Origin of the sequence: Streptomyces turgidiscabies Car8, from assembly GCF_000331005.1 — a bacterium.
Taxonomy (GTDB): domain Bacteria; phylum Actinomycetota; class Actinomycetes; order Streptomycetales; family Streptomycetaceae; genus Streptomyces; species Streptomyces turgidiscabies.
This window is the reverse complement of the sequence record NZ_AEJB01000201.1, coordinates 1-54833: the sequence shown is the minus strand read 5'-3', so window position 1 is coordinate 54833 and position 54833 is coordinate 1. Positions and strand designations below refer to the sequence as shown.

The following is a 54833-nucleotide window of genomic DNA, read 5'->3' as shown; positions in this document are numbered from 1 at the left end:
TCAAGCCCGGTCGCGCCAACACGCTCGCGCTGCGCTGGCTGGTCGGTTACTCCCGCGCCCGTCGCGAGAAGACCATGACCGAGCGTCTCCTCAACGAGCTTCTCGACGCCTCGAACGGCCTCGGTGCGGCCGTGAAGAAGCGTGAGGACACCCACAAGATGGCCGAGTCCAACAAGGCCTTCGCGCACTACCGCTGGTAGTCGCAACCCACATCGAGACCGAGAGAAGACCGAAGCCTTATGGCTACCACTTCACTTGACCTGGCCAGGGTCCGCAACATCGGGATCATGGCCCACATCGACGCGGGCAAGACGACCACCACTGAGCGGATCCTCTTCTACACCGGCGTCAGCTACAAGATCGGTGAGGTCCACGACGGCGCCGCGACCATGGACTGGATGGAGCAGGAGCAGGAGCGTGGCATCACGATCACCTCTGCTGCGACCACCTGTCACTGGCCGCTGGAAGACGTCGACCACACGATCAACATCATCGACACCCCCGGGCACGTCGACTTCACCGTCGAGGTAGAGCGCTCGCTGCGCGTCCTCGACGGCGCCGTCACGGTGTTCGACGGTGTCGCGGGTGTCGAGCCGCAGTCCGAGACGGTGTGGCGTCAGGCCGACCGTTACGGCGTGCCGCGCATCTGCTTCGTCAACAAGCTCGACCGGACCGGCGCGGAGTTCCACCGCTGCGTCGACATGATCAAGGACCGGCTCGGTGCCGTTCCGATCATCATGCAGCTGCCGATCGGTTCCGAGATGGACTTCAAGGGCGTTGTGGACCTGGTCCGCATGAAGGCGCTCGTGTGGTCCGCCGAGGCGGCGAAGGGCGAGATGTACGACGTCGTCGACATCCCGGCCACGCACACCGAGGCTGCCGAGCTGTACCGCGGCCAGCTGGTCGAGACGGTCGCGGAGCACGACGACGAGATCATGGAGCTGTTCCTGGAGGGCCAGGAGCCCACCGAGGAGCAGCTGTACGCCGCGGTCCGTCGCGTCACCATCGCGTCCGGCAAGTCCGAGGGCATCACGGTCACCCCGGTGTTCTGTGGCACCGCGTTCAAGAACAAGGGCGTCCAGCCCCTGCTCGACGCGGTCGTGCGCTACCTGCCGACCCCCCTCGACGTCGAGGCCATCGAAGGCCACGACGTCAAGGACCCCGAGGTCGTCGTCAAGCGCAAGCCGTCCGTGGACGAACCGCTGTCCGCGCTCGCCTTCAAGATCATGAGCGACCCGCACCTGGGCAAGCTCACCTTCGTCCGGGTTTACTCGGGCCGCCTGGAGACCGGCACCGCGGTGCTGAACTCCGTCAAGGGCAAGAAGGAGCGCATCGGCAAGATCTACCGTATGCACGCGAACAAGCGTGAGGAGATCGAGTCGGTGGGCGCCGGTGACATCGTCGCCGTGATGGGTCTGAAGCAGACCACGACCGGTGAGACGCTGTGCGACGACAAGCAGCCGGTGATCCTGGAGTCCATGGACTTCCCGGCGCCGGTCATCCAGGTCGCGATCGAGCCCAAGTCCAAGGGTGACCAGGAGAAGCTGGGTGTAGCCATCCAGCGTCTCGCGGAGGAGGACCCCTCCTTCCACGTTCACTCGGACGAGGAGACCGGTCAGACGATCCTCGGCGGTATGGGCGAGCTGCACCTCGAGGTGCTGGTCGACCGTATGAAGCGCGAGTTCCGCGTCGAGGCCAACGTCGGCAAGCCGCAGGTCGCGTACCGTGAGACGATCCGCAAGGCCGTCGAGCGTCATGACTACACCCACAAGAAGCAGACCGGTGGTACCGGTCAGTTCGCCAAGGTGCAGATCGCGATCGAGCCCATCACCGAGACCGACGGTCCGGCGTACGAGTTCGTGAACAAGGTGACCGGTGGCCGTATCCCGCGGGAGTACATCCCGTCGGTGGACGCCGGTGCGCAGGAGGCCATGCAGTTCGGCATCCTGGCCGGCTACGAGATGACTGGCGTCCGCGTCATTCTTCTCGACGGTGGCTACCACGAGGTCGACTCCTCCGAACTCGCGTTCAAGATCGCCGGTTCGCAGGCGTTCAAGGAGGCCGCGCGCAAGGCTTCTCCCGTGCTCCTGGAGCCGATGATGGCCGTCGAGGTCACCACGCCCGAGGAGTCGATGGGCGATGTCATCGGCGACCTCAACTCCCGCCGTGGCCAGATCCAGGCCATGGAGGAGCGCAGCGGCGCCCGCGTCGTGAAGGGCCTCGTGCCCCTCTCGGAGATGTTCGGCTACGTCGGCGACCTCCGCAGCAAGACCTCGGGTCGCGCAAGCTACTCGATGCAGTTCGACTCCTACGCCGAGGTTCCCCGGAACGTCGCCGAGGAGATCATCGCGAAGGCCAAGGGCGAGTAACACACCCCGTTTGCACGCTTTAGGCTTGACACCGACCGCCGGGGGAAACCCGGGAGGGAAAACCCCGGCGGACGGCATCCCAGCAAAGATCACCTGGCGCCGATGAGTAAGGCGTACCAGAACCACTCCGCAGGAGGACCCCAGTGGCGAAGGCAAAGTTCGAGCGGACTAAGCCGCACGTCAACATCGGCACCATCGGTCACATCGACCACGGTAAGACGACCCTCACGGCCGCCATTACCAAGGTGCTGCACGACAAGTACCCCGACCTGAACGAGGCCTCGGCCTTCGACCAGATCGACAAGGCTCCTGAAGAGCGTCAGCGCGGTATCACGATCTCGATCGCCCACGTGGAGTACCAGACGGAGGGTCGTCACTACGCCCACGTCGACTGCCCCGGTCACGCGGACTACATCAAGAACATGATCACCGGTGCCGCCCAGATGGACGGCGCGATCCTGGTCGTGGCCGCCACCGACGGCCCGATGCCGCAGACCAAGGAGCACGTGCTCCTGGCCCGCCAGGTCGGCGTGCCGTACATCGTCGTCGCGCTGAACAAGGCCGACATGGTGGACGACGAGGAGATCCTGGAGCTCGTCGAGCTCGAGGTCCGTGAGCTCCTCTCCGAGTACGAGTTCCCGGGCGACGACCTGCCGGTCGTCAAGGTCTCGGCGCTCAAGGCGCTCGAGGGTGACGCCGAGTGGGGCAAGTCGGTTCTCGACCTCATGGCCGCCGTGGACGAGGCGATCCCGACCCCCGAGCGTGACGTCGACAAGCCGTTCCTCATGCCCGTCGAGGACGTCTTCACGATCACCGGTCGCGGTACGGTCGTCACCGGCCGTATCGAGCGTGGTGTCCTGAAGGTCAACGAGACCGTTGACATCATCGGCATCAAGCAGGAGAAGACCACCACCACGGTCACCGGCATCGAGATGTTCCGCAAGCTGCTCGACGAGGGCCAGGCGGGCGAGAACGTCGGTCTGCTCCTCCGTGGCATCAAGCGCGAGGACGTCGAGCGCGGCCAGGTCATCATCAAGCCCGGCTCGGTCACCCCGCACACCTCGTTCGAGGCGCAGGCGTACATCCTGTCCAAGGACGAGGGCGGCCGTCACACGCCGTTCTTCAACAACTACCGCCCCCAGTTCTACTTCCGCACCACGGACGTGACCGGCGTCGTGACCCTCCCCGAGGGCACCGAGATGGTCATGCCGGGCGACAACACTGAGATGACCGTCGAGCTCATCCAGCCCATCGCCATGGAAGAGGGCCTGAAGTTCGCCATCCGTGAGGGTGGCCGGACCGTGGGCGCCGGCCAGGTCATCAAGATCAACAAGTAATTACTTGTTGGCTTGACAGCCTGACCCGGTAGTTCTTCGGAGAGGCCCGTACGACTTCGGTCGTACGGGTCTCTTTGCTGTTACGAAACTATTCGGCACGCACGACCCGTTCCCCCCGCTGGTCACTCCCTCCACTATTTGTCATGCCACTGACCAAATTCGGCGGAGGGGTGGGTACGTCATGTCTGGGTCCGTCAGCCGCAGGGCTGTGCTCGGTGTCGGTGCCGGTCTCGCGGCGGTGCCGGTGCTGTCGGGGGTCGCGCGGGCCGGAGAGGGCGCGGTGCGCCGCACGGACTCGGGCGCGTACATCTCGTTCACCGGCGGCGCGTTCCCGGTCGTCGGGGCGCCGGTCGTCGTCAGTGCCGAGGACCACCCGGGAGTCGTACGGGTCGCCGGTGACCTGCGGGACGACATCGAACGCGTCACGGGCGTACGTCCGGCCGCGACCGTTGCCCGTGAGGTGATCCTCGTCGGCACGATCGGCCGCAGCCCGCTGATCGACGGTCTGATCCGCACCGGCAAGCTGGACGTCACGGGCATCGCCGGCCGCTGGGAGACCTCGCTCCAGACGGTCGTGGAGCGCCCGATGCCCGGCGTCGACCGGGCGTTCGTCATCGCGGGCAGCGACCAGCGCGGCACGATCTTCGGGGCGTACGACGTCTCGTACGGCATCGGGGTCTCGCCCTGGTACTGGTGGGACGACGTACCGCCGGTCCACCGGGACGCGGTGTACGTCCTGCCTGGCAGGCACACCCAGGGCACCCCGGCCGTGAAGTACCGAGGGATCTTCGTCAACGACGAGAACCCGGCGCTCGGCACCTGGGCCCCTCGTTTCTTCGGCCCCGGAAAGGCGCCGGGCCACCCCGGAGGCTTCAACGCGGCCTTCTTCGAGCGGGTCTTCGAGGTGCTGCTGCGCCTGAAGGCGAACTATCTCTGGCCGGCCGTCTGGGGCAGGGCGTTCGCCGAGGACGACCCGGAGAACCACGCCCGCGCGAAGGCGTACGGCATCGTCATGGGCACGTCCCACGAGGCGCCCATGATGCGGGGCATCGAGGAGTGGAACCGGCACGCGGTACCCGCCGTGCGCGACAGCGCGGGGAACATCGTGACCCCCGGCCACGACCCCTACGGGGGCACGGGGGAGTGGTCGTACCGGCGGAACGCGGCGGCCGTCCGGGCGTACTGGCGTGACGGTATCCGGCGGATGGTCGACGAGGACTTCGAGGGCGTCGTCACCCTGGGCATGCGCGGCAACGGCGACACCAGCCTGCCGGACGGCGACGGCATCGAGCTGATGCGGGAGATCATCGAGACGCAGCGGGGAATCATCGCGGAGGTGACGGGCAGGCCGCTGTCGGAGACCCCGCAGGTGTGGACCCTGTACAAGGAGGTCCAGCGCTACTGGGACCGGGGGCTGCGGGTTCCCGGCGATGTCACCGTCGTCCTGACGGACGACAACTGGGGCAACATCCGCAAGCACCCGGACCCGGCGGAGCCGGCGAGGAGCGGCGGTTACGGCCTGTACTACCACTTCGACTACGTGGGCGTCGGCCGCAACTACAAGTGGGTGGACACCACCAACCTCCAGAACCTCTGGGACCAGCTCCACCAGGCCCACGCGTACGGGAACCACGGCCTGTGGGTGACGAACGTCGGCGACCTCAAGGGCAACGAACTCCCGACCGAGTTCTTCCTCGACTACGCCTGGAATCCGGCCCGTTGGGACTCGACGAACCTGGCGGAGTGGGAACGGCGGTACGCCCGCCAGAACTTCGGCGCCGAACACGCGGCGGCGATCGCGTCCGTCCTCGCCGAGTACGGACAGCTGCAGGCCCGCCGCAAGCCGGAGTTGCTGAACCGCCGCATCACCCTGGACCCGGCGAAGGACCCGACGAAGGACGAGTCGGCGATCGTGTACGACGACCAGGAGACCCCTTTCGCCTTCGGCCAACGGGAGTTGGAGCGCGCGACGGAGGACTGGCGGCGACTGGGGCGGGAGGCGGAGCGGGTGCGCAGACGGCTGCCGGCGGGGGTGCAGGACGCCTGGTACGAACTGGTCGGGTACGCGGTGGCGGCGACCGCCAACCTGTACGCCCTGCGCGAGGCCGAGTTCGAGAACCTCCTGTACGCCGCCCAGGGCCGCGCGGCGACCGACGACCGTGCGACGGAGGCCGAAGCCGGCCTGGAACGGGACTTCGCGCTCGCCGACCGCTTCAACCACGGTGTGGCGGGCGGCAAGTGGGAGGGCTTCCAGACCCAGCCGCACATCGACTACGGCGACATCGAACGGTACGGGCCCAACGCGCCCTGGCAGCAGCCCGAGAAGGACAACGTGGCGTTGCCGGATGTGCTGTTCCCGGCCGTGCGGCGGCTGGAGCTGCCGGCGGCCGGAGAGTTGGGCGTGTCCGTCGACGGGGCCGAGGACTCGGGGGAGTGGTGGCCGGGGGGTGCGTCCGGGCGAGCCGTGCTGCCGGTGTTCAGTCCCTACCAGACCCGGCCCGACCAGTACGTCGAGGTGTTCAACCGGGGGCGTACGCCCTTCGAGTACCGGGTGGAGTCGTCGGAGCCGTGGCTGGTGGTGGACCGGCCGAGGGGGCGGGTCGGGCAGCAGGTGCGGCTGAGGGTGCGGGTGGACTGGGCTCGGGTGCCGGACGGACGTACGGAAGCGTCGTTGACGGTGTCCGGTGCGGGGGCTTCGGTGACCGTCGCGTGCGTTGCCGAGAAGCCTTCGCGGAGGGTGCGCCGGGGACTGCGGGGGTTCGTGGAGGCGGGCGGCTGTGTCGCGATCGACGCGGACAACTACGCGCGGGCGACGGGAAGTTGGCGGCGGCTGGACCGTATCGGGCGTACGGGTGCGGGGATGACGCCGTGGCCGGTGACGGCTCCGCGCCGCACGCCGGGCGGAACCTCGGCACGGCTGGAGTACGAGGTCAGCCTGCTCTCGGCGGGGGAGGTGACGGTGTGGGCGTATCTGTCGCCGCGCAACCCGACTCTCCCGACGGGCGGGCTGCGCTACGCGGTCTCGTTCGACGAGGCCGAGCCGCAGCAGGTCGACATCCACGCGGTCACGGGTGCGGACGACGGCCGGATGAACAAGCAGTGGGCCCGGCACACGTCCGACAACGTGAACCTGACGGCGACCCGGCACACGGTGACCGCGGCGGGCGTCCACCGGCTGAAGTTCTGGGTGGTCGACCCGACGGTGGTGGTGCAGCGGCTGGTGATCGACACGGGCGGGCTGACACCGACGTATCTGGGGCCGCCGGAGAGCCGCCGCGTCCGCTGAGCACGAGCAGGCCATGACACCAACACCGAGTGAGGGGACCGTACATGAACGTCTTCCGCATGCCCGTTTCCGTGGCGGTACTGGGCGCGACGCTGATGATCACCGGCGCGGTCGCGCAGCCGGCGTCGGCTCACCCCGGCCCTGGCCCCGTCCCACTGAGGACGTTGGCGGCAGGCACCGGCGTACGCGTCGGCACGGCCGTGGACCTGGCGGCGCTGGCCGACGACACCACGTACCGCACCACGACCGCACGGGAGTTCAACTCCGTGACCGCCGAGAACGCCATGAAGTGGGAGTCGGTGGAGCCGAGCCGGGGGACGTACGACTGGCGGCAGGCGGACGACCTGGTCCGTTTCGCGCGGGCCCACGGGCAGGCGGTACGCGGTCACACGCTGGTGTGGCACAACCAGCTGCCGGGCTGGCTGACGACAGGGGTCGCGGACGGCTCGATCGGGGCGCCGGAGCTGAAGGGAATACTGCGGGACCACATCACCAAGGAGGTGAAGCGGTACAAGGGCCGGATCTACCAGTGGGACGTGGTGAACGAGGTCTTCGAGGACGACGGTTCGCTACGGGACTCCCTCTGGCTGCGTGAGCTGGGCCCGTCCTACATCGAGGACGCCTTCCGCTGGGCCCACGCGGCCGACCCGAAGGCGAAGCTGTTCCTGAACGACTACAACGTCGAGGGCGTCAACGCGAAGTCGACGGCCTACTACGACCTGGCGAAGCGGCTGCGGGCGAAGAAGGTCCCGGTACAGGGCTTCGGCATCCAGGGGCACCTGGCCATCCAGTACGGCTTCCCGGGGCAGGTCGCCGAGAACCTCGCCCGTTTCGAGAAGCTGGGCATGCAGACGGCGTTCACCGAGGTCGACGTACGCATGATCCTGCCGGTGACGGAAGAGAAACTGGCGACGCAGGCCACCTACTTCCGGGGGTTGCTGGACGCGTGCGTCCAGGCGCGGCGGTGCACCTCGTTCACGGTGTGGGGGTTCAGCGACAGGTACTCGTGGGTGCCGGGGGTCTTCGGCGGCCAGGGCGCGGCGACACCGATGGACGAGGGGTACGGGCGGAAGCCGGCGTTCACGGCGCTGGGGGAGGGGCTGGCGGCGGGGTGATCTCTCAGCCCACCCCGGCGTCTCAGCGTCCCGGTTCGTAGGTGAGCTGCTTGATCTGGCGGAGGGTGAGGGCCGTTTCGACGGCCTGGACACCGTCGAGGACGCTGATCCGCTCGGTGAGGTACGTGTAGAGGGTGCCCGTGCTGCGGCTGCTGACGGCCGCGACGATGTTGGCCTTGCCGGTGGTGGCCGCCGCGAAACGTACCTCGGGGTGTGCCGCGAGTGCCCGTCCGACCGCGTCGAGGGCGGACGGTGTCACGGTCAGCCAGAGCATCGCGTCGACGCTCTGGCCGAGGGGCGCGTTGTCGTGCTGCACGTCGAAGTACAGGACGCCGGTGGAGCGCAGCCGCTCCAGCCGTCGCCGTACGACCGACTCCGACTGGCCGGTGGCGGACTGGAGTTCGGCGAACGTGGCGCGGCCGTCCTGCCGCAGTACGGCGAGCAGCGCTTCGTCGGTGCCGTCGGGCTGAGGGGGCGTCGCCGTCGGTTCGACCGGGGGCGGCCGGAGGGCTTCCTCCTGCTCGGGCTCCAGGGCCCGGGTCTTGTTGAGCCAGCTCAGTGGGCCGCCGTAGAACATGTGTAGCAGGCAGTGGGCGCTGATGGAGACGATCCGGGGTGTGCGCGGGAGGCGGTTGAGGAGCAGCTCGTCGCGGTCCTTCTGGCTGCGGGGCCGCATCGCGCACAGCACCTCGGTACCGCCCGAGACCAGGTCGATGTACGAGGTGTCGGGGCGCCGGGCCAGGGCGCTCGCGAGCTGTTCGGCGACGTCGGGGGTACAGCGCAGCCGCACGATCCAGCTGGTCCGGCCGAGCAGGGTCTCGTCGGTCATGCCCAGCACCCGGAGGCCCGCCGTCGTACGCAGCCGCCGGACGCGCCGGGCCACGGTCTGGTCGGACACCCCGAGGACCTCGGCGATACGGCTGAACGGGGCCCGTCCGTCGATCTGGAGCGCCTGGAGCAGCTTGAGGTCGAGGGCGTCGAGGGTGCTGACGGCGTCGCTGGTGCCACGAGTGTCGATGGCGTCGCGGGGGCGGGGCTCCACGGGATCTCTCCTGCGGGGTGGGGGCGTGGTGGACGGGGTGGGGTGAGAGGTTCTCTCAGCGTATTGCGGCCCGCCTGTCCCGGCTGAGGACCGCCCGTGCCGGTTTCAGCTGTCTCCGGCGGGGACGGTTGCCGGGGTCTTGTCTGCGGTCAGGTCCAGCAGCTGCCGGTCGGGGGAGTGCGGGGCATGACCCTGGGCGGGGGCGCCCTGGGCGGTGGTCGGCGGTGCCGTGTGTTGCGGGCGGCGCAGCAGGACGGCTCCCACGACCGCTGCCAGCAGGGTCAGCGCCGCCGAGACGATGAGGCAGAGCCGCAGTCCGTCGACGAACGCCTCGGACAGGGCGGCCAGGACCCGGGGTGTGTCCACGCCCAGGTCGAGTCCGCCGACCGCGCTCAGCCCGCCGGAGTCGGCGACCGCGGTGACGTGCCGGACCGTCGTCCCGGTCAGACCCGCGTCACGCAGGTGGCCGGGCAGGACGTCGACGGCCCTGGCGGAGAGAAGGGTGCCCAGTACGGCGGGGCCGAGGGCGCCGCCGACCTGGCGGAGGGCGTTGTTGCCGGCCGCGGCCATGCCTGCCTGGTGGAACGGCACCGAACTGACGGCCGTGGCGGTCATCGGCGTGATGACGAGGGCCAGGCCGAAGCCGAGCAGGGCCAGCCGCCAGGAGAGCGAGCCGAACGACGTGTCCGTGCCGATGGCGGTGAGCGACAGCAGCGCACCGGAGCTGATCACCAGGCCGCCGGGGATCAGTACCCGGGGGGATACGCGGTGCATCAGACGCCCGACCGGGGCGCCGAGCAGCAGCGGCATCATGGTCACCATCAGCAGCCGGTAGCCCGCTTCGAGGGTGCTGAGCTGCTGCACGATGCCGAAGTAGAGGCTGAGGGCGAAGAAGAAGCCGATCAGGCCGAGGAAGCTGATCATGGCGATGAGGGTGGTGGCGGTGAAGGCCGGGCTGCGGAACAGCGTCAGGTCCAGCATCGGGTCGGCGCTGTGCCGCTCCACCATGACGAACGCGACCGCGCCGACCAGAGCGGTGGACAGGGCGACCATGACCTTCGGGTCGGTGAAGGACGTGACGCCGCCCTCGATGATCCCGTACACCAGCGCGGTGATCGTCAGCGCGGCGGTGGCCTGGCCGGGCCAGTCCAGGCGGCGCGTGCCCGGGGCGCGGGAGTCGGTCAGCAGCTTCGCGGCGAAGGCCATCGCGAGCAGCGAGGCCGGCACGGGCAGCAGATAGATCCAGCGCCAGGCGAAGTGTTCGAGGATCGTCCCGCCGATGAGGGGGCCGAGGGCCAGCGCCGCCATGAGCGCGGTCGCCCACAGGCCGATGAACTTCCCGCGCTCACGCGGGTCGGGGACGGCGTGGCTGATCAGCGCGAGCGTCGTGGGCAGCAGGGCGGCGGCCCCCAGTCCGGCGAACGCCTGCCCGACCCAGACGACCTGGACGGACTGCGCGCACAGCGCGATCAGGGCGCCCAGGGCGCTGAACGCGAGCCCGGCCTGGAACACCTGCTTCCGGCCGTGTACGTCCCCGAACACACCGGCGGTCAGGATGAGGGCGGCCATGGGCAGCACGAACGCGTCGGACACCCAGGACAACTGCGAGGTCGAGGTGTCCAGGGCCCGCTGGATGGCGGGCAGACTCGCCGAGACGGTGGTCACCGGCAGATAGGCGACGAACACACCGACGCAGGCCATGACGAGCGTGACGGCTCGCCGTTCCTGCGGTGCGTTCGCCTTGGTCGGGACGGTCACGGGGTTCCCCCTTGGGCGCCGGGCGCCGGGCGCGGCGGTAGCTGGCTGGCTTTCGGCCGCAACCTTCCGCCGGGCGGGGGCCGGGATCCAGCCACGGACGCCGGATCACGGGAATCCGACATCGGGGAGGTGGGGGAGGGGGATTTCCGACATGGGTCGGGTACTGGTACGGGTACGGGGCGGCCGCCGCAGCGCGGCGGCGGACATCGATGGGCGTCGGACCAGGCGAAACGCGTCGCTCTTCAGCGGGCCTGTCCTGGATGCAATGCACAGCTAAATTCCCGGCAATGATTGCGGATCGCCGGCCCCGTGGAGCGGGTTCGGCGTGGCGGCGGCGTCGACCTCCCCGATAGCTTCGATCTCTTGATCGCACTGTTGTTTCACGGGGGACCGTCATGAGTGACCTGCGGCTCGACGACACCATATTCGCGGACCTGAAGAAGACCTTCTCCTCCATCAGCGACCGTATGGAGGCGACCCGGCGCAGTCTGCGCAGCGCGGACGCCTCGTGCGTCGGCCAGAGCGGACTCGTCGAGGACGTACAGGACTTCGCCGACGACTGGGGCTACGGCATCAAGCAGCTCGGCAAGCACACCCAGGGTGCCGTGAAGATGATCGACAAGATCGCCGAGACCTTCGACGGGCTCGACCTGGAGCTGGCCGAGTCCCTCAAGGCCGCCAAGGCCTCCAAGAAGGGCAAGTGACCGTGGCCGGTCAGCGGATCGTCCCGCCGAGCATAGGTTGGGACCCCACCCCGGGAGACGTCGAGGACACCCGGGAACTCGCCAGGCGGCTCGGCAAGCTGGCGAGCGAACTGGGCACCGCACTGGGGGAGTTGGAGCGAATCGAGTGCGGCGCCTGGAAGGGCAGGACCGCGATCGCGTTCACGGAGTACATAGGCGAGGACGTCACCCCGCTCATCCGCAAGAGCCACGACTCCTTCGACAAGGCCTCGCGCGCCCTGCACAAGTGGGCGGGCGAACTCCAGGACTTCCAGGACGAGACGGACCGCCTGGACAAGTCGGCGAAGGAGAAGCTCGACGCCAAGTCGGATGCCGAGGGCAAGGCCGGCGCCAACGGCAGTGACGAACTGGGTAAGGCCTCCGGCGACGTGGACAACGTCATCCGCAAGGTCCACGAACTCGAAGACCGCTACCGGCGGGCCGCCGGCCACATCAGCAAGGAGCTGGACAAGGCCGCCGACATCGCCCCCGACGAGCCCGGCTTCTGGGACAAGCTCGGCACGGGCATCGCCGACGCGTGGGGCGCCACGGGGGACTGGCTGAAGGACCACGCGGACCTGATCAAGGAGATCGGCGACGTACTGAGCCTGGTCAGCAGCGCCCTGGGTGTCCTCGCCATCATCACCGCCCCCTTCGAACCGATCGGAGCGATCTTCGCCGCTGCGGCGATGATCACGAGCGGGGCCGCGCTGTTGTCCCACGTGGTGGCCAAGGCGGCTGGTGCGGACGTCGGTTGGGCCGACATCGGGTTCGACGCGCTGGGCATCCTGCCTGGTGTGAAGGGGCTCACGGGGACTGCTGAGCTGGTCAAAGGTGCCGATTCCACGGTGCGTGCCGCCGAGCTGGGCCGGGGTCTTGTCGGGACGAAGAACGCCAGCAAGCTGTTCGTTCTCTTCGGTCCGTCGAAGCTTGTCCCCGTCGTAAAGCTCGGCGACGAGGGTGGCCGTATGGCTCTCGCCGTCGAGAGCGGACTGCAGAACGTCCGCAAGGGCCAGTGGCTCGGCACCCAGGGCATCAACCTCGTGGGATCCAAGCTGCCGTTCATCAAGAGCGCCGAAGACATCATCGCGCCGATGGGGAAGGCGGGCCGCGCCCTGGACGCGACCATCAAGGGGGCGCTCACCGGCAACAAGGCGCACACCATCGCGACCAACGACTACGGGAACTGAGCACCACGGTATGGACAACGCGGAAGAACTCCGGGTGCTGGGCGTGGAAGGTATGGCGCTGCCGCCCATGAGCATCCACCTGCCCGACGGAATGCACGCGATCGAGGTCTCCGCAGACGAGACCGAACGGACCGCAGCCGTAATGGAGTTGGTCCGGGAGATCTACCCGCAGGGCGAGGAACCCCTGTGGGAGGCGATGGGTGCTCTGTACGGTGCCACGGCACAGGAGATGGCATCGGGCGGCGTCTCGTTCTTCGGAATCGGGCTGTACGACATCGGGGACGGCGGCGGTGTGGCGCACTGCTCGCTCACCGTGGCGGTGTTCGAGTCCGGGGCGGCGGACCCGGACGTCGTCGCTCAGGGCATCTTCGCGACGCTGGGCCCGGACCCCCTGCGGGACGTGACGTGGCTGGACCTGCCCTGTGGACCGGCGGTGTCGGTGATCTCCTTCCGCAAGCTCGTCGTGGACGGCCAGTACACGAGGAGCGGAAGCGACGAGGAACTGACGATGGGGCAGATTCAAGTGCACGTCCCTTTCTCGACGGGCCCCTACACCGCTGTGATCACCTTGGACACGGCCTCTGTGGAACAGTGGGACGAGTTCACGCACGCCATTGCCGGAATCGTCGGATCGCTGGAATTCCTGGAATCCCCCAGCACAGGAGAGATGACGTACTGATGGACTGGAATCCCGCCGCCGACGAAGACCAGCTCCTCCGTATCACCGTCAAATTCGCGACCGGTTTGGCGCCCGCGGTCTCCGGCAGCAGATGGTTCCGGGACGCCGAGCGCAACGACATCCAGGGTGAGCTGACCGGATGGCCTGTCGGCCCCGTCTTCACTCCGGGCATGGCGAGCGACCAAACCGCGCGCCGGGTGGGCCGCGGCTTCCTCTTCGCCATCCCGGTGATCGCGAACATCATCGCCAACATCGGCGGAGCCGGCGGGTCCCCCTTCGGCAGCGGTGCCGGATCGGGCAAGCCGGAGGAACCGGAGAACGAGGTCGACGACTTCCCGGTGATGTGGGCCGCCCCCGGTACCCTCGCCCGTACGGTGCCGTGGGAGCTCGATCCCGGGCGCAGCCCTGAGGGTTACGTCACCGACCTTGTGCTGACCAGTCGACGACTGCTCTTCCTCGACGAAGTCGGTGTCCTGGCGGAGTTTCCACGGGAGTCCATCGCCGGGGCCCGGCAAATGGAGTTCAGCCGGATCAGTGCGGATATGCGGCTCACGTTTGTCGATGACTCCTGGATTCGCCTCTTCACGGGTAACCCCACAAACGCTGAGAGGCTCGCCGGGATTCTCAGCGGATCCGTACAGGCAGTTCCCGAACGTGCCCTTACGGAGGCACAGCGCGAGCGGGTGTCCCGCTTCATGGCCAACCTGCGCGGCGCCGTACAGCCGCCCGTGTTCACCAGGTACCCCAGCGGGATCGTCCGCGTAGAAGTCTGCCTCCGTTCCAAGGGCGGAAAGGATCTCGTCGACGTGACGGGGATCCTGATGGACGACGAGGGCGAACCGTCTCCCCCGAAACCAGGCGACCTGTAGGCCTTTCCTCCCCCACCTCACCCCACCCCGCACTCCGCCCAGACCGTCTTCCGAGGACGCGGCCCCAACCCCACTCCCCACCGGTCCGCCAACGCCTCGACGATCACCAGCCCCCGCCCCGACTCGCTGTCCGGCGCCACCTCCCGTACCCCAGGCAACAGGTCGTCCCGCGTGTCCGTCACCTCGATGCGGAGGGTGGTGCCGATGACGTACAGCATGAGCCGGAAATCGCGTCCCGGTACGCGCCCGTGGGTCACCACGTTCGCCGCGAGTTCGGCGACGAGGTGCTCTGCCGGGTCCAACGGGAGCCCCCAGTCGCGGAGTTGCTGAGCCGCGAGCATGCGGGCCTGTCGGGCGCCACGGGGCGTGGGCGGCAGAAGCGCGCTGAAGTTGCGGATGTGGCCGGTGTGTTGGGTCCGGCGATCGGCGGTTTCCTGATTCATGTCACTCAGAGTGGCCGACCGTGCTTGCCTTGACGTGCGGTGACGCCGGTGCGTATCCGCGCTGTCCGATTCTTGTCTCGCTCTGTCTCGGCTGTCTCGGATGACCTGCGGGTACGGGTGCGCGTTGGAGGTGGGTGGGCATGAACAGCGAGAACGAAGGTGTGGACGAGTCCGGATGGGATCTCGAACCCGGTGACGAGAGTGCGCCGTTGATCGAGGCGGTCGGTCGACTCGTCAGGTTCTGCCGGGAGCAGGCCGGTATGCGGGTGGCCGACTTCGCCCAGGCGATGGGGTACGGCGAGGACATGATCCGCAAGATCGAGCGCGGGGCCCGGATCCCGAGGGTGGAGTTCCTGGACCGGGCCGACGATGTCCTGAACGCGCATGGACATCTGCGGGCGTTCATGGAGGACGTGGAGAAGGCTCAGTACCCGAAGAAGGTGCGTGAGCTGAAGCAGATGGAGGATCGGGCCGTTGAGATGCTGCTCTACAGCAACCACAACGTCCACGGGCTGCTGCAGACGCGGGAGTTCGCGCAGGCGCTGCTCGGAACATGGCGGCCAAAGCTCTCGGCGGAGGACCTGGACCGGGCGGTCGCGGGGCGCATGGCGAGGCAGGTAATCCTCCAGCGGGAACCTGCTGCGGAGCTCAGTTTCGTACAGGAACAGGTGACTCTTGAACGCCCGATCGGCGGGACAATGGTGCTACGCCGACAGCTCGAACACCTGCTGGAGGTTGCCCAGTTGCCGAATGTCGAGTTCCAGGTGATGCCGACGACGCGCGCGGATCACCCGGGAACAAGCGGGCGCATCCAGGTGCTGAAATTCGGGGACGGTACGGGAGCCGGGCGCACCGACGACGAGTTCGGCGGACGACCGGTCTCCAGCCCGAGGCAGCTCCAGATCCTAGAACTGCGGTATGGCATCATCCGGACTCAGGCGCTCTCCCCGGGGGAGTCGCTGGCCTTCATCGAGCAAGCGCTGGGAGCACTATGAGCGCCACGGAACTCCACTGGTTCAAGAGCAGCTACAGCGACAGCAGCAACCCCAGCGACTGCGTCGAGATAGCCACAGCCCCCGCTGCCGTCCACGTCCGTGACTCCAAAGCCCCCCAGGGCCCCCGCCTCACCCTCGCCCCCACCACCTGGGCCGAGTTCATCCCGTACGCGTCCGGCAGTTGATCACACCGGTGTAGCCTTTCCGATTCCTTTACACATCGGAGAGGCCTGAATGAACCGAAGACGTACCGCCGCCGTGATCGCGACAGCCGGAGCCCTCGCGCTCTCGGTGCTCAACGCCCCGGCCGCGCAGGCGGCGGACACGGGCATCGTCGTGTCGGACCTCGTCATCAACAACGGCAAGCCGGTGGTGGTCGGCACATCGCGGGTGGTGGAACCGTCCTTCACCTTCGATATGGCCCTGCCTCCGGGCTACGACACGAACCACCCGCTCCGCTATGACGCGCAACCCTTCCTGTACCAGCGAAGCGTTCTGTCTCCCGAGATACAGCTGAGCCTCAGGACCTGCTACGAGGTCACCCTCAAGAAGGCCCATTGCGAGGGCACGCTGTCCATCGACCCCGATCCGTCGCAGAAGCAGATCGATTCCAACAGTGACGCCACCAAGTGGAAGATCGGCGTGGCCCTCACGCTGTTCAAGGGCAACGGCGAAGTGGTCCAGGAGGTCGAGACAAGGCCCGGAGGTGTCTCTCTGAGGCGTGCCGCGAAGCTCTCCGTCGCCGACGTCACCCCCGAGCCGGTAGCCAAGGGCAAGAAGATCACCGTCGCGGGCAAGCTGACCCGGGCGAACTGGAGCACCCACAAGAACGGCCCCTACGCCGGCAGCACGGTGAGTCTCCAGTTCCGCGCCAAGAACGCCACGACGTTCAAGACGCTCAAGAAGGTCACCACCAACAGCGCGGGTGCCCTCCATACCACGGTCACCGCTTCCACCGACGGGTTCTTCCGGTGGGTGTATCTCGGGAACACGACCACCGGTACCGCGACCAGCGGCCAGGACTACATCGACGTGCGCTGATCGTCGTACGGCGTCGGCAGGACCCTTGGGGAACGGCCGGGTCCCAGGACGACCACAGGATATTGTGGCGGGTGCCGTCGGTCATGACCACCTCCAGGCCGGAGGTGGTCACCCCGCCGTGCAGGCGCGCTGCGGCCATTCCCGCGAACGGGATCAGCTTGTTCGGGGGATGGGCGGCCAAGGCGGTCGCCGGGTCGTGGGCGATGAGCCGGTATGGGTCCCGTGGGGTGAGACCGGAGCCGCCGGAGTTCGTCAGCGTCGTCAGGAAACCGCTGCTGACGCGCAGCAGGCCCTCGGTGAGCAGCCACAGCTCGCCGTGGGTCCAGTCCAGCCGGCCGGTCGTGCACGTGCTGGTCAGCAGGCGGGCCTGGAGCAGGCGTACGCGGGCGGTGCGGGCCACCGATCGCGTCAGTAGCGCGCTCCACGCGTCGAGGGACGGGATCCGGTGGCGTTCTCCGAGCGGCTCGGCCGTCGAGGGGAAGAAGACCGGCGCCCGGCTGGCTTCACGCAGCTCCACGGTGAGCTGGACCGGCCTGGCGGATACTCGATCCGTACGGCCAGGGCGCCGGCAGTCCCTGCGCACAGGGCGTCCGAGGCCTGTGGGCCTTCCGCTCGTCAGGCCCGTCTGTGCGATTTCAGGTGGGCCGTCACCATGCTCAGGTGCATGCCATGCGTCACGTCAGGATCATGGTCGACGACGTCGGCCGGGGGACACGCCCCGGCCGGGTTTGACCTACGTCACTCCGGGGGTATTGTCTCCCGCTCGATTGGCGGAGTGCCTGCCCCGTATGGCAGACTGCCCTAGTTGCTCGGTCGAGTTGTCGATGCTGCGCGCCTCCCGCCGGGAGGACCGAAAGCGAGTCCCACAGTACTCGTCGCCCAATCTGTCGTAAGGCAGCGCTGGGGCGGACGTACGGGAATCTTTCGGGAAGTGTCAGTGCGGCGCCGGCCAGGCATCCGGTGGGTTCGCGTCAGGAGAATTTGACGCAGTCGCCCCCGGCCCGCGGTTCCGGAAGGGCCGTGCTTCCCGTGCAGGGACGTCTCATATGGGACATCCATGTCGGTGAGAGCGCGACACACCCGACCGCGTGGGTCGGACAAGTGGGCGATGAGTGAGTACGGAACACCGGGTTCCAGAGCGTACGAAGAGACAGGACTACTGAGTAGCCATGGCGGGACAGAAGATCCGCATCCGGCTCAAGGCCTACGACCACGAGGTCATCGATTCCTCGGCGAAGAAGATCGTCGAGACGGTGACACGCACTGGTGCGTCGGTCGCGGGCCCGGTGCCGCTGCCCACTGAGAAGAACGTGTACTGCGTCATCAAGTCGCCGCACAAGTACAAGGACTCGCGCGAGCACTTCGAGATGCGCACGCACAAGCGCCTGATCGACATTCTCGACCCGACGCCCAAGACCGTTGACTCTCTGATGCGACTCGACCTCCCGGCCGGTGTCGACATCGAGATCAAGCTCTAGGGGACGGTGATCTGAGAATGGCTAAGCAGATCAAGGGAATCCTGGGCGAGAAGCTCGGCATGACGCAGGTGTGGGACGAGAACAACCGTGTTGTTCCCGTCACCGTCGTCAAGGCCGGTCCGAACGTCGTGACCCAGGTCCGTACGAATGACTCCGACGGCTACGAGTCGGTCCAGATCGCCTTCGGCGAGATCGACCCTCGCAAGGTGAACAAGCCCCTCAAGGGTCACTTCGCCAAGGCTGACGTCACCCCCCGCCGCCACCTCGTCGAGATCCGTACCGCTGACGCCAGCGAGTACACCCTCGGCCAGGAGATCACCGCCGAGACCTTCGAGGCCGGCATCAAGGTGGACGTGACCGGCAACAGCAAGGGCAAGGGCTTCGCCGGTGTCATGAAGCGTCACAACTTCAAGGGACTCGGCGCCGGCCACGGTGTCCAGCGCAAGCACCGCTCCCCCGGCTCGATCGGTGGCTGTGCCACCCCCGGCCGTGTGTTCAAGGGCGTCCGCATGGCGGGCCGCATGGGCAACGAGCGGGTCACCACCCAGAACCTGACCGTCCACGCCGTTGACGCGGAGAAGGGTCTGCTGCTCATCAAGGGCGCGATTCCTGGTCCGAACGGCGGCCTCGTCCTGGTCCGCACCGCGGCCAAGGGGGCCTGAGGTACCGATGAGCACTGTTGACATCCTTTCGCCCGCTGGCGAGAAGGCCGGAAGCGTCGAGCTCCCCGCGGAGATCTTCGACGTAGAGAAGATCAGCATCCCGCTGCTTCACCAGGTCGTCGTCGCACAGCTGGCCGCTGCCCGTCAGGGCACGCACAAGACCAAGACCCGCGCCGAGGTCCGTGGTGGCGGTAGGAAGCCCTACCGTCAGAAGGGCACCGGCCGCGCCCGTCAGGGTTCGACCCGTGCGCCGCAGTTCGCGGGCGGTGGCGTCGTTCACGGCCCCACCCCGCGTGACTACTCGCAGCGGACCCCGAAGAAGATGAAGGCCGCGGCCCTGCGCCACGCCCTCACCGACCGGGCCCGTAACGCTCGCATCCACGTCATCACCGGCGTGATCGAGGGCGACACCCCCTCCACCAAGGCCGCGAAGAGCTTCCTCGGCAAGGTCAGCGAGCGCAAGAACGTGCTCCTGGTCATCGAGCGCTCCGACGAGGCCGGGCTGCTTTCGGCCCGCAACCTGCCCCAGGTGCACATCCTGGACCCGGGCCAGCTGAACACGTACGACGTTCTCGTCTCGGACGACGTGGTCTTCACCCAGGCCGCTTTCGAGTCCTTCGTGTCCGGCCCCAAGGCCACTGACACCGAAGGGAGCGAGGTCTGATGGCGATCCGTCACCCCGCCATTGCCTCCAAGGCGGCCAAGGTCGCCAAGGCCGCGCGCGTCGCCAAGGCGAAGCGCCACGAGGCCGAGGGCAAGAACACCGTCGTCACGCCGATCAGCAAGTCGTTCACGGACCACCGTGACGTCCTGCTGAAGCCGGTCGTGTCGGAGAAGAGCTACGCGCTCATCGACGAGAACAAGTACACGTTCATCGTCGCTCCCGGCAGCAACAAGACCCAGATCAAGCAGGCCGTCCAGGCGGTCTTCTCGGTCAAGGTCACCGGGGTCAACACGATCAACCGCATCGGCAAGCGCAAGCGCACCAAGAGCGGTTTCGGTAAGCGAGCTGACACCAAGCGCGCGATCGTGACCCTCGCCGAGGGCGACCGTATCGACATCTTCGGCGGTCCGGCCGCGTAAGCGGGTCGGATCGTCCGATATCGGACGAGGACTGAGAAATGGGAATCCGCAAGTACAAGCCGACTACGCCGGGCCGCCGTGGCTCCAGCGTCGCCGACTTCGTCGAGGTCACGCGGTCCACGCCGGAGAAGTCGCTGGTTCGCCCCCTGCACAGCAAGGGCGGCCGTAACAATTCCGGTCGTGTGACCGTTCGCCACCAGGGTGGCGGACACAAGCGCGCCTACCGCGTGATCGACTTCCGTCGTCACGACAAGGACGGCGTGCCGGCGAAGGTCGCGCACATCGAGTACGACCCCAACCGCACCGCGCGCATCGCGCTGCTGCACTACGCGGACGGCGAGAAGCGCTACATCCTCGCCCCCCGCAACCTGTCGCAGGGTGACCGCGTCGAGAACGGTCCTGGGGCCGACATCAAGCCGGGCAACAACCTGGCGCTCCGCAACATCCCGGTCGGTACCACGATCCACGCGATCGAGATCCGTCCCGGTGGCGGCGCCAAGTTCGCCCGCTCCGCCGGTGCCTCGGTGCAGCTGCTGGCGAAGGAGGGCACGATGGCCCACCTTCGTATGCCCTCCGGTGAGATCCGCCTGGTCGACCAGCGCTGCCGCGCCACGGTCGGCGAGGTCGGCAACGCCGAGCAGAGCAACATCAACTGGGGCAAGGCCGGCCGCAAGCGCTGGCTTGGCGTCCGTCCGACCGTTCGCGGTGTGGCGATGAACCCGGTTGACCACCCGCACGGTGGTGGTGAAGGCAAGACCTCCGGTGGACGTCACCCGGTCTCGCCGTGGGGTCAGAAGGAGGGTCGTACTCGTTCGCCGAAGAAGGCTTCGAACAAGTACATCGTCCGCCGCCGCAAGACGAACAAGAAGCGCTAGGAGCGGGTTTAGATGCCGCGTAGTCTCAAGAAGGGGCCCTTCGTCGACGACCACCTCATCAAGAAGGTGGACGTACAGAACGAAGCCGGTTCCAAGAACGTCATCAAGACCTGGTCCCGTCGCTCGATGATCATCCCGGCCATGCTCGGCCACACGATCGCGGTGCACAACGGCAAGACCCACATTCCGGTGTTTGTCACCGAGTCGATGGTCGGCCACAAGCTCGGCGAGTTCTCGCCGACGCGCACCTTCCGGGGTCACGTCAAGGACGACCGGAAGTCGAAGCGCCGCTAACGCGGGGTGGAATCGACCATGACAGACACTGGAAGGACAACCATGGAAGCCAGGGCCCAGGCGCGGTACATCCGCGTCACGCCCATGAAGGCCCGCCGAGTGGTGGACCTTATCCGTGGCATGGATGCCACGGAGGCTCAGGCGGTCCTGCGTTTCGCCCCGCAGGCCGCGAGCGTGCCGGTCGGCAAGGTGCTTGACAGCGCCATCGCCAACGCCGCACACAACTACGACCACACCGACGCCGACAGCCTCGTCATCACTGAGGCGTACGTCGACGAGGGTCCGACCCTGAAGCGGTTCCGTCCGCGTGCCCAGGGCCGCGCCTACCGGATCCGCAAGCGGACCAGCCACATCACCGTGGTCGTCAGCAGCAAGGAAGGTTCCCGGTAATGGGCCAGAAGGTAAACCCGCACGGGTTCCGACTCGGCATCACCACCGACTTCAAGTCGCGTTGGTACGCCGACAAGCTGTACAAGGACTACGTCGGTGAAGACGTCGCCATCCGTCGGATGATGACGTCCGGCATGGAGCGCGCCGGCATCTCGAAGGTCGAGATCGAGCGCACCCGTGACCGCGTCCGCGTCGACATCCACACCGCGCGTCCGGGCATCGTCATCGGTCGCCGCGGCGCCGAGGCCGACCGTATTCGCGGCGACCTGGAGAAGCTGACCAAGAAGCAGGTCCAGCTCAACATCCTCGAGGTCAAGAACCCCGAGCTCGACGCTCAGCTGGTCGCTCAGGCCGTTGCCGAGCAGCTGTCCTCCCGCGTCTCCTTCCGGCGTGCCATGCGTAAGAGCATGCAGTCGTCGATGAAGGCCGGCGCCAAGGGCATCAAGATCCAGTGCGGTGGCCGTCTCGGCGGCGCCGAGATGTCCCGCTCGGAGTTCTACCGCGAGGGCCGTGTGCCCCTGCACACCCTCCGCGCGAACGTCGACTACGGCTTCTTCGAGGCCAAGACGACCTTCGGCCGTATCGGTGTGAAGGTCTGGATCTACAAGGGCGACGTCAAGAACATCGCCGAGGTCCGCGCCGAGAACGCTGCAGCCCGTGCGGGTAACCGCCCGGCCCGCGGCGGTGCCGGTGGCGGCAGCGACCGTCCGGCCCGTGGTGGTGGCCGTGGTGGCGAGCGTGGCGGCCGCGGCCGCAAGCCGCAGCAGGCTCCCGCTGCCGAGGCCCCCAAGGCCGAGGCTCCGGCGGCTGCCGCTCCGGCTGCTGAAAGCACCGGAACGGAGGCCTGACCGAAATGCTGATCCCCCGTAGGGTCAAGCACCGCAAGCAGCACCACCCGAAGCGCCGTGGCATGTCCAAGGGCGGTACGACGGTCTCGTTCGGCGAGTACGGCATCCAGGCCGTCACGCCGGCTTACGTGACCAACCGCCAGATCGAGGCCGCGCGTATCGCGATGACCCGCCACATCAAGCGTGGCGGCAAGGTCTGGATCAACATCTACCCGGACCGCCCCCTCACGAAGAAGCCTGCCGAGACCCGCATGGGTTCCGGTAAGGGTTCTCCCGAGTGGTGGATCGCGAACGTGCACCCGGGTCGGGTCATGTTCGAACTGTCATACCCCAACGAGAAGATCGCTCGTGAGGCCCTCACTCGCGCAGCCCACAAGCTGCCGATGAAGTGCCGGATCGTCAAGCGCGAGGCAGGTGAAGCGTGATGTCGGCCGGTACCAAGGCGTCCGAGCTGCGCGAACTGGGTGACGAGGAGCTTCTCAACAAGCTCCGCGAAGCCAAGGAAGAGCTGTTCAACCTCCGCTTCCAGGCGGCGACCGGTCAGCTCGAGAACCACGGTCGGCTCAAGGCCGTCCGTAAGGACATCGCGCGGATCTACACCCTGATGCGTGAGCGCGAGCTGGGCATCGAGACGGTGGAGAGCGCCTGATGAGCGAGAGCAACGTGACTGAAGAGACCAAGACGAGCCGCGGTTTCCGCAAGACCCGTGAGGGTCTGGTCGTCAGCGACAAGATGGACAAGACCGTCGTCGTCGCCGTCGAGGACCGCGTCAAGCACGCGCTGTACGGCAAGGTCATCCGCCGTACGAACAAGCTCAAGGCTCACGACGAGCAGAACGCTGCCGGCGTCGGCGACCGGGTCATCATCATGGAGACCCGTCCGCTGTCCTCGTCGAAGCGCTGGCGCATCGTCGAGATCCTCGAGAAGGCCAAGTAAGTCCTCCTGCGGGCATCCTCGCAGGGAAGTTCCGCCAGGCTCGGTGAGCTCCGTAGAACAACACCTGCGGAGCTCGCCGGGAACCGGCAGACAATCAGGAGATAGACGTGATCCAGCAGGAGTCGCGACTGCGTGTCGCCGACAACACTGGTGCGAAGGAAATCCTTTGCATCCGTGTCCTCGGTGGCTCCGGTCGCCGCTACGCGGGCATCGGCGACGTCATCGTCGCCACCGTCAAGGACGCGATCCCCGGCGGCAACGTGAAGAAGGGTGACGTCATCAAGGCGGTCATCGTTCGCACCGTCAAGGAGCGCCGCCGTCCCGACGGCTCGTACATCCGCTTCGACGAGAACGCCGCCGTTGTTCTCAAGAACGACGGCGACCCTCGTGGCACCCGTATCTTCGGCCCGGTGGGCCGGGAGCTGCGCGAGAAGAAGTTCATGAAGATCATCTCGCTCGCGCCGGAGGTGCTGTAAGCATGAAGATCAAGAAGGGCGACCTGGTTCAGGTCATCACCGGTAAGGACAAGGGCAAGCAGGGCAAGGTCATCGCGGCCTTCCCCCGCGAGGACCGCGTCCTGGTCGAGGGTGTCAACCGGGTCAAGAAGCACACCAAGGCCGGCCCGACCGCAAAGGGTTCGCAGGCCGGCGGCATCGTCACGACCGAGGCGCCCGTCCACGTCTCCAACGTCCAGCTGGTCGTTGAGAAGGACGGCAACAAGGTTGTCACGCGTGTCGGTTACCGCTTCGACGACGAGGGCAACAAGATCCGCGTTGCCAAGCGGACGGGTGAGGACATCTGATGACTACCACCACGACTCCGCGTCTCAAGACGAAGTACCGCGAGGACATCGCGGGCAAGCTGCGTGAGGAGTTCTCCTACGAGAACGTCATGCAGATCCCCGGCCTCGTCAAGATCGTGGTCAACATGGGTGTGGGCGACGCCGCCCGCGACTCCAAGCTGATCGAGGGCGCCATCCGCGACCTCACCACGATCACCGGTCAGAAGCCGGCCGTCACCAAGGCCCGTAAGTCCATCGCGCAGTTCAAGCTGCGTGAGGGTCAGCCGATCGGTGCCCACGTCACGCTTCGTGGCGACCGCATGTGGGAGTTCCTGGACCGCACCCTGTCGCTCGCGCTTCCGCGCATCCGCGACTTCCGTGGTCTGTCTCCCAAGCAGTTCGACGGCCGTGGCAACTACACCTTCGGTCTCACCGAGCAGGTCATGTTCCACGAGATCGACCAGGACAAGATCGACCGCACCCGGGGTATGGACATCACCGTGGTGACCACGGCGACCAACGACGCTGAGGGCCGCGCGCTCCTCCGTCACCTCGGCTTCCCCTTCAAGGAGGCGTAAGCGAGATGGCGAAGAAGGCTCTGATTGCCAAGGCTGCTCGTAAGCCCAAGTTCGGTGTACGTGGCTACACGCGCTGCCAGCGCTGCGGCCGTCCGCACTCCGTGTACCGCAAGTTCGGCCTCTGCCGCGTGTGCCTTCGTGAGATGGCTCACCGTGGCGAGCTGCCGGGCGTGACCAAGAGCTCCTGGTAATCCCGTTTTCTAGGGATTCCGGAAGCTCTCGGTAAGCAATGGGCGTGTCAGGCGCCCACCCTTTCATGGCTTAGGCTTGGAGGGTTGGGCGCCTGATTGCCGCCCGTACGACTTACTACGCCGTAGGTCCCCCGCACCGCACCCGTCCCGCCACTGAGTGAGTGGGGAGAGGGATGGCGCATCCAGGAAACCCCGGCGAGAGAGGCCGAAGGCCAATTCATGACCATGACTGATCCGATCGCGGACATGCTGACTCGTCTGCGTAACGCGAACTCGGCATACCACGACGACGTCGCGATGCCGCACAGCAAGATCAAGTCGCACATCGCGGAGATCCTCCAGCAGGAGGGCTTCATCACGGGCTGGAAGGTCGAGGACGCCGAAGTCGGCAAGAAGCTCGTCCTCGAGCTGAAGTTCGGCCCGAACCGTGAGCGCTCCATCGCGGGCATCAAGCGGATCTCCAAGCCCGGTCTCCGGGTTTACGCGAAGTCCACCAACCTGCCGAAGGTGCTCGGCGGCCTGGGCGTGGCGATCATCTCCACGTCTCACGGTCTCCTCACCGACAAGCAGGCCGGCAAGAAGGGCGTAGGCGGAGAAGTCCTCGCCTACGTCTGGTAGAAGGGAACGGAGGAAACAGCTATGTCGCGTATTGGCAAGCTCCCCATCACGGTTCCCGCCGGCGTGGACGTCACCATCGACGGCCGTACGGTCCAGGTGAAGGGCCCCAAGGGCTCTCTCTCTCACACCGTCGCTGCGCCGATCGACATCGCCAAGGGTGAGGACGGCGTTCTCAACGTCACCCGCCCCAACGACGAGCGTCAGAACAAGGCCCTGCACGGCTTGTCCCGCACGCTGGTGGCGAACATGATCACCGGCGTGACCCAGGGTTACGTGAAGAAGCTCGAGATCAGCGGTGTCGGTTACCGCGTGGCGGCCAAGGGTTCGACTCTTGAGTTCGCGCTCGGCTACAGCCACTCGATCACCGTCGAGGCGCCCGAGGGCATCTCGTTCAAGGTCGAGAACCCGACACACTTCTCGGTCGAGGGCATCGACAAGCAGAAGGTCGGCGAGGTTGCGGCCAACATCCGCAAGCTGCGCAAGCCCGACCCGTACAAGGCCAAGGGTGTCAAGTACGAGGGCGAAGTCATCCGCCGCAAGGTCGGAAAGGCGGGTAAGTAAGCCATGGCATACGGTACGAAGATCGCTAAGGGCGACGCTTACAAGCGTGCTGCCATCAAGCGGCGTCACATCCGGATCCGTAAGAAGGTCAACGGAACGGCTGAGCGTCCCCGCCTGGTTGTAACCCGCTCGAACCGCCACATCGTGGCCCAGGTCATCGACGACATCCAGGGTCACACCCTGGCGTCGGCGTCGACCCTGGACGCTTCGATCCGCGGTAACGAGGGCGAAGACAAGTCGGCGCAGGCCGGCAAGGTCGGCGCACTCGTCGCCGAGCGCGCCAAGGCCGCGGGTGTCGAGTCCGTCGTGTTCGACCGTGGTGGCAGCCGGTACGCCGGTCGCATCGCCGCCCTGGCCGACGCCGCCCGCGAAGCCGGGCTCAAGTTCTGAGCCGCCCGTCGCGCTCGCGACTTAACTGTCGCAGCGCAGCGTAGCTAGCGGAAAAAGAGAGAGGTAATCCAATGGCTGGACCCCAGCGCCGCGGAAGCGGTGCCGGTGGCGGCGAGCGGCGGGACCGGAAGGGCCGTGACGGCGGCGCTGCTGCCGCCGAGAAGACCGCGTACGTTGAGCGCGTTGTCGCGATCAACCGCGTCGCCAAGGTTGTGAAGGGTGGTCGTCGCTTCAGCTTCACTGCGCTCGTCGTAGTGGGCGATGGCGATGGCACCGTCGGTGTCGGTTACGGCAAGGCCAAGGAGGTGCCGGCCGCGATCGCCAAGGGTGTTGAAGAGGCCAAGAAGCACTTCTTCAAGGTCCCCCGTATCCAGGGCACCATCCCGCACCCGATCACGGGCGAGAAGGCCGCGGGCGTCGTCCTGCTCAAGCCTGCTTCCCCCGGTACCGGCGTTATCGCCGGTGGCCCGGTGCGTGCTGTCCTGGAGTGCGCCGGCGTTCACGACATCCTGTCGAAGTCGCTCGGCTCGTCCAACGCGATCAACATCGTGCACGCGACCGTGGCGGCCCTCAAGGGCCTGCAGCGTCCCGAGGAGATCGCGGCCCGCCGCGGTCTGCCCCTCGAGGACGTCGCCCCCGCGGCTCTGCTCCGTGCACGTGCGGGAGCGGGTGCGTAATGGCTCGCCTCAAGGTCACGCAGACGAAGTCGTACATCGGCAGCAAGCAGAACCACCGTGACACCCTGCGGTCCCTTGGTCTCAAGGGGATCAACACCGTGGTCGTCAAGGAGGACCGCCCCGAGTTCCGCGGAATGGTTCACACCGTCCGCCACCTCGTGACGGTTGAGGAGGTCGACTGATCATGGCGGAGAACAACCCGCTCAAGATCCACAACCTCCGTCCTGCCCCGGGCGCCAAGACCGCCAAGACCCGTGTGGGTCGTGGTGAGGCGTCGAAGGGTAAGACGGCTGGACGTGGTACCAAGGGCACGAAGGCCCGTTACCAGGTTCCGGAGCGCTTCGAGGGTGGCCAGATGCCCCTCCACATGCGTCTCCCGAAGCTCAAGGGCTTCAAGAACCCGTTCAAGACCGAGTACCAGGTCGTGAACCTCGACAAGCTGGGCGCGCTGTACCCGGAGGGTGGCGAGGTCACCGTCGAGGGTCTCGTCGCCAAGGGTGCCGTTCGCAAGAACAGCCTTGTCAAGGTCCTCGGCCAGGGCGAGGTCTCCGTGGCGCTGCAGGTGACGGTCGACGCCGTCTCCGGCTCCGCCAAGGAGAAGATCACCGCCGCCGGCGGTACCGTCACCGAGCTGCTCTGAACACCACAGGCGTCTCGATGACTTGAGCGATCCCTACCGGGGATACCCCACAAATGGGGTATCCCCGGTTGGTCGTTCCTAGGAAGCTTGGTCGCCGGTAAGGTGGCCAGCACTGTCAAGTTGAGTCCGCTGTGTTCATGAGGAACTCCGGACCCCTCTCGGCTGTTAGTTATCTGTCAACGTATTCGTCGAACCTCAAAACCGTCACCTCTACGCAGTAGCGCGGGGGTCGCAGGAGGCACCGTGCTCACCGCGTTCGCCCGGGCGTTCAAGACGCCCGACCTGCGCAAGAAGCTGCTCTTCACGCTCGGCATCATCGTGGTCTATCGGGTGGGCACGCACATCCCGATCCCAGGTGTCGACTATCAGAACGTCCAGACGTGTATCGACGTCGCGAAGAACGGAAGCCAGGGCCTGTTCGGTCTGGTCAACATGTTCAGCGGCGGGGCACTGCTGCAGATCACGATCTTCGCGCTGGGCATCATGCCGTACATCACGGCGAGCATCATCCTGCAGCTGCTGACGGTGGTGATCCCGCGCCTGGAAGCCCTCAAGAAGGAGGGCCAGGCGGGCACAGCGAAGATCACGCAGTACACCCGTTACCTGACGGTGGCTCTCGCCATCCTCCAGGGCACCGGTCTGGTCGCCACCGCGCGCAGCGGTGCGCTTTTCAGCGGCTGCACCGTCGCCAGCGAGATCGTCCCGGACCAGTCGATCTTCGTGACCGTCACGATGGTCATCACCATGACCGCCGGTACCGCCATGGTCATGTGGCTCGGTGAGCTCATCACCGACCGCGGCATCGGCAACGGCATGTCCATCCTGATGTTCATCTCGATCGCCGCCACCTTCCCGTCGGCGCTGTGGGCCATCAAGACCCAGGGTGACCTGGCGGGCGGCTGGATCGAGTTCGGCACGGTCATCGCCGTCGGTCTCGTCATGGTCGCGCTGGTGGTCTTCGTCGAGCAGGCTCAGCGCCGCATTCCGGTCCAGTACGCGAAGCGCATGATCGGTCGCCGGTCCTACGGCGGCACGTCGACGTACATTCCGCTCAAGGTCAACCAGGCCGGCATCATCCCTGTGATCTTTGCCTCCTCGCTGCTCTACATTCCCGCGCTGGTCGCGCAGTTCTCCGGCGGGACTTCCGGCTGGAAGACGTGGATCGAGCAGAACCTGACCAAGGGTGACCACCCGATTTACATCGCCACCTACTTCACGCTGATCGTTTTCTTCGCGTTCTTCTACGTCGCCATCTCCTTCAACCCCGAAGAAGTAGCCGACAACATGAAGAAGTATGGTGGCTTCATCCCGGGCATCCGGGCTGGTCGGCCGACTGCTGAGTACCTGAGCTACGTACTCAACCGGATCACCTGGCCGGGTTCGCTGTACCTGGGTCTGATCGCTCTCGTACCGACGATGGCGTTGGTTGGTTTCAATGCAAACCAGAACTTCCCGTTCGGCGGGACCAGCATCCTCATCATCGTGGGTGTCGGTCTTGAGACCGTGAAGCAGATTGAGAGCCAGCTCCAGCAGCGCAATTACGAAGGGTTCCTCCGCTGATGCGAATCGTCCTCGTCGGGCCTCCTGGTGCCGGGAAGGGAACGCAAGCCGCGTTCCTCGCCAAGAACCTGTCGATCCCGCACATCTCCACGGGCGACCTCTTCCGGGCCAACATCAGCAAGCAGACGGATCTCGGGAAACTCGCGAAGTCCTACATGGACGCGGGCAACCTGGTGCCGGACGAGGTCACGATCGCGATGGCCAAGGACCGCATGGAGCAGCCCGACGCGGTGAACGGCTTCCTGCTGGACGGCTTCCCGCGGAACGTCTCGCAGGCCGAGGCGCTGGACGAGATGCTGAAGGCCGAGTCCATGAAGCTGGACGCGGTCCTCGACCTGGAGGTCCCCGAGGACGAGGTGGTCAAGCGCATCGCCGGCCGCCGCATCTGCCGTAACGACTCGGCGCACGTCTTCCACGTGACGTACCAGCCGCCGAAGGCCGAGGGCGTCTGTGACGTCTGCGGTGGCGAGCTGTACCAGCGGGACGACGACTCCGAGGAGACGGTCCGCAAGCGGCTGGAGGTCTACCACACCCAGACCGAGCCGATCATCGACTACTACAAGGTCCAGGGCCTCGTGGTGACGATCTCGGCGCTGGGCAAGGTGGAGGACGTCACGGGCAAGGCGATGGCCGCGCTGAAGGGTGACGGCGAGGGCGAGTAGCTCTTCTTCCCTTCCGGGTTTTACGTCGGACAGCCGCGGTTCCCTGTCAGGGGACCGCGGCTGCTGCGTTGGGGTGGGGCCCGTATCGTTGGCTCGGTAGTTCCTTGGCTTGTTGGTTCCTTGGCTGTTGTGTGTCCGTTCGTTTCCCCGACTGGTCGGTTCAGGAAAGGCCGTAGTTCCCATGGTGCAGATCAAGACCCCCGAGCAGATCGCCAAGATGCGCGAGGCGGGGCTTGTCGTCGCCGCCATCCACGCGGCCACTCGTGAGGCGGCCGTGCCGGGCGCCAGTACGAAGGATCTGGACATGGTCGCGCGGAAGGTGCTCGCGGATCACGGCGCGAAGCCGAACTTCCTCGGGTACGGCGGGTTCCCGGCCACCATCTGCACCTCCGTCAACGAGGTCGTCGTCCACGGCATCCCGTCCGACGAGGTCGTGCTGAAGGACGGGGACATCATCTCCATCGACTGCGGTGCGATCATCGACGGCTGGCACGGGGACGCGGCGTACACGGCGTTCGTGGGGTCGGGGCACGCCCCTGAGCTGATCGAGCTGTCGCGGGTGACGGAGGAGTCGATGTGGGCCGGGATCGCCGCGATGAAGGTGGGGAACCGGCTGGTCGACATCTCGCGGGCGATCGAGACGTACATCCGGCGTCAGCCGAAGGCCGGTGGCGGGCGGTACGGGATCGTCGAGGACTACGGCGGGCACGGCATCGGTACGGAGATGCACATGGACCCGCATCTGCTGAACTACGTCGAGCGCAAGCGGGGGAAGGGGCCGAAGCTGGTTCCCGGGTTCTGTCTCGCGATCGAGCCGATGGTGTCGCTGGGTACGCCGAGGACCGAGGTGCTGGCGGACGACTGGACGGTCATCACGACGGACGGGACGTGGTCGTCGCACTGGGAGCACTCTGTGGCGTTGACGGAGGCGGGGGTGTTGGTGCTTACGTCTCCCGACGGTGGGGCGGCGAAGTTGGCTGAGCTCGGGGTGACTGCGGCGCCGGATCCGCTGGCGTAGGGGGTTTCCTCGCCCCCGCCGCCCCTACCCGTCCCATCCCCAGGGGCTCCGCCCCTTCGACCCCGCCAGGGGGCGCAGCCCCCTGAACCCCCGGGCGGGGGCTGCGTCCCCTGCACCCTGCTTTGGGCTGCGCCCCCTGGCCCTGGGTGGGACTGTGTCCCTGGTCCCGGGTGGGGGTTGCGGTCGGTGGGCCGCTGGGCGGGGACTGTGTCCCCTGCACCCTGCTGTGGACTGTGTCCCCTGCACCCTGCTGTGGGCTGCGCCCCCCTGGCCCTGGGTGGGACTGTGTCCCTGGTCCCGGGTGGGGGTTGCGGTCGGTGGGCCACTGGGCGGGGGCTGTGTCCCCTGCACCCTGCTTTGGGCTGCGCCCCCTGGCACTGGTGGGGGTCGCGGTCGCTGGGTCCCCGGGTGGGACTGCCCCTGCTCCCCGCTTCGGGGGCTGCGTTCCCTGGGCCTCGGGCGAGGGTTGCGGTTGCTGGCCCCCGGGCGGGGACTGGGCCCGCCGGCCCCCGGGCGAAGACTGAGTCCCCACTGCCGGGGCTCCACCGTCGCCCCCGGGCGGTTGCTGCCCCGGGGCCCCTTGGTGGGGTCGTGTGTCGTCGTGCCGGAGGGGGAGCGCTGCCCCTGGGCCCCTGGTCGGGGGGACGGGGTCTGGGTTTCGTTCGGGCGTTCTGGTTGGCGGGTCGGCCTGTCGCTGGGTGGGTGTTGGTGTGTCGTGTTGGTTAAGGATCACGGCTGTGGGGCAGTCTTCCTCGATTCGTCTTTCCGGGTGTGCTGACGTAGACTGACTCGTCGGCTCTCGTGCACCCGCATGTCCGCATGCGCCCATCAAGGGAACGCATGAGAGTCGATCAAGGTAGTCGATTCGAAGGGCGAAGCGTGGCCAAGAAGCAAGGTGCCATCGAGATCGAGGGCACTGTCGTCGAGTCTCTTCCGAACGCCATGTTCAAGGTTGAGCTCCAGAACGGCCACCAGGTCCTGGCACACATCAGCGGCAAGATGCGTATGCACTACATCCGCATCCTCCCTGACGACAGGGTCGTGGTGGAGCTGTCTCCGTACGACCTGACGCGTGGCCGCATCGTCTACCGATACAAGTAGATCTTGCCCACGTCCCGTGCAAGCGGGGCCGCCGGCAACTGACCCGGAGAACCTCACCCCATGAAGGTCAAGCCGAGCGTCAAGAAGATCTGCGACAAGTGCAGGGTGATCCGCCGTCATGGTCGGGTCATGGTCATCTGCGAGAACCCGCGGCACAAGCAGCGCCAGGGCTGACGCACGACCCACCCTCTGCATCCGCAGAAATTCGCGCGACGCGAGCAGTACATGTTCATACGCAGAGCCCAGGTCCGGAGTTCCAATGGAGTTCCAAGAGACCTGATACCCCCGGTCGGAGGCCGGGGACCCAGTTCGTACCTCATACGGCGGCTGGGAAACGGCTTTGTGGAAGACCTCCGATCGACAACTGGAGCCATTGAATGGCACGCGTTTCCGGTGTTGACATCCCGCGCGAAAAGCGTGTGGAGGTCGCCCTCACCTACGTGTTCGGCATCGGCCGGACCCTTTCCCAGCTGACGCTGGCGGAGACGGGCATCGACCCGAACACCCGTGTTCGGGACCTCTCCGAGGAGCAGCTCGTCGCGATCCGCGAGTACGTGGACGCCAACATCAAGACCGAGGGTGACCTCCGTCGCGAGATCCAGGGCGACATTCGCCGGAAGATCGAGATCGGCTGCTACCAGGGTATTCGCCACCGCCGTGGCCTGCCCGTCCACGGTCAGCGCACCAGCACGAACGCTCGTACCCGCAAGGGCCCGCGTCGCGCCATCGCCGGCAAGAAGAAGCCGGGCAAGAAGTAGTCCTCAGCGGACAACGCTTCATCAGCGGTCTTCGCTGTAGGACCGACCACCTCCCTGTAGGAGATTTAGATGCCCCCCAAGGGTCGTCAGGGCGCTGCCAAGAAGGTGCGCCGCAAGGAAAAGAAGAACGTCGCTCATGGGCACGCCCACATCAAGAGCACGTTCAACAACACCATCGTCTCGATCACGGACCCCGCGGGCAACGTGATCTCCTGGGCCTCCGCCGGCCACGTCGGCTTCAAGGGCTCGCGCAAGTCCACCCCCTTCGCCGCGCAGATGGCCGCCGAGTCGGCCGCCCGCCGCGCGCAGGAGCACGGCATGCGCAAGGTTGACGTCTTCGTCAAGGGCCCGGGTTCGGGTCGCGAGACGGCCATCCGTTCGCTTCAGGCGACCGGTCTTGAGGTCGGCTCCATCCAGGACGTCACCCCCACCCCGCACAACGGCTGCCGTCCGCCCAAGCGCCGTCGCGTCTGACGCACGGGCGTTTGCCGGTTTGAAGTCTTGAGGTTTCGGGCGGTATGGCTCCTTGGAGCCGTATCGCCCGTACCCTTGTAGTACTAGTCGGGCATCAAATAGCGGGTGTCCATGACTGAAGGATTTCCACATGCTGATCGCTCAGCGTCCGTCCCTGACCGAAGAGGTCGTCGACGAGTTCCGCTCCCGTTTCGTCATCGAACCGCTGGAGCCGGGTTTCGGCTACACCCTCGGTAACTCCCTCCGCCGGACTCTGCTGTCCTCGATTCCGGGTGCGGCTGTCACCAGCATCCGTGTCGACGGAGTTCTGCACGAGTTCACCACCGTGCCGGGTGTCAAGGAGGACGTCACCGACCTCATCCTCAACATCAAGCAGCTCGTCGTCAGCAGCGAGCACGACGAACCGGTCGTGATGTACCTGCGCAAGCAGGGTCCGGGTCTCGTCACCGCCGCTGACATCGCGCCGCCGGCCGGTGTCGAGGTGCACAACCCCGACCTGGTCCTCGCCACGCTCAACGGCAAGGGCAAGCTGGAGGTGGAGCTGACCGTCGAGCGCGGTCGCGGCTACGTCTCCGCTGTGCAGAACAAGCAGGTGGGTCAGGAGATCGGTCGTATTCCGATCGACTCGATCTACTCGCCGGTTCTCAAGGTCACGTACAAGGTCGAGGCCACGCGTGTCGAGCAGCGCACCGACTTCGACAAGCTGATCGTCGACGTCGAGACCAAGCAGGCCATGCGTCCCCGTGACGCCATGGCGTCGGCCGGTAAGACGCTGGTCGAGCTGTTCGGGCTTGCCCGTGAGCTCAACGTCGACGCCGAGGGCATCGACATGGGTCCGTCCCCGACGGACGCAGCCCTCGCCGCTGATCTCGCGCTGCCGATCGAGGAGCTGGAGCTCACCGTTCGGTCGTACAACTGCCTGAAGCGCGAGGGCATCCACTCCGTGGGTGAGCTCGTGGCTCGTTCCGAGGCCGATCTGCTGGACATCCGCAACTTCGGTGCGAAGTCCATCGACGAGGTCAAGGCGAAGCTGGCGGGGATGGGTCTTGCGCTCAAGGACTCGCCTCCCGGGTTCGACCCGACCGCCGCGGTGGGCGCCTTCGGCGCCGATGATGACGATGTGGACGCAGGGTTCGTGGAGACCGAGCAGTACTGAGAGCTCGGGACTCACGGTTTAGTTTTGGGTGCGGGTGCGCTGTGCTTGATCGCGCAGTTCCTCGCGCCCCTTCCGGGATCGCCCCTTCGTGGCTGCTCCCGGATCTCCGACGGGTGACCGCCTGCTCGGACACTGACTCTGGTACCTGATACGGCCGGGGCAGACAACAAGGAGAAAGATCATGCCGAAGCCCGCCAAGGGTGCCCGTCTGGGCGGCAGTGCCGCGCACGAGAAGCTGCTTCTTGCGAACCTCGCGAAGTCGCTCTTCGAGCACGGCAAGATCACGACCACCGAGGCGAAGGCGCGCCGGCTGCGTCCGTACGCCGAGCGTCTGGTCACCAAGGCGAAGAAGGGTGACCTTCACAACCGCCGTCAGGTGCTCCAGGTCATCTCGGACAAGAGCATCGTGCACACGCTCTTCACCGAGATCGGCCCGCGCTACGAGAACCGCCCGGGTGGTTACACCCGTATCACCAAGATCGGTAACCGTCGTGGCGACAACGCGCCCATGGCTGTCATCGAGCTGGTGGAGGCCCTGACCGTGGCCCAGCAGGCCACCGGTGAGGCCGAGGCGGCGACCAAGCGTGCCGTCAAGGAAGACACCCTCAAGAAGGACGAGGCCGTCGAGGCCAAGTCCGACGAGGTCGTCGAGGACGCGGCTCCGGCCGAGGAGTCGAAGGACGCGTAAGCGTTCGTGTCGTAGAAGCGGGTCCGTTCCTTTCCGGGGCGGGCCCGCTTTTGTGTTGCTGAGAGGATCTCTGGGTGAGTGATGACGTAGAGCCCGGGTTCGTACGGGTGCGGCTGGACCTTTCCTACGACGGCACCGGGTTCTCCGGGTGGGCCAGGCAGCCCGGTGGACGCAGGACCGTACAGGGGGAGATCGAGGACGCCCTGCGGACGGTGACCCGGTCCGGGGAGGCCACGTACGACCTGACCGTGGCCGGGCGTACCGACACCGGGGTGCATGCGCGGGGGCAGGTCGCCCATGTCGATCTGCCGGTGGCGGTGTGGGACGAGCACCGGGAGAAGCTGCTCAAGCGGCTTGCCGGGCGGTTGCCCAAGGACGTGCGGGTGTGGCGGGCCGCCGAGGCGCCGGGCGGGTTCAACGCGCGGTTCGCCGCTCTGTGGCGGCGTTACGTCTACCGGGTCGGCGACCGGCCCGGCGGGGTCGACCCGCTGCTGCGCAGCCATGTGCTGTGGCACGACTGGGAGCTGGACGTCGACGTGATGGACGCCGCCGCCAAGTCCCTGGTCGGGGAGCATGACTTCGCCGCGTACGCGAAGAAGCGCGAGGGGGCCTCGACGGTCCGCGAGATCTTCGACTTCGGGGTACGCCGGCGGCTGGACGGCGTCGTCGAGATCGAGGTCCGCGCCGACGCCTTCTGCCACAACCAGGTGCGGTCCATGGTCGGCGCGCTGCTGTTCGTGGGCGACGGGCACCGGACGGTGGAGTGGCCGCGACGGGTGCTGGACGCGCGGGTGCGTGACAGCGCCGTGCATGTCGTACGGCCGTACGGGCTGACCCTGGAGGAGGTCGCCTACCCGGCGGACGACCAGCTCGCCGCGCGGCAGCTGCTGGCCCGGCGGGTGCGGGGCGAGGTGCACTGACGTGCCCCCCTAGGCCAGGTGGCCCACACGGCTCACGCGCGACGGCCGACGATCAGATCAGTGATCGTCGGCCGTCGGAGGGCGGGAGGAAACCTCTGGGCGTGCTACTGGCTGGCCGCCGAAGCCTGGGCCTCGCCTCGGCGCCTGATCTGGCGGAAGGCGAACTCACCCAGGTCGTCGCCCGTGGTGAAGACGGCCGTGCTCTTCGTCGTCACGTCCTTGCCGTCGGTGAAGCCGGCGATCGTGAAGTAGGCGTAGCGGCCGTACGAGTTGGTGGTCGAGCGGCAGATCGCCGAGCGGCAGAACGTCGGGACACCGCCGCCGGACAGGGACTCGACGATGCTCTTCTTGTCCGCCGTGGCCTTGACCTTCGTGGCCTGGGCCTCGGTGTCGAAGACGGCCACGCCGACCGTGACCGCGACGCCGTCCTTGCTGTACGTGACGCGCAGGAAGCGCGTGCACCTGTTGTCCTTGAGGATCTTCGGAAGGGTGTTCTTCGTCGCCGACGCGCAGTTCGCCGTGTCCGCGGTCGGGCCCTTCTTGTAGAGGCGCTCGCCCATCGTCAGCTGTGTGCCGGGGAAGAGGGTGTCCGGCGTCAGCTCCGCCGTGTCCTTCTGCACACTGGATATGAAGTCCTTCGGATCCAGCGGCGGCGGCGCGCTCGTCGGCTCGAACGACGGCACCGCCGAGGCGGTGTCGCTGGGGATGTCCGCGGTGGCGGGCAGCCCGGAGGTCGGCCTGTTGGAGGCCTGGTTGTTGCCGTCGGCGTTGACCACGGCCATGGCGACGGCGGCGCCCACGCCGACGGTGGCCACCGCGGCCGTGACGATCAGCAGGAGTCTGCGGCGTCTGTTACGCGTCTCGGACGCGTCGGCGAGCGCCGCCCAGTCGGGGGCCTGGCCGCCGCTCTGACCGCCCCACGGCTGCTGCGGGGCCCGGCCGCTCTGGTCGTCCCACGGTTGTTGCGGGGTATTCGGTTTCCAGGGATCCCACTGAGGTCCCCCCTGCCCAAAGCTCATGGGCGCATCTTAGACGCCGCGCAACCCCTGTGCCGATGCGTCTCAGACCCTTCTCATGGGCCACGGGAGCAACGGAGTCGGGGTTCCGGGTGGTTTCTCACACACCGGCCCGGACTGTCCCCCCGCGTCCTCCGCGCCCGGCGTTCCCGACCTCGTTTTGACCCGTCCGGGGCAGCGCGGGTAGCCTGGGCGTTCGTTATGCGTATCGGCTTGGTCGCTCTCAGGCGAGAAGCTCTTACGTAGGTTCCCTGGAGCAGTTTCCAGTGGGCGGCATACGGGCCTGGCTCCCGGCACTGTCGTCCCCAGCTGCACGATCGCTTCAGTGATGCCATGTGTCAGGACCCATCCACTGAAGAAGCGAAGGCTACGAAGTGCGTACGTTCAGCCCTAAGCCCGGCGACATCACTCGCCAGTGGTACGTCATCGACGCCCAGGATGTCGTCCTGGGCCGTCTGGCCACCACCGCCGCGAACATCCTTCGGGGCAAGCACAAGCCGATCTATGCGCCGCACGTCGACGCTGGTGACTTCGTCATCATCATCAACGCGGACAAGGTGCACCTCTCCGGCAACAAGAAGACCCAGAAGATGGCGTACCGCCACTCCGGCTACCCGGGTGGTCTCCGCTCCGTCCGCTACGACGAGCTTCTGGCGAAGAACCCCGAGAAGGCCGTCGAGAAGGCCATCAAGGGCATGATCCCCAAGAACACCCTGGGCCGTCAGTGCCTGTCGAAGCTGAAGGTCTACTCGGGCGACCAGCACCCCCACGCTGCCCAGCAGCCGGTGCCGTTCGAGATCACCCAGGTCGCGCAGTAGTTCCGGCCACCCCCTAAGACGTAGAGAATTCTGAGGAGAATCGTGGCCGAGACCACTGTCGAGCAGCCGCTCGACGAGAACGCCGATGTCGAGTTCGAGAACGCCGACGTCGAGAGCTACACCACCGAGTCCGAGGCGCCCGTCGCCGAGGGCGAGTACTCGGAGGCCCTTGACGGCCGCTTCGGTGACCCGCAGCCGGCCGCCGGCCTGGGCCGTCGCAAGAACGCCATCGCCCGCGTCCGGATCGTCCCGGGCACCGGCAAGTGGAAGATCAACGGTCGCACCCTTGAGGACTACTTCCCCAACAAGGTGCACCAGCAGGAAGTCAACGAGCCCTTCAAGGTGCTCGAGCTCGACAACCGCTACGACGTTGTCGCCCGCATCACGGGTGGCGGTGTCTCCGGTCAGGCCGGCGCCCTGCGCCTCGGTGTGGCCCGCGCGCTGAACGAGGCCGACGTGGACAACAACCGCGGCGCCCTCAAGAAGGCCGGCTTCCTCCGTCGTGACGACCGTGCGGTCGAGCGCAAGAAGGCCGGTCTCAAGAAGGCCCGTAAGGCCCCGCAGTACAGCAAGCGTTAATCGCTCCGCTGTTCCTGGACGTCTCGTACGTCTCAGACGTTCCGTACGTATCGCCCCGGCGGCACTTTCCGTGCTGTCGGGGCGGTTCGTTTACCGGGGGCCTTGCTTAGCACAGGCTCACGGCACAGGTTTGAGGAACGGCCCCTACAGCCTGGAAACAGGCACAGGGGATATACGTAGCCAGGTCCGGCATGGACACTCGGCACGAGCCGCACAACCCCAGCACCTTCGGAGGACACCAGTGGGACGACTCTTCGGCACGGACGGCGTGCGCGGTGTCGCCAACGCGGACCTGACAGCCGAGCTGGCTCTCGGCCTGTCCGTAGCGGCGGCCCACGTACTCGCCGAGGCGGGTTCCTTCGAGGGCCACCGGCCGGTGGCCGTGGTCGGACGGGACCCACGTGCGTCAGGAGAGTTCCTGGAGGCCGCCGTGGTCGCGGGCCTCGCCAGCGCGGGCGTCGACGTCCTGCTGGTCGGTGTGCTGCCCACCCCGGCGGTGGCGTTCCTCACCGCCGAGCTGGGAGCCGACCTCGGTGTGATGCTCTCCGCCAGCCACAACGCCATGCCGGACAACGGCGTCAAGTTCCTGGCCCGCGGCGGCCACAAACTCGACGACGAGCTGGAGGAGCGGATCGAGTCCGTCTACGAGGAGCACCGCACCGGCGCTCCCTGGGACCGTCCGACGGGCGGCGGCGTGGGCCGCGTGCGGTCGTACGACGAGGGTTTCGAGCGGTACGTCACCCATCTCGTCGGGGTTCTTCCGAACCGACTGGACGGTCTGAAGGTGGTGCTGGACGAGGCGCACGGCGCTGCCAGCCTGGTCTCGCCCGAGGCGTTCACGCGGGCCGGCGCCGAGATCGTCACCATCGGCGCGGAGCCGGACGGCCTCAACATCAACGACGGCTGCGGTTCCACCCACCTCGGCAAGCTCCAGGCCGCCGTTCTCGAACACGGGGCCGACCTCGGTATCGCCCACGACGGTGACGCGGACCGCTGCCTCGCCGTCGACCACACCGGTGCGGATGTGGACGGCGACCAGATCATGGCCGTACTCGCGCTGGCGATGCGGGAGCGGGGTGTGCTGCGGGCCGACACCGTTGTCGCCACGGTGATGTCGAACCTGGGCTTCAAGCTGGCCATGGAGCGGGAGGGGCTGTCGCTGATCCAGGCGGCGGTCGGTGACCGGTATGTGCTGGAGGAGATGAAGGAGCACGGGTACGCGCTGGGCGGTGAGCAGTCCGGGCACGTGATCATCTCGGACCACGCGACCACCGGTGACGGGACGCTGACCGGGTTGCTGCTGGCGGCTCGGGTCGCGCAGACCGGTCGTACGCTGCGGGATCTCGCGTCGGTGATGGTGCGGTTGCCGCAGGTGCTGGTGAATGTGCCGGACGTGGATCGGACCCGGGTGGGGTCGTCCGCGGAGTTGGCTTCCGCGGTGGCGGAGGCTGAGCGTGAACTCGGGGCTACGGGGCGGGTGTTGTTGCGGCCTTCCGGGACCGAGCCGTTGGTTCGGGTGATGGTCGAGGCGGCGGATATCGATCAGGCTCGGTCTGTGGCTGGGCGGTTGGCGGATGTGGTGAAGTCGGCGTTGGGGTAGTTGGCGGGGGCGGGTTCGGGGCGGGGGGTTTTGTGCGTGGCGGGCCGGCGGCTCGTTGTGGCTTGTCGCGCAGTTCCCCGCGCCCCTTGAGGGGCGCGTCCCTGTGGGCCGTGTCTCAAGAAGTTCGGGTGTTGTTTCTTTGGGTGCTCCATAGCCATTTCTGGGCCAGGAGGGTGAGGGTGGCCGCCAGGATGATGCCCAGGAGGTTCAGGAGGAGCTGTTTCGTGGAGCCCCAGGTCTGGCCCATGTCGCCGTAGCTCAGGGCCACGGCGGCGTTGGCCGCGGCGGGGATGGTGGTCACGGAGATGGCCACACCCACCAGGGCGCCGGACTTCGCCGAGGTCAGGGAGAGCGTGCCGGCGATGCCCGCGAGGGCCGCGACGACGAACGAGAACCAGTCGGGGGCGTAGACGAAGCCGGTGTTGGGGCGCGTCGCTTCCAGTTTCGCCTCGGTGAACAGGCCGACGGCGTCCATGAAGACGCTGAAACCGACCGTCACCGCCATCGCCACCGCGAAGCCCACCAGCAGGGCGATGAGTGAGCGGGCCGCCAGCCTCGGGTGGCGTTGGACGAGGGCGGTGCTCAGGCCGGCCAGGGGGCCGAACTCCGGGCCCACCGCCATCGCGCCCACGATCAGGATGGCGTTGTCGAGGACCACACCGCAGGCCGCGATCATCGTGGCGAGCGTGATGAACGAGACGTACGTGATCGAGAGCGTCGACTCCTCGTGCGTCGCCTCCGCGAGGTGCTCCCACAGGACCGCGTCCACACCCTCGCCGGGCGCGTCCTTCTCGGCCTTGTCGGCCCGCTGGGAGAGCGACAGGTCGATGTTCTCCACGGCGATGGAACCGGTCGCGTCGAGGCCCAGCTCCCGTAGCCCCGCGATGAGTTCGTCGCCCGCCTCCCGGGCCACGTCGCACATCACGACGTCCCCGGCGGGGTTGCGGGCGGCGCCGGGGAGGACGACGAGGTGGGTGGTGCCGACCGTCTTCTCGATCAGGCGGACCACGTCGTCGGTGCTGCCGGCCGGGGTGATGAGGCGTAGGTGGAGCATGGGGGCAGGGTAGCCGGGGCGTGTGTCGCGAGGGTCGCGGCGGGGCTCGCTAGAGCTTGCGCAGGCTGAGGCGTTGGACCTTGTGGTCCGGGCCCTTGCGGATGATGAGGGTGGCGCGGCCTCGGGTGGGGGCCACGTTCTCCAGGAGGTTCACCTTGTTGATGGTGCGCCAGGTGGTGCGGGCGTAGTCGAGGGCCTCCTCCTCCGACACCTGCGTGTACTTGCGGAAGTACGAAGACGGCTTCTGGAACGCCGTCTCGCGCAGGCGGCGGAAGCGGTTGAGGTACCAGCGCTCGATGTCCTCGGGGCGGGCGTCGACGTACACGCTGAAGTCGAAGTAGTCCGCGAGGCCGACGCGGGTGCGGCCGTCGCTGCCGGGGAGGGCGGGCTGGAGGACGTTCAGGCCCTCGACGATCAGGATGTCGGGGCGGCGGACCGTGAGCTTCTCGCCGGGGACGATGTCGTAGATGAGGTGGGAGTAGACCGGGGCCGTGACCTCGTCCTTGCCCGCCTTGATGTCCGCCACGAAGCGGGTGAGGGCCCGGCGGTCGTACGACTCGGGGAAGCCCTTGCGGGACATCAGGCCACGGGACGTCAGCTCTTCGGTCGGGAGCAGGAAGCCGTCGGTGGTCACCAGTTCCACGCGCGGGTGTTCGGGCCAGCGGGAGAGCAGTGCCTGGAGGAGACGGGCGACGGTCGACTTGCCTACGGCCACCGAACCCGCGACCCCTATGACGAACGGGGTGCCGGCCTGGGTGCCCTGTTCGCCGAGGAAGGTGTTCAGGGCGCCTCTCAGGCCGTCCGTGGCGCCGATGTAGAGGTTGAGGAGGCGGGACAGCGGGAGGTAGATGTCCCGCACCTCGTCGAGGTCGATGACATCGCCCAGACCGCGCAGCTTCTCGACCTCCTCGGCGGTGAGGGGAAGCGGCGTCTTGTCGCGCAGCGCACTCCACTCGGTACGGGTGAGATCGACGTAGGGAGTCGCCTCCGGCCGCTGCCGGTGGGCGCTCCGGGGCATCGGGGAGACCGGAGAGATCACAGTCCATTGTTACGGGAGTGTGGACGGGGTGGGGGGTGGAGTGCGTCACGCGGGCATGTCACGAACAGGTTTCGAATGCAGGTTCGACGATCTTCCTGGTGGGTCCCTCCGTAAAGTGCCTGTAAAGCACGTCTCCCGAAATCCCAAAGAGAAAGAGCTTGTTCCCTTGAGGACCACCGCTGTTCGCCGTACCGCCCTCGCCGCTTCCGCCGCGGCTCTCGCTCTTCTCGTCACCGCGTGCGGTGGTTCGTCCGGTGACGACGACAAGAACGGTGACGGCGCGACCGCGCAGGCCGACAACTCCGGCGAGGGCAAGACCGCCGCCAAGGCGCTCACCGCCGCCGAGCTGGCGAAGGTCGCCCTCGTGCAGGCGGACGTCAAGAGCGGGACGCTCACCGAGAAGGTGCCGGCGAAGGACGAGCTCGCGCAGGACAAGGTGACGTCGGACCCGGCGGACTGCGCGCCGCTCGCCTTCCTCCAGTCCGGTACCTACGGAGGCAAGCCGGCGGCCACCGTGAAGCGGACGTGGAAGGGCGACGACGCGAAGAAGCCCGCCGCCGGGGCGAGCGATGAGGAGAAGTTCCTCGCCGAGATGGATGTGGCGCAGGCCGTCCTCACCCTGGCCACCTACGAGGACGGCGGCGCCGAGCAGGTCATGAAGGATCTGAACAGCGCTGCCGAGAAGTGCGCCGCCGGGTTCTCCTTCACCGTGACCGGCGACAAGAACGACGTCCTGAAGGTGACCAAGACCCCGGCGCCCGAAGGAGCGGACGAGGCGCTGGCCGTGACGATGATCGTGGACACCGGTCGGAAGACTCCGCTGAAGTCCGTTGCCGTCCGCAAGGGCTCCACGGTCCTCTTCGCCTTTGCCATGAACATCGCCTCGCTCTCCACCGGCAAGGAATACGACTTCCCCACGGAGATCGTCGACGCGCAGCTCGCCAAGCTCGGCTGAGCGGATCCTGCCACCGGCGGGAATTTCCGATATCGGGCACGCGGTGCCCGGGTGCGGCGCGTGTTCGATCATAGGCTGCGCGGTATGTGCGGAATCGTGGGTTACGTGGGGTCCCAGTCGGCTCTCGACGTCGTGATGGCCGGGCTGAAGCGGCTGGAGTACCGGGGGTACGACTCGGCCGGGGTGGCTGTGCTGGCCGACGGCGGGCTGGCCGGGGCCAAGAAGGCCGGGAAGCTCGTCAACCTGGAGAAGGAGCTCGCCGAACGGCCGCTGCCGGCCGGGGGTACGGGCATCGGGCACACCCGGTGGGCCACCCACGGCGGGCCGACCGACGTCAACGCGCATCCGCATCTCGACAACGCCGGGCGCGTCGCCGTCGTCCACAACGGGATCATCGAGAACTTCGCCTGTCTGCGGGCGGAGCTGGCCGAGCGCGGGCACGTGCTCGCCTCCGAGACCGACACCGAGGTCGTCGCCCATCTGCTCGCCGAGGAGTTCTCGTCCTGCGCCGATCTGGCCGAGGCCATGCGGCTCGTCTGCCGGCGGCTGGAGGGTGCGTTCACGCTGGTCGCGGTGCACGCCGACGAGCCGGACGTGGTGGTCGGGGCGCGGCGGAACTCGCCGCTGGTGGTGGGCGTCGGAGAGGGCGAGGCCTTTCTCGCCTCGGACGTCGCCGCGTTCATCGCCCACACGCGGTCGGCGATCGAGCTGGGTCAGGACCAGGTCGTGGAGCTGCGCCGGGACGGGGTCACGGTGACGGGCTTCGACGGCGGTCCGGGGGACGCGCGGTCGTATCACGTCGACTGGGACGTGTCGGCGGCGGAGAGGGGGGGCTATGACTACTTCATGCTCAAGGAGATCGCCGAGCAGCCCAAGGCTGTCGCCGACACCCTGTTGGGCCGTATCGACGCGGCCGGGTCACTGACGCTCGACGAGGTGCGGATTCCCGCCGGTGCGCTGCGGGAGGTCGAGAAGGTCGTCGTCGTCGCCTGCGGTACGGCCTTCCACGCCGGGCTGATCGCCAAGTACGCCATCGAGCACTGGACGCGTATCCCGTGCGAGGTGGAACTGGCGAGCGAGTTCCGGTACCGGGACCCGATTCTCGACGCGCGGACCCTCGTCATCGCCATCTCCCAGTCCGGCGAGACCATGGACACCCTGATGGCTCTGCGGCACGCCCGCGAGCAGGGTGCCAGGGTGCTGGCCGTCTGCAACACCAACGGCTCGACGATCCCGCGCGAGTCGGACGCGGTGCTGTACACGCACGCGGGGCCCGAGGTCGCCGTCGCGTCCACCAAGGCGTTCCTCACGCAGTTGGTGGCCTGCTATCTGGTCGCCCTGTATCTGGGCCAGGTGCGCGGCACGAAGTGGGGCGACGAGATCCGGGCCGTCGTACGGGACCTGGCGGACATCTCCGGTGCGGTCGAGCGGGTGCTGGAGACCATGGAGCCCGTGCGGGAGCTGGCGCGTTCGCTCGCCGACAAGAACACGGTGCTGTTCCTCGGGCGGCACGTCGGGTATCCGGTGGCACTGGAGGGCGCGCTCAAGCTGAAGGAACTCGCCTACATGCACGCCGAGGGCTTCGCCGCGGGCGAGTTGAAGCACGGGCCCATCGCGCTGATCGAGGAGGACGTGCCGGTCGTCGTGGTCGTGCCGTCGGCGCGTGGCCGGTCCGTCCTCCACGACAAGATCGTGTCCAACATCCAGGAGATCCGGGCCCGGGGTGCGCGGACCATCGTCATCGCGGAGGAGGGGGACGAGACCGTGGTGCCGTACGCGGACCACCTGATCCGTGTTCCGGCCACACCGACCCTGCTCCAGCCGCTCGTCACCACCGTGCCGTTGCAGGTCTTCGCCTGCGAACTGGCCACGGCCCGGGGCAACGAGGTGGACCAGCCCCGGAACCTCGCGAAGTCGGTGACGGTGGAATAGGCGAGGCGAGCGGGGAGTGGTTGGGGCGCCTGTTCGCCGTTAGGAGTCGGTGGTTGGGCGAGTGCGGGTTCGGTGGGGGCTGGTCGCGCCCGCGCGGCGGAGCCGCACAATGACACAGCCCCGCGCCCCTGGGTATGCGGAGGCGCAGGGAGTCACGAAGTGCCAGGAGTTGGTTCAAGGCGCCGTCCGTGCCACCGTGCTCGCGCGTTCCGTCAGGCGGGGTGGCAGGAGGGTCGCCTCCGGGACGTGGCCTGTGCCGTTCAGCTTCTTCATCAGCAGCTCCACGGCCCGCGTCCCGACCTCCGCCGACGGGATGGCGACCGAGGTGACCGGTACGGGCAGGTTCTCGGCCAGGTCGTCCGGGCAGATCGCGGTGACGGAGAGATCGCCGGGGACCCGTAGGCCGAGGTGTTCGAAGGCGTCGATCAGGGGTTCCAGGATCGCCTCGTTGTGGACGACGACCCCCGTCAACGCCGGGTGTTCGCGCAGGAGTTGCTCCGCAACCACCCTCGCCGCCGCCGGGGTCGCCTCGCAGGGGTGGACCGAGGACGACAGCCCGCCCCGGTCCGCAGCCGCCGTGAACCCCTGGACCACGCGCTGGGCGAACGCGGTCCGGCGTACGTACACCTCGGGCGGCGAGCCGACCAGGGCGACGACCCGGTGGCCGAGGGCGGCCAGGCGCTCCACGCACAGCTCGCCCGCCGCCTTGAAGTCCAGGTCGATACAGGTCAGGCCGGCCGGCTCGGAGGGGAAGCCGATCAGTACCGACGGCAGGTCCAGCGAACGCAGCAACGGCAGCCGGGGGTCGTGGAGCTGGACGTCCATCACGATCAGCGCGTCCACGAGGGCCGTGTCCGCCACCCGGCGCAGACCGTCCTCGCCCTCCTCCTGGGTGAGGAGCAGGACGTCGTGGTCGTGGCTGCGCGCGGCCGTCACCACCGACACCGCGAACCGCATGGCGACCGGGACGTGGATGCCGGTCCGCAACGGGATCACCAGTGCCAGTACGTTCGAGCGGCTGCTTGCCAGCGCCCTCGCGCCCGCGTGGGGGCGGTAGCCGAGTTCGTGGATGGAACGTTCGATGCGCTGCCGGGTCTCCTCGGAGATCGGGCGCTTGCCGCTGAGGGCGTACGACACCGTGCTCGGGGAGACCCCGGCGTGCCGTGCCACATCGGTGATCTTCACCATCATTCGCCTCCCGATTCGTCCGGCCCCGGTGCCGATGAGCCCGGTTCGCGCGGTCCCAGCTCCACCGTCAGGAAGCCGGTGCCCGCCTGCGCCCGCACCTCACGTCTGCCCGCCGACAGTCCCCACGGCACCGACGGATCGCCGCAGGAGGCCCGTAGGGTGTCGCCCTCGCGGACCACCGTGAACGTCATGTCGCCCACCGGGACGGTCACCTGGGCGCCGCGCTCCAGGCCGTACGCGTGCAGCGTGACCCCGTCGGCGTACGCGTAGTCCGGGCGGTCGTCCACCGCGCCGACCGGGATCACCGACCCGGGACGCACCAGCAGCGGCACGCTGTCGAAGCCGTGGCGTTCCCGTATCCAGCGGGGGCCGGTCACCGTGCGGCCGGTCAGGAAGTGGGTCCACTCGCCCTCGGGGACGTAGTACGAGACGTCTCCCTCGTCGCTGAACACCGGGGCGACCAGCAGGTCGGGGCCGAGCATGAACTGCCGTTCCAGGTACGCGCATCCGGGGTCGTCCGGGAACTCCAGGACCATCGCCCGCATCATCGGGACGCCCTCGGTGTGGGCGGTGCGGGCGGCCTCGTACAGATACGGCATGAGGCGGAGCTTCAGCCGGGTGAACAGCCGCAGTACGTCCACGGCCTCCTCGTCGAACAGCCACGGCACCCGGTAGGACGAACTGCCGTGCAGGCGGCTGTGGGAGGAGAGGAGCCCGAACGCCGTCCAGCGTTTGAACAGGGCGGGGCTCGGGGTGCCCTCGAAGCCGCCGATGTCGTGGCTCCAGTAGCCGAAGCCGGAGAGCCCGAGGGAGAGTCCGCCGCGCAGTGACTCCGCCATCGACTCGTAGGTCGCCTCGCAGTCGCCGCCCCAGTGGACCGGGAACTGCTGGCTGCCGGCCGTCGCCGACCGCGCGAACACGACCGCCTCGCCCTCGCCGCGATGCTTGCGCAGCACGTCGAAGACGGTCCTGTTGTAGAGGTACGTGTAGTAGTTGTGCATCCGCTCCGGGTCCGAGCCGTCGGCGAACCGCACGTCCAGCGGCACCCGTTCACCGAAGTCGGTCTTGAAGCAGTCGACGCCCTGCGCGAGGAGGGCCTCCAGTTTCGAGGCGTACCAGTCGCGGGCCGCCGCGCTGGTGAAGTCGACCAGCGCCATGCCCGGCTGCCACTGGTCCCACTGCCAGACGCTGCCGTCCGGCCGACGGAGAAGGTGGCCAAGTGCCTTGCCCTCCGCGAAGAGCGGCGACCGCTGGGCGATGTACGGGTTGATCCAGACGCTGATGTGCAGGCCCTTCGCCTTCAGCCGCTGGAGCATGCCTTCGGGGTCGGGGAACACCCGTGGGTCCCACCGGAAGTCGCACCAGTTGAACTCGCGCATCCAGAAACAGTCGAAGTGGAAGACGGAGAGCGGGAGTTCACGCTGCCGCATGCCCTCGATGAACGAGGTCACCGTCTCCTCGTCGTAGGAGGTGGTGAAGGAGGTGGACAGCCACAGGCCGAAGGACCACGGCGGCGGTAGTGCCGGGCGGCCGGTCAGGGCCGTGTACTTGCGGAGGATGTCCTTCGGGGTCGGGCCGTGGATGACGTAGTACGTCAACTGCTGTGTCTCGGCGCTGAACTGGACCCGGGACACCGCCTCCGAGGCGACCTCGAAGGACACCCGGCCGGGATGGTCGACGAAGACGCCGTAGCCCGCGTCCGTGAGGTAGAACGGGACGTTCTTGTAGGCCTGTTCGGTCGCAGTGCCGCCGTCGGCGTTCCACATGTCGACGACCTGGCCGTTCTTGACCAGCGGGCCGAAGCGCTCGCCGAGGCCGTACACGCTCGTCCCCACGCCCAGCCCCAGCTGCTCGCGCAGATAGTGGGCGCCGGTCGTCGCGTCCCGCATGATGCCCATGCTCTTGGGGCCGCTGCTGGTGAGGACGCGGCCGTGGGCGAGGAAGTCGACGTGCCAGGGGCTGGTGCGGCTGATCCGGATGGAGAGGGTGCCGGAGGTCAGGGTCGCGTGCTCGTCGTCGTACTCCGTGTGAGCCGTCAAGTCCTCTTTCCGCAGCTCGAACTGGGGGAGCTGCGGCTGCTCGCCCTCGAAGTGCGTGAACGTGACGCCGATGACGTCGGGCATCGGGGCGTGGGCGCTGATCGTCACGACCGGTCCCTTCAGCAGGTCGCCGCGGTGGCGGATGGGCTGGGTCGGCGCGTGGATGTCCAGCGTGCCGTCGGTGTCCGTCACATCGAGGACCTCGACAGGGTGGGCGGCGGTGACGCCCTCGCGCAGCAGCCAGTAGCCGTCGGTGAACTTCACGCGCATACCCCTTACTCGGCGTGCATCGCTTACGTGGCCGGGTTACTTGACGGCACCCACGGCGATACCGCGCGTGAGTGTTCGCTGGAAGACAAGGAAGAAGACGACGGCCGGCAACACGCCCAGCAAAGCTGCCGCGTTGGTCATCGTGGCGTCCATCAGACGCTGGCCCTGAAGGACGCCGAGGGCCACCGACACCGTCTGGTTGTCGTTGGAGATCAGCATCACGAGGGGGAGCAGGAACTCGTTCCAGGTCCAGATGAAGAAGAAGACGAGGAGCACACCGAGGGTGGGGCGGCTGACCGGGACGACGACGCGCCACAGCACCTGCCACTTGTTCGCGCCGTCGATCCGCGCGGCCTCGATGATCTCCCGGGGGAACTGGCCCAGCACCGAGGAGAGGAGATACGTACCGAAGGCCGCCTGGATCACCGTGAAGACGATGATCACGCTCAACCGGGTGTCGTACAGGCCGGCTTCCTTGCTCAGGTAGTACACCGGGTAGACCAGCGCCTCCTGCGGCAGCATGTTCGCGAGGACGAAGAAGGCCAGCACCCAGGTGCGGCCCCTGATCCGGCCGATACCGATCGCGTAGGCGTTCAGCACGGACAGGACGACCGCCAGGACGGCCACCGACCCGCTGATCAGCAGGGAGTTGACGAGCTTCTGCCCGAAGTCGACCCGCTCCCAGAAGTCCTTGACGCCGTCCAGATAGAGGCCCTCGGGGAGGCTGAGGGGACCGTTCGCGGAGTACTCGGCGGGCGACTTGACCGCGTTGACGGCGACGATCAGGAACGGCACGACCATGAACAGGGCCGCGAGGACGAGAGCGACGAGCACCGGATAGCGGCGCAGGGCGGTCGTCATGCCCGTACCCCCGTCGGAGAGTCCTCGGCGTCCTCGGCCCGGGTCTGGAGCTTCAGGCCGACGAGCGAGACGGCGAGGATGATCACCGTCAGGACGGTGGAGACGGCGGCGCCGTAGCCGACCTGGGTCTTCTCGAAGAACGTGGTGAAGGAGAAGTAGGACGGGACGTTGGTCGCGCCGCCCGGCCCGCCCTTCGTCAGGACGTACACCGCGCCGAACACCTTCAGCGCGGCGATCGTGCACCAGGTGAGGACGACGTAGATCTCGGGGCGGATCTGGGCCAGCGTGATGTGCCGGAAGCGCCGCCACCAGCCCGCGCCGTCCAGTTCGGCGGCCTCGTAGAGCTGCGGGTCGACGCGTTGCAGGCCCGCCATGAAGACGACCAGCGGGAAGCCGAGCTGCACCCAGACCATCACGCCCATCACGCTGTAGAGCGCGATGTCCGGGTCGCCGAGCCAGTCCTGCTGCCAGGAGCCCAGCCCGACGGCTTTCAGCAGCTCGTTCAGCGAGCCGTTGTCGGGCGCGAGGATCCAGCTCCAGACGATGCCGGCGACCGCGATCGGCAGCACCTGGGGGAGGTAGAAACAGGCGCGGAGCACGGCCGCCCAACGGCTCCCGAAGTGCTTGCCGACGAAGTCGAACAGGGCGGCGGCCAGGACGAGTCCGACCGCGGTGGGTACGGCCGCCATCGCCACCACCATGAACAGGCTGTGCCGGAACGACGCCCAGAACTCCGAATCGTCCATCAGGGCCCGGTAGTTGGCGAGCCCCGACCACTCCGGGGAGCCCACACCACGCCAATCCGTGAAGCTCACGCCGGTGTTCATCAGGAACGGCACGACGATCACGGCGAGGAAAGCGAGTGCGCCGGGGAGGAGGAAGAGGGCGTACGAGTCCTGGGCGCGGCGCCAAGTGGGTTGCGGGTGGCTGGAGTTGGCGGTGCCGTGGCGCCGCCGGCCGCCGGCCCGTTCGACGGTGACCGTCATGTCTTCGGTACGCCCTTGTCGTATGCCTCCTGCAACGAGTCGAGGACCGCGTCCGGTTGGGCGCTGCCCGTGATCAGCTTCTGGGCCTCGGAGACGAGGACGTCGTAGAAGCCGGGCACCGGCCAGTCCGGGTAGAAGGCGAGTCCGTCCCGGTCGGAGAGGGTGTTGAAGTCGGCGATGAGCGACTTGGCCTGGGGGTCGGTGATGGCGGCCGGGTCGGCGGCCACCGGGACCCCGCCCTTGTTGCCGAGCAGGTTCTGGATCTTCTTCGACATGGTGATGTCGATGAAGTCGTAGGCGAGTTCCTTGTTCTTCGCGCCCTTGGGGACGACCCACAGGTTGCCGCCGGACCCGAGGGTGAGGCCGCTGCCGGGCCACAGGAACGTGCCCCAGTCGAACTTCGCCTCGCTCTTGAAGCGGCCGTACCACCAGCTGCCGGAGAACAGGATCGGGCTCTTGCCCTGGATGAAGGAGACGCCGGCGTCCTCCGCCTTGAGACCGCTGGAGTTCTTGCCGAAGTACCCCTTCTTCACCCAGTCGGCGAAGGTCTCGGCACCGTACGTCCAGGCGGCGTCATGGAAGTCCGTCTTCCCCTTGTACAGCTCGTACTTGTCGACCCAGGCACGGTCCGCCTTCGACAGGGCGAGCTGGTACAGGTACTGCTGTGCCGGGTATTCGGCGCCCGCGCTCGCCAGCGGGGTGATGCCCTCGGCGACGAACTTGTCCATGGCGGTGGTGAGTTCGTCGAACGAGGTCGGCACGGCGACGCCGTGCTGCTTGAAGAGGTCCTTGTTGTAGAACACCATCGTGTACTCGGCGTAGTTGGGCACGCCGAACCAACTGCCCGAGCCCATCACGCCGTTGGTGTCGTACTGGCTGGTGGTGCGGGCGCCGGCGCTGAGCTCTTTGTCCCAGCCCCGCTTGGTCACCTCGGCGCTCAGGTCGGTGAGCAGGCCCTGTGTGGAGAGCAGGCCGGCCGTCGCGTTGCCCTTGTTGTACTCCATCAGGTCGGGCGCGTCGGAGGAGTTGAGGACCATCGGGGCGGTCTTCTGGATCTGTTCGAAGCCCTTCTCCTCGACCTTCACCGTCACGCCCGGATGTGTCGCTTCGAACTCCTCGACGGCCGCCTTCCAGGCCAGCCCCATCGCGCTGTTGGGAGCCTCGTAGTGCCAGAGGCGCAGGGTCTTCCCGTCGCCCGATGCGCTGTCGAAGCTACCGCAGGAGGCCGTCAGCAGCGCCCCCACCAGGGACGCGGCCGTAATCGCCATGCACCTGCCATGCCTTCTTGCCGTGAACATCCTCTGCCTCCAGGGGAGTCGGATGGATCTCGGTCACCCGTCACGCAGGGGTCGTCGAACTGATTCGACGTGGGTCGTCGAAGCGCTTCGACGGGCGAAGGTATGTGTGGCGTGTGAACGAGTCAATGGGGCGCGCGTGAATTGGCGTGGTGGGGTGGGTGGTTGGCGGGGGTGGGCCCTTGGCCGGTGCGGGTGGCGGGACCTCGGCTCGCGCGAGTACCGGGGCCGCTGCCCATGCCGGAGAGCGGGGGCAGCGGCAGCACGCCCGCCGGGGTGCGCCGGGGTGGGGTGGGGTGGGTGGTCGGCCAGGGTCGTGTGACGAGGGAGGGTCCCGGCTGGTGCGGCTGGTGCGGCTGGTGCGGCTGGTGCGGCTGGTGCGGCTGGTGCGGCTGGTGCGGCTGGTGCGGCTGGTGCGGCTGGTGCGGGCTCAGCTCGGGTGGGTGTGGGGGTGCCGGACCGTGCGAGTACCGCCCCGGTTCGGGCGGGTGAGCAGCGACATCAGCAGTGCGCTCGCTGCCGCCGCGACCGGGACGGCGTATCCCGCTGTGGGTGACAGGTGTTCCGCCGCCCAGCCGCCGGCGGTCGAACCGCTGGCTATGCCGCCCAGGAGGCCCGTCACCGCGAGGGTCATGCCCTCGTTCAGGCGGCCTTCGGGGGTGCGGCTCTGGATCAGGGTCATGTTCGTGATCATGGTGGGCGCGGTCGCCGTCCCGGCCAGGAGCAGCATGCCCGCGAGGACGAGGAGCGAGCCGGTCAGGGCTGCGGCGAGCAGGGGCAGCGTCATCAGTGCCGTCATCACGGCCAGGCACCAGGGGTGGCGCCGCTCGGCGGGCCCGGCCGGCCGCAGCGACCCGTACAGCAGACCGGCCGCGCACGATCCGGCCGCCTGGAGGGCGAGGACGGCCCCGGCCGCCGCCCGGTGCCCCCGCTCGTCGGCGAAGGCGATCGTGACGACCTCCATCGACCCGAACACGGCGCCCGTGGCCAGGCATACGGCGAGCAGTGGACGCATCCCGGGGGCGCGCAGCGGTGACGTACCCCGCGTGTGAAGCCCTTCGATGCGGGGCCGGACGGGCGGCTCGGTCGACCGCTGGGCGGCGAAGAGGAGCACGCCGGTCATCATCAGGACCGCCCCGACCAGCGTGCCCGCCTCCGGGAACAACGCCCCGCACAGGAAGGCCGCGAGGACCGGGCCGAGCATGAAGCAGAGCTCGTCGGCGGCCTGTTCGAAGGAGTTGGCGGTGTGAAGGGCTTCCTTGTCCCCGTCCAGGAGACGGGCCCAGCGGGCGCGTGACATGCCGCCGGTGTTGGGGGTCGTGGCGGTGGCGGCGTAGGCGGCGAAGAGGGTCCAGTCGGGGGCGCCGTAGTGCGCGCAGAGCAGCAGGGCGAGGGAGCCGAGGGCGGCAAGTGCCGTGGCCGGTACGGCGATTCGGGCCTGGCCGTACCGGTCGACGAGCCGAGCGGTCCAGGGCGCGACCACGCCCGTCGCGGCGAGCCCGGTCGCGGTGACGGCTCCGGCGAGGGCGTACGAGCCGCGCGACCCGGCGATCATGATGACCGCGCTCACGCTGAACATGCCCATGGGTAGCCGCGCGATCAGGTTCCCGGCGGTGAAGGCGCGTGCGCCGGGGACGGCGAAGAGACGCCGGTAGGGGCCGGGCGGACGGTGGTCGTCCGTCGTACGGGTACGGCCGCGGGGGCCGAAGTCGGCGATGACCAGGGTGTCCTGGGTGACGGCGGGGAGAGGCCGGGGGAGTGGGTGGGAGCGGGACAGGGAGTGCGGGCGGGAGTGAGAACGGGGTCGGGGCGGGGGCTGCGGCATGCGTCCACCGTCGCCCGGCGTCGATCGCGGGGTCCAACACCTGATCCCCGGCGATTGACGCACTCTCGTTGTAAGTTCGCCGGATGTCTGCCCCGAAGCACCTCGACCCCCGTCTCCTGCGCGCCTTCGTCGCCGTGGCCGAAGAGCTGCACTTCACCCGCGCCGCCGCCCGCCTCTACGTGGCGCAGCAGGCGCTCAGCCGCGACATCCGGCGCCTGGAAAGGGAGTTGGGCGCCGAACTCTTCGTGCGGTCGACCCGGCGGGTGACCCTGTCGGCTGACGGTGAACGCCTGCTGCCGTACGCCCGGCGGGTGTTGGCGGCCCACGACGAACTGCTGGCCGCGTTCGGGGAGATACGGCCGCTGCTGGTGGACCTGAACTCGCCGGGGCTCTCGACCGGGCGGCGGGTGCTGCACCGGGCCCGTGAACTCGCCCCGGAGTGCGAGCTGATGGCGCGGTTCGAGAGCGGACTCACCTTCGCCGCGGGCGAGATGCTCGCGGGTCGGCTCGACGCGTCGTTCGGACGGTTCGCGGGCCTGGACCCGGGGGTGCGGGCGCGGTTGGACCAACAGCTCGTGCGCTACGAGCCGATGGCGGTCGTCCTGCCCGAGGACCACCGGCTGGCCGCGCTGCCCGAGGTGCCGTTGGCGGCGCTGGCGGGCGAGAGCGTGTACGCCGGTGCGGGCAATCCCCGGACCCCGGAGTGGACCGATCTCGCACGTCAGCTGTTCGAGGGACGCGGCATCGGGATCGCGCCGCCCGCGCCACTCGCGGTGGGCGACGAGGAGTTCCAGCGGGTCATGGCCAAGACGCGGGCCCCGGTCCTCGCCGTGGTGGATTTCCCGGCCCTGCCGGGGACGGTGGTGCGGCCGCTGGTCGATCCCGTGCCGCTGTCCCCCGTCTCTTTGGTGTGGCGGAGGGGCCTGGCCCACCCGGGAGTTAACGCTCTGCGACGGGCCGCGGCCCAGCTCACGGGGGAGGAGGGGTGGCTTCGAGGGGCTGTCGGCGGGTGGATTCCGGCCAGGGACAACGACATCATTTCGGTTCACAAGTAACACATGGCAAACACGGGTCCTCCATGTGCGCTACATTCGTGGCCCGGATGCAGTGTGATAAATGGGGCGCTCGGATCGGATGGGGGTCCGATTCGAACATCGGTAGTACGAAAATCCGGAAATCGTACACGCGCCC

The 54833-nt window shown here is 67.7% G+C and carries 61 protein-coding genes (1 of these 61 running past the window's edge); 49 read left to right on the top strand and 12 right to left on the bottom strand.

Annotation, left to right across the window (positions count from 1 at the left end; genetic code table 11):
• From rpsG to STRTUCAR8_RS12510, 5 genes are all read left to right on the top strand, one after another.
• Positions 1-200 carry the end of a 30S ribosomal protein S7 gene (gene rpsG, locus STRTUCAR8_RS12530; protein ID WP_006376039.1) on the top strand. 271 nt of this gene lie to the left of the window's left edge, so 200 of the gene's 471 nt are visible here — the last part of the coding sequence; its start codon lies beyond the left edge, outside the window; the stop codon is at positions 198-200.
• 39 nt (positions 201-239) lie between these two features.
• Complete coding sequence (fusA, locus tag STRTUCAR8_RS12525) at positions 240-2369, top strand: elongation factor G (protein WP_006376001.1); 2130 nt, start codon at positions 240-242, stop codon at positions 2367-2369.
• Between the two features lie 143 nt (positions 2370-2512).
• On the top strand, positions 2513-3706 hold the full coding sequence (gene tuf, locus STRTUCAR8_RS12520; RefSeq protein WP_006376004.1) for an elongation factor Tu: 1194 nt from the start codon (positions 2513-2515) through the stop codon (positions 3704-3706).
• A 181-nt stretch (positions 3707-3887) separates the two neighbouring features.
• Positions 3888-6992 carry a glycosyl hydrolase 115 family protein gene (locus STRTUCAR8_RS12515; RefSeq protein WP_078507180.1) on the top strand — a complete coding sequence of 1035 codons (3105 nt, stop codon included), beginning with the start codon at positions 3888-3890 and terminating at the stop codon, positions 6990-6992.
• A 59-nt stretch (positions 6993-7051) separates the two neighbouring features.
• Positions 7052-8107 (top strand): endo-1,4-beta-xylanase, encoded by a 1056-nt coding sequence (locus STRTUCAR8_RS12510; RefSeq protein ID WP_179200615.1) that lies wholly within the window; start codon positions 7052-7054, stop codon positions 8105-8107.
• A 22-nt stretch (positions 8108-8129) separates the two neighbouring features.
• Here the strand turns inward: STRTUCAR8_RS12510 and STRTUCAR8_RS12505 are convergent, their stop codons facing one another.
• The gene (locus tag STRTUCAR8_RS12505) at positions 8130-9149 is read right to left on the bottom strand and encodes an Lrp/AsnC family transcriptional regulator (protein ID WP_006375994.1); all 1020 of its coding nucleotides are present in this window, start codon (positions 9147-9149) and stop codon (positions 8130-8132) included.
• 105 nt (positions 9150-9254) lie between these two features.
• Positions 9255-10850 (bottom strand): MFS transporter, encoded by a 1596-nt coding sequence (locus STRTUCAR8_RS12500; protein WP_044472080.1) that lies wholly within the window; start codon positions 10848-10850, stop codon positions 9255-9257.
• Positions 10851-11302: 452 nt separating this feature from the next.
• On the opposite strand from STRTUCAR8_RS12500, the gene STRTUCAR8_RS12495 reads away from it, so the two are divergent.
• Genes STRTUCAR8_RS12495 through STRTUCAR8_RS12480 form a run of 4 tightly spaced genes read left to right on the top strand, consistent with a single transcriptional unit; the run spans position 11303 to position 14367 of the window.
• Positions 11303-11611 (top strand): hypothetical protein, encoded by a 309-nt coding sequence (locus tag STRTUCAR8_RS12495; RefSeq protein WP_006376056.1) that lies wholly within the window; start codon positions 11303-11305, stop codon positions 11609-11611.
• A complete protein-coding gene (locus STRTUCAR8_RS12490) occupies positions 11608-12819 on the top strand; it encodes a hypothetical protein (protein ID WP_006376038.1) in 1212 nt (403 codons plus the stop codon). Before STRTUCAR8_RS12495 ends, STRTUCAR8_RS12490 begins: the two co-directional genes overlap by 4 nt.
• Positions 12820-12829: 10 nt before the next feature.
• On the top strand, positions 12830-13498 hold the full coding sequence (locus tag STRTUCAR8_RS12485; RefSeq protein WP_006376011.1) for a hypothetical protein: 669 nt from the start codon (positions 12830-12832) through the stop codon (positions 13496-13498).
• Positions 13498-14367 (top strand): hypothetical protein, encoded by an 870-nt coding sequence (locus tag STRTUCAR8_RS12480; protein WP_006376007.1) that lies wholly within the window; start codon positions 13498-13500, stop codon positions 14365-14367. Before STRTUCAR8_RS12485 ends, STRTUCAR8_RS12480 begins: the two co-directional genes overlap by 1 nt.
• 17 nt (positions 14368-14384) lie before the next feature.
• On the opposite strand, the gene STRTUCAR8_RS12475 is transcribed toward STRTUCAR8_RS12480, so the two are convergent.
• Positions 14385-14810, bottom strand: a complete 426-nt coding sequence (locus STRTUCAR8_RS12475) for an ATP-binding protein (RefSeq protein ID WP_006375999.1) — start codon at positions 14808-14810, stop codon at positions 14385-14387.
• Between the two features lie 140 nt (positions 14811-14950).
• On the opposite strand from STRTUCAR8_RS12475, the gene STRTUCAR8_RS12470 reads away from it, so the two are divergent.
• The 34 genes from STRTUCAR8_RS12470 (at position 14951) to truA (ending at position 36185) form a co-directional block, all read left to right on the top strand.
• The gene (locus STRTUCAR8_RS12470; protein ID WP_006375996.1) at positions 14951-15805 is read left to right on the top strand and encodes a helix-turn-helix domain-containing protein; all 855 of its coding nucleotides are present in this window, start codon (positions 14951-14953) and stop codon (positions 15803-15805) included.
• Positions 15802-15990, top strand: coding sequence for a DUF397 domain-containing protein (locus STRTUCAR8_RS12465; protein WP_006376037.1), 189 nt, complete (start codon positions 15802-15804; stop codon positions 15988-15990). Before STRTUCAR8_RS12470 ends, STRTUCAR8_RS12465 begins: the two co-directional genes overlap by 4 nt.
• Positions 15991-16039: 49 nt before the next feature.
• On the top strand, positions 16040-16846 hold the full coding sequence (locus tag STRTUCAR8_RS12460) for a hypothetical protein (protein ID WP_006376042.1): 807 nt from the start codon (positions 16040-16042) through the stop codon (positions 16844-16846).
• A gap of 1169 nt (positions 16847-18015) precedes the next feature.
• Positions 18016-18324 (top strand): 30S ribosomal protein S10, encoded by a 309-nt coding sequence (gene rpsJ / locus STRTUCAR8_RS12450; RefSeq protein WP_003948644.1) that lies wholly within the window; start codon positions 18016-18018, stop codon positions 18322-18324.
• 17 nt (positions 18325-18341) lie between these two features.
• Positions 18342-18986 carry a 50S ribosomal protein L3 gene (gene rplC, locus STRTUCAR8_RS12445; RefSeq protein ID WP_006376027.1) on the top strand — a complete coding sequence of 215 codons (645 nt, stop codon included), beginning with the start codon at positions 18342-18344 and terminating at the stop codon, positions 18984-18986.
• Between the two features lie 7 nt (positions 18987-18993).
• Positions 18994-19650 carry a 50S ribosomal protein L4 gene (gene rplD / locus STRTUCAR8_RS12440; RefSeq protein WP_006375997.1) on the top strand — a complete coding sequence of 219 codons (657 nt, stop codon included), beginning with the start codon at positions 18994-18996 and terminating at the stop codon, positions 19648-19650.
• The gene (gene rplW / locus STRTUCAR8_RS12435) at positions 19650-20069 is read left to right on the top strand and encodes a 50S ribosomal protein L23 (protein WP_006376000.1); all 420 of its coding nucleotides are present in this window, start codon (positions 19650-19652) and stop codon (positions 20067-20069) included. Before rplD ends, rplW begins: the two co-directional genes overlap by 1 nt.
• A gap of 38 nt (positions 20070-20107) precedes the next feature.
• On the top strand, positions 20108-20944 hold the full coding sequence (gene rplB / locus STRTUCAR8_RS12430) for a 50S ribosomal protein L2 (RefSeq protein WP_006376052.1): 837 nt from the start codon (positions 20108-20110) through the stop codon (positions 20942-20944).
• Positions 20945-20956: 12 nt separating this feature from the next.
• Positions 20957-21238, top strand: a complete 282-nt coding sequence (gene rpsS / locus STRTUCAR8_RS12425) for a 30S ribosomal protein S19 (RefSeq protein ID WP_006376029.1) — start codon at positions 20957-20959, stop codon at positions 21236-21238.
• A 42-nt stretch (positions 21239-21280) separates the two neighbouring features.
• A complete protein-coding gene (gene rplV, locus STRTUCAR8_RS12420) occupies positions 21281-21628 on the top strand; it encodes a 50S ribosomal protein L22 (protein ID WP_006376023.1) in 348 nt (115 codons plus the stop codon).
• The gene (gene rpsC / locus STRTUCAR8_RS12415) at positions 21628-22476 is read left to right on the top strand and encodes a 30S ribosomal protein S3 (RefSeq protein ID WP_006376010.1); all 849 of its coding nucleotides are present in this window, start codon (positions 21628-21630) and stop codon (positions 22474-22476) included. The genes rplV and rpsC overlap by 1 nt, the downstream gene beginning before the upstream one ends.
• 5 nt (positions 22477-22481) lie before the next feature.
• Positions 22482-22901: a 50S ribosomal protein L16 gene (gene rplP, locus STRTUCAR8_RS12410; RefSeq protein WP_006376050.1), complete on the top strand. Its 420-nt coding sequence runs from the start codon at positions 22482-22484 to the stop codon at positions 22899-22901.
• The gene (gene rpmC / locus STRTUCAR8_RS12405; protein WP_005481220.1) at positions 22901-23125 is read left to right on the top strand and encodes a 50S ribosomal protein L29; all 225 of its coding nucleotides are present in this window, start codon (positions 22901-22903) and stop codon (positions 23123-23125) included. The genes rplP and rpmC overlap by 1 nt, the downstream gene beginning before the upstream one ends.
• Positions 23125-23412 (top strand): 30S ribosomal protein S17, encoded by a 288-nt coding sequence (gene rpsQ, locus STRTUCAR8_RS12400; protein WP_044472075.1) that lies wholly within the window; start codon positions 23125-23127, stop codon positions 23410-23412. The genes rpmC and rpsQ overlap by 1 nt, the downstream gene beginning before the upstream one ends.
• A gap of 107 nt (positions 23413-23519) precedes the next feature.
• Positions 23520-23888, top strand: a complete 369-nt coding sequence (gene rplN, locus STRTUCAR8_RS12395; protein WP_006376015.1) for a 50S ribosomal protein L14 — start codon at positions 23520-23522, stop codon at positions 23886-23888.
• 2 nt (positions 23889-23890) lie between these two features.
• Positions 23891-24214 carry a 50S ribosomal protein L24 gene (gene rplX, locus STRTUCAR8_RS12390; RefSeq protein ID WP_006376030.1) on the top strand — a complete coding sequence of 108 codons (324 nt, stop codon included), beginning with the start codon at positions 23891-23893 and terminating at the stop codon, positions 24212-24214.
• Positions 24214-24771: a 50S ribosomal protein L5 gene (rplE, locus tag STRTUCAR8_RS12385; protein WP_006376054.1), complete on the top strand. Its 558-nt coding sequence runs from the start codon at positions 24214-24216 to the stop codon at positions 24769-24771. Before rplX ends, rplE begins: the two co-directional genes overlap by 1 nt.
• 5 nt (positions 24772-24776) lie before the next feature.
• A complete protein-coding gene (locus STRTUCAR8_RS12380) occupies positions 24777-24962 on the top strand; it encodes a type Z 30S ribosomal protein S14 (protein ID WP_003948630.1) in 186 nt (61 codons plus the stop codon).
• Positions 24963-25181: 219 nt separating this feature from the next.
• Entirely contained in the window at positions 25182-25580 is a 399-nt protein-coding gene (rpsH, locus tag STRTUCAR8_RS12375; RefSeq protein WP_006376041.1) for a 30S ribosomal protein S8, read from the top strand.
• A gap of 21 nt (positions 25581-25601) precedes the next feature.
• Positions 25602-26141, top strand: a complete 540-nt coding sequence (rplF, locus tag STRTUCAR8_RS12370) for a 50S ribosomal protein L6 (protein WP_006376020.1) — start codon at positions 25602-25604, stop codon at positions 26139-26141.
• A gap of 3 nt (positions 26142-26144) precedes the next feature.
• Positions 26145-26531 carry a 50S ribosomal protein L18 gene (gene rplR, locus STRTUCAR8_RS12365; protein WP_006376028.1) on the top strand — a complete coding sequence of 129 codons (387 nt, stop codon included), beginning with the start codon at positions 26145-26147 and terminating at the stop codon, positions 26529-26531.
• A gap of 71 nt (positions 26532-26602) precedes the next feature.
• Positions 26603-27208 carry a 30S ribosomal protein S5 gene (gene rpsE, locus STRTUCAR8_RS12360; protein ID WP_006376045.1) on the top strand — a complete coding sequence of 202 codons (606 nt, stop codon included), beginning with the start codon at positions 26603-26605 and terminating at the stop codon, positions 27206-27208.
• Positions 27208-27390, top strand: a complete 183-nt coding sequence (gene rpmD, locus STRTUCAR8_RS12355) for a 50S ribosomal protein L30 (RefSeq protein WP_006376032.1) — start codon at positions 27208-27210, stop codon at positions 27388-27390. Before rpsE ends, rpmD begins: the two co-directional genes overlap by 1 nt.
• 2 nt (positions 27391-27392) lie before the next feature.
• Entirely contained in the window at positions 27393-27848 is a 456-nt protein-coding gene (gene rplO / locus STRTUCAR8_RS12350) for a 50S ribosomal protein L15 (RefSeq protein ID WP_006376019.1), read from the top strand.
• A gap of 243 nt (positions 27849-28091) precedes the next feature.
• Positions 28092-29408 (top strand): preprotein translocase subunit SecY, encoded by a 1317-nt coding sequence (gene secY / locus STRTUCAR8_RS12345; protein ID WP_006376034.1) that lies wholly within the window; start codon positions 28092-28094, stop codon positions 29406-29408.
• Positions 29408-30070, top strand: coding sequence for an adenylate kinase (locus STRTUCAR8_RS12340; protein ID WP_006376024.1), 663 nt, complete (start codon positions 29408-29410; stop codon positions 30068-30070). Before secY ends, STRTUCAR8_RS12340 begins: the two co-directional genes overlap by 1 nt.
• Positions 30071-30251: 181 nt before the next feature.
• Complete coding sequence (map, locus tag STRTUCAR8_RS12335; RefSeq protein ID WP_006376009.1) at positions 30252-31088, top strand: type I methionyl aminopeptidase; 837 nt, start codon at positions 30252-30254, stop codon at positions 31086-31088.
• 879 nt (positions 31089-31967) lie between these two features.
• Positions 31968-32189, top strand: a complete 222-nt coding sequence (gene infA / locus STRTUCAR8_RS12330) for a translation initiation factor IF-1 (RefSeq protein WP_003948620.1) — start codon at positions 31968-31970, stop codon at positions 32187-32189.
• A gap of 60 nt (positions 32190-32249) precedes the next feature.
• Positions 32250-32363 (top strand): 50S ribosomal protein L36, encoded by a 114-nt coding sequence (gene rpmJ / locus STRTUCAR8_RS12325; protein WP_003998809.1) that lies wholly within the window; start codon positions 32250-32252, stop codon positions 32361-32363.
• Positions 32364-32566: 203 nt separating this feature from the next.
• Positions 32567-32947 carry a 30S ribosomal protein S13 gene (rpsM, locus tag STRTUCAR8_RS12320; RefSeq protein ID WP_006376031.1) on the top strand — a complete coding sequence of 127 codons (381 nt, stop codon included), beginning with the start codon at positions 32567-32569 and terminating at the stop codon, positions 32945-32947.
• A gap of 69 nt (positions 32948-33016) precedes the next feature.
• Positions 33017-33421, top strand: a complete 405-nt coding sequence (rpsK, locus tag STRTUCAR8_RS12315; RefSeq protein ID WP_006376016.1) for a 30S ribosomal protein S11 — start codon at positions 33017-33019, stop codon at positions 33419-33421.
• Positions 33422-33551: 130 nt separating this feature from the next.
• The gene (locus tag STRTUCAR8_RS12310) at positions 33552-34577 is read left to right on the top strand and encodes a DNA-directed RNA polymerase subunit alpha (RefSeq protein ID WP_006376036.1); all 1026 of its coding nucleotides are present in this window, start codon (positions 33552-33554) and stop codon (positions 34575-34577) included.
• A 181-nt stretch (positions 34578-34758) separates the two neighbouring features.
• Positions 34759-35265 carry a 50S ribosomal protein L17 gene (gene rplQ / locus STRTUCAR8_RS12305; protein WP_006376013.1) on the top strand — a complete coding sequence of 169 codons (507 nt, stop codon included), beginning with the start codon at positions 34759-34761 and terminating at the stop codon, positions 35263-35265.
• A gap of 74 nt (positions 35266-35339) precedes the next feature.
• Positions 35340-36185, top strand: coding sequence for a tRNA pseudouridine(38-40) synthase TruA (truA, locus tag STRTUCAR8_RS12300; protein WP_006376040.1), 846 nt, complete (start codon positions 35340-35342; stop codon positions 36183-36185).
• Between the two features lie 104 nt (positions 36186-36289).
• Here truA and STRTUCAR8_RS12295 read toward each other — a convergent pair whose 3' ends face one another.
• Entirely contained in the window at positions 36290-37204 is a 915-nt protein-coding gene (locus STRTUCAR8_RS12295) for a hypothetical protein (RefSeq protein ID WP_006376026.1), read from the bottom strand.
• Between the two features lie 371 nt (positions 37205-37575).
• On the opposite strand from STRTUCAR8_RS12295, the gene rplM reads away from it, so the two are divergent.
• The 3 genes from rplM to glmM all read left to right on the top strand — a co-directional run bounded on the left by rplM (position 37576) and on the right by glmM (position 40198).
• Positions 37576-38019 carry a 50S ribosomal protein L13 gene (rplM, locus tag STRTUCAR8_RS12290; RefSeq protein ID WP_006376008.1) on the top strand — a complete coding sequence of 148 codons (444 nt, stop codon included), beginning with the start codon at positions 37576-37578 and terminating at the stop codon, positions 38017-38019.
• A gap of 42 nt (positions 38020-38061) precedes the next feature.
• Positions 38062-38598, top strand: coding sequence for a 30S ribosomal protein S9 (rpsI, locus tag STRTUCAR8_RS12285; RefSeq protein WP_006376017.1), 537 nt, complete (start codon positions 38062-38064; stop codon positions 38596-38598).
• Between the two features lie 241 nt (positions 38599-38839).
• Entirely contained in the window at positions 38840-40198 is a 1359-nt protein-coding gene (gene glmM / locus STRTUCAR8_RS12280; protein ID WP_006376033.1) for a phosphoglucosamine mutase, read from the top strand.
• A 115-nt stretch (positions 40199-40313) separates the two neighbouring features.
• Here the strand turns inward: glmM and STRTUCAR8_RS12275 are convergent, their stop codons facing one another.
• Positions 40314-41252, bottom strand: a complete 939-nt coding sequence (locus tag STRTUCAR8_RS12275) for a DUF389 domain-containing protein (protein WP_006376012.1) — start codon at positions 41250-41252, stop codon at positions 40314-40316.
• 49 nt (positions 41253-41301) lie between these two features.
• Positions 41302-42270, bottom strand: a complete 969-nt coding sequence (gene coaA, locus STRTUCAR8_RS12270) for a type I pantothenate kinase (RefSeq protein WP_179200576.1) — start codon at positions 42268-42270, stop codon at positions 41302-41304.
• A 187-nt stretch (positions 42271-42457) separates the two neighbouring features.
• On the opposite strand from coaA, the gene STRTUCAR8_RS12265 reads away from it, so the two are divergent.
• Both STRTUCAR8_RS12265 and glmS read left to right on the top strand, forming a co-directional pair.
• The gene (locus STRTUCAR8_RS12265; RefSeq protein ID WP_006375995.1) at positions 42458-43246 is read left to right on the top strand and encodes a hypothetical protein; all 789 of its coding nucleotides are present in this window, start codon (positions 42458-42460) and stop codon (positions 43244-43246) included.
• Between the two features lie 84 nt (positions 43247-43330).
• Entirely contained in the window at positions 43331-45178 is a 1848-nt protein-coding gene (gene glmS, locus STRTUCAR8_RS12260) for a glutamine--fructose-6-phosphate transaminase (isomerizing) (RefSeq protein ID WP_044472074.1), read from the top strand.
• Positions 45179-45352: 174 nt separating this feature from the next.
• Here the strand turns inward: glmS and STRTUCAR8_RS12255 are convergent, their stop codons facing one another.
• The 6 genes from STRTUCAR8_RS12255 to STRTUCAR8_RS12230 all read right to left on the bottom strand — a co-directional run bounded on the left by STRTUCAR8_RS12255 (position 45353) and on the right by STRTUCAR8_RS12230 (position 53642).
• Positions 45353-46366: a LacI family DNA-binding transcriptional regulator gene (locus STRTUCAR8_RS12255; protein WP_179200577.1), complete on the bottom strand. Its 1014-nt coding sequence runs from the start codon at positions 46364-46366 to the stop codon at positions 45353-45355.
• Positions 46366-48669, bottom strand: a complete 2304-nt coding sequence (gene yicI, locus STRTUCAR8_RS12250) for an alpha-xylosidase (RefSeq protein ID WP_044472078.1) — start codon at positions 48667-48669, stop codon at positions 46366-46368. The genes STRTUCAR8_RS12255 and yicI overlap by 1 nt, the downstream gene beginning before the upstream one ends.
• A 42-nt stretch (positions 48670-48711) precedes the next feature.
• A complete protein-coding gene (locus STRTUCAR8_RS12245) occupies positions 48712-49536 on the bottom strand; it encodes a carbohydrate ABC transporter permease (RefSeq protein ID WP_006376035.1) in 825 nt (274 codons plus the stop codon).
• Positions 49533-50522 (bottom strand): carbohydrate ABC transporter permease, encoded by a 990-nt coding sequence (locus STRTUCAR8_RS12240; protein WP_006376048.1) that lies wholly within the window; start codon positions 50520-50522, stop codon positions 49533-49535. The genes STRTUCAR8_RS12245 and STRTUCAR8_RS12240 overlap by 4 nt, the downstream gene beginning before the upstream one ends.
• A complete protein-coding gene (locus STRTUCAR8_RS12235; RefSeq protein ID WP_006376044.1) occupies positions 50519-51820 on the bottom strand; it encodes an extracellular solute-binding protein in 1302 nt (433 codons plus the stop codon). The genes STRTUCAR8_RS12240 and STRTUCAR8_RS12235 overlap by 4 nt, the downstream gene beginning before the upstream one ends.
• 427 nt (positions 51821-52247) lie before the next feature.
• Positions 52248-53642 (bottom strand): MFS transporter, encoded by a 1395-nt coding sequence (locus tag STRTUCAR8_RS12230; RefSeq protein WP_006376043.1) that lies wholly within the window; start codon positions 53640-53642, stop codon positions 52248-52250.
• Positions 53643-53725: 83 nt separating this feature from the next.
• Between STRTUCAR8_RS12230 and STRTUCAR8_RS12225 the strand changes: the two genes are divergently transcribed.
• Entirely contained in the window at positions 53726-54697 is a 972-nt protein-coding gene (locus tag STRTUCAR8_RS12225; RefSeq protein WP_006376003.1) for a LysR family transcriptional regulator, read from the top strand.
• Positions 54698-54833 lie beyond the last annotated feature (136 nt).

Bases quoted from the DNA above. Each gene is read 5' to 3' on its own strand.
- fusA (WP_006376001.1), top strand. From the start codon at position 240: ATGGCTACCACTTCACTTGACCTGGCCAGGGTCCGCAACATCGGGATC.
- STRTUCAR8_RS12515 (WP_078507180.1), top strand. From the start codon at position 3,888: ATGTCTGGGTCCGTCAGCCGCAGGGCTGTGCTCGGTGTCGGTGCCGGT.
- STRTUCAR8_RS12510 (WP_179200615.1), top strand. From the start codon at position 7,052: ATGCCCGTTTCCGTGGCGGTACTGGGCGCGACGCTGATGATCACCGGC.
- STRTUCAR8_RS12500 (WP_044472080.1), bottom strand. From the start codon at position 10,850: ATGGCCTGCGTCGGTGTGTTCGTCGCCTATCTGCCGGTGACCACCGTC.
- STRTUCAR8_RS12495 (WP_006376056.1), top strand. From the start codon at position 11,303: ATGAGTGACCTGCGGCTCGACGACACCATATTCGCGGACCTGAAGAAG.
- STRTUCAR8_RS12485 (WP_006376011.1), top strand. From the start codon at position 12,830: ATGGACAACGCGGAAGAACTCCGGGTGCTGGGCGTGGAAGGTATGGCG.
- STRTUCAR8_RS12480 (WP_006376007.1), top strand. From the start codon at position 13,498: ATGGACTGGAATCCCGCCGCCGACGAAGACCAGCTCCTCCGTATCACC.
- STRTUCAR8_RS12475 (WP_006375999.1), bottom strand. From the start codon at position 14,810: ATGAATCAGGAAACCGCCGATCGCCGGACCCAACACACCGGCCACATC.
- STRTUCAR8_RS12470 (WP_006375996.1), top strand. From the start codon at position 14,951: ATGAACAGCGAGAACGAAGGTGTGGACGAGTCCGGATGGGATCTCGAA.
- STRTUCAR8_RS12465 (WP_006376037.1), top strand. From the start codon at position 15,802: ATGAGCGCCACGGAACTCCACTGGTTCAAGAGCAGCTACAGCGACAGC.
- STRTUCAR8_RS12460 (WP_006376042.1), top strand. From the start codon at position 16,040: ATGAACCGAAGACGTACCGCCGCCGTGATCGCGACAGCCGGAGCCCTC.
- rpsJ (WP_003948644.1), top strand. From the start codon at position 18,016: ATGGCGGGACAGAAGATCCGCATCCGGCTCAAGGCCTACGACCACGAG.
- rplC (WP_006376027.1), top strand. From the start codon at position 18,342: ATGGCTAAGCAGATCAAGGGAATCCTGGGCGAGAAGCTCGGCATGACG.
- rplD (WP_006375997.1), top strand. From the start codon at position 18,994: ATGAGCACTGTTGACATCCTTTCGCCCGCTGGCGAGAAGGCCGGAAGC.
- rplW (WP_006376000.1), top strand. From the start codon at position 19,650: ATGGCGATCCGTCACCCCGCCATTGCCTCCAAGGCGGCCAAGGTCGCC.
- rplB (WP_006376052.1), top strand. From the start codon at position 20,108: ATGGGAATCCGCAAGTACAAGCCGACTACGCCGGGCCGCCGTGGCTCC.
- rpsS (WP_006376029.1), top strand. From the start codon at position 20,957: ATGCCGCGTAGTCTCAAGAAGGGGCCCTTCGTCGACGACCACCTCATC.
- rplV (WP_006376023.1), top strand. From the start codon at position 21,281: ATGGAAGCCAGGGCCCAGGCGCGGTACATCCGCGTCACGCCCATGAAG.
- rpsC (WP_006376010.1), top strand. From the start codon at position 21,628: ATGGGCCAGAAGGTAAACCCGCACGGGTTCCGACTCGGCATCACCACC.
- rplP (WP_006376050.1), top strand. From the start codon at position 22,482: ATGCTGATCCCCCGTAGGGTCAAGCACCGCAAGCAGCACCACCCGAAG.
- rpmC (WP_005481220.1), top strand. From the start codon at position 22,901: ATGTCGGCCGGTACCAAGGCGTCCGAGCTGCGCGAACTGGGTGACGAG.
- rpsQ (WP_044472075.1), top strand. From the start codon at position 23,125: ATGAGCGAGAGCAACGTGACTGAAGAGACCAAGACGAGCCGCGGTTTC.
- rplX (WP_006376030.1), top strand. From the start codon at position 23,891: ATGAAGATCAAGAAGGGCGACCTGGTTCAGGTCATCACCGGTAAGGAC.
- rplE (WP_006376054.1), top strand. From the start codon at position 24,214: ATGACTACCACCACGACTCCGCGTCTCAAGACGAAGTACCGCGAGGAC.
- STRTUCAR8_RS12380 (WP_003948630.1), top strand. From the start codon at position 24,777: ATGGCGAAGAAGGCTCTGATTGCCAAGGCTGCTCGTAAGCCCAAGTTC.
- rpsH (WP_006376041.1), top strand. From the start codon at position 25,182: ATGACCATGACTGATCCGATCGCGGACATGCTGACTCGTCTGCGTAAC.
- rplF (WP_006376020.1), top strand. From the start codon at position 25,602: ATGTCGCGTATTGGCAAGCTCCCCATCACGGTTCCCGCCGGCGTGGAC.
- rplR (WP_006376028.1), top strand. From the start codon at position 26,145: ATGGCATACGGTACGAAGATCGCTAAGGGCGACGCTTACAAGCGTGCT.
- rpsE (WP_006376045.1), top strand. From the start codon at position 26,603: ATGGCTGGACCCCAGCGCCGCGGAAGCGGTGCCGGTGGCGGCGAGCGG.
- rpmD (WP_006376032.1), top strand. From the start codon at position 27,208: ATGGCTCGCCTCAAGGTCACGCAGACGAAGTCGTACATCGGCAGCAAG.
- rplO (WP_006376019.1), top strand. From the start codon at position 27,393: ATGGCGGAGAACAACCCGCTCAAGATCCACAACCTCCGTCCTGCCCCG.
- STRTUCAR8_RS12340 (WP_006376024.1), top strand. From the start codon at position 29,408: ATGCGAATCGTCCTCGTCGGGCCTCCTGGTGCCGGGAAGGGAACGCAA.
- map (WP_006376009.1), top strand. From the start codon at position 30,252: ATGGTGCAGATCAAGACCCCCGAGCAGATCGCCAAGATGCGCGAGGCG.
- rpmJ (WP_003998809.1), top strand. From the start codon at position 32,250: ATGAAGGTCAAGCCGAGCGTCAAGAAGATCTGCGACAAGTGCAGGGTG.
- rpsM (WP_006376031.1), top strand. From the start codon at position 32,567: ATGGCACGCGTTTCCGGTGTTGACATCCCGCGCGAAAAGCGTGTGGAG.
- rpsK (WP_006376016.1), top strand. From the start codon at position 33,017: ATGCCCCCCAAGGGTCGTCAGGGCGCTGCCAAGAAGGTGCGCCGCAAG.
- STRTUCAR8_RS12310 (WP_006376036.1), top strand. From the start codon at position 33,552: ATGCTGATCGCTCAGCGTCCGTCCCTGACCGAAGAGGTCGTCGACGAG.
- rplQ (WP_006376013.1), top strand. From the start codon at position 34,759: ATGCCGAAGCCCGCCAAGGGTGCCCGTCTGGGCGGCAGTGCCGCGCAC.
- STRTUCAR8_RS12295 (WP_006376026.1), bottom strand. From the start codon at position 37,204: ATGAGCTTTGGGCAGGGGGGACCTCAGTGGGATCCCTGGAAACCGAAT.
- STRTUCAR8_RS12275 (WP_006376012.1), bottom strand. From the start codon at position 41,252: ATGCTCCACCTACGCCTCATCACCCCGGCCGGCAGCACCGACGACGTG.
- coaA (WP_179200576.1), bottom strand. From the start codon at position 42,270: ATGCCCCGGAGCGCCCACCGGCAGCGGCCGGAGGCGACTCCCTACGTC.
- glmS (WP_044472074.1), top strand. From the start codon at position 43,331: ATGTGCGGAATCGTGGGTTACGTGGGGTCCCAGTCGGCTCTCGACGTC.
- STRTUCAR8_RS12255 (WP_179200577.1), bottom strand. From the start codon at position 46,366: ATGGTGAAGATCACCGATGTGGCACGGCACGCCGGGGTCTCCCCGAGC.
- STRTUCAR8_RS12245 (WP_006376035.1), bottom strand. From the start codon at position 49,536: ATGACGACCGCCCTGCGCCGCTATCCGGTGCTCGTCGCTCTCGTCCTC.
- STRTUCAR8_RS12240 (WP_006376048.1), bottom strand. From the start codon at position 50,522: ATGACGGTCACCGTCGAACGGGCCGGCGGCCGGCGGCGCCACGGCACC.
- STRTUCAR8_RS12235 (WP_006376044.1), bottom strand. From the start codon at position 51,820: ATGTTCACGGCAAGAAGGCATGGCAGGTGCATGGCGATTACGGCCGCG.
- STRTUCAR8_RS12230 (WP_006376043.1), bottom strand. From the start codon at position 53,642: ATGCCGCAGCCCCCGCCCCGACCCCGTTCTCACTCCCGCCCGCACTCC.
- STRTUCAR8_RS12225 (WP_006376003.1), top strand. From the start codon at position 53,726: ATGTCTGCCCCGAAGCACCTCGACCCCCGTCTCCTGCGCGCCTTCGTC.